Genomic DNA, 56,327 nt, shown 5'->3' with positions numbered 1-56,327 from the left:
TGATCGCGGTGCGGCCGATCTCCATCGAGATATTGACCGGCACGTCCATGATGACGTCGAAGTTGACCGGGTTCTCGTCATCGTCGGGATGGCCACCCTCGCTGAACTGCTCCATGCCGACCGCCTGGGCCTGGTCAGCACCACCCGGATCGCTTTCCGTGTCGCCCTGTTCGGCCATGGCCGCCGCCCAGTCATCCTCGGTGGACTTGTCGGATTCTTCAGCCATCGTCTTTCTCTCCTGATTGGTTCGCCCCGGGGATCTGCGCCCGCAGGATCTCGTTGGGATGCGCTGCCCGCTCGAGCCGCTCGGGAACCGGCTCCTCGATGCGAATCGCCTTGTTGCCCTTGAAGACTCCCATCTTGCCGCGATACAGGGGCAAGCCATCTGACGCGAGCGTCGAATACTCCGGCATCTCGAAGGGGATGACCTGCCCGACCTCCATGTTGGCGACGTCCTTGAGCGACATGCGTACGTCGGCCAGATGCGCGGTCATCTCGATCTCGGCAAAACCCAGCTCACGCTTGAGTGCCTTGGTCCAGCGCTCGTCGACCTCCAGCCGGTCACCCTGCATGCCGCCGTCAAGCAGGTCGCGGATCGGCTCGATCATCGAGTACGGCACCACGAAGTCGAACTTGCCCGAACCGCCCTCGACCTCGATGCGGAAGCTCGAGACCACTACCACCTCGGTTGCCGAGACGATGTTCGCCAGTTGCGGGTTCATCTCGTGGCTGACGGTCTCGAACAGGATCGGGTAGATGCCTGCCCAGGCGTTCTGCATCTCCTCGGTCGCCTGCTCGAGCACCCGCTTGATGACCCGCAGCTCGGTGGGCGTGAAGTCCCGCCCCTCGATCTTGGCGTGCATGCCGAACCCGCCGAAGAAGTTGTCGACCAGCGAGAAGACCAGCCGCGACTCCATCATGAACATCCCCAGCCCCTTGAGCGGACGCACGTGCATCAGCGTCATCGAGGTAGGGACGAACAGCGTGTGGATGTACTCGGAGAACTTGCTCATCTCCACGCCCTCGATCGAGATCTCGACCGAGCGACGCAGCATGGAGACCAATCGGATACGCAGGCTGCGCGCGAAACGCTCGTTGAGCATCTCGAGCGTCGGCAGTCGACCCCGGACGATGCGCTCCTGGGTTGTAAGGTCGTAGGCCTTGGCCTGGGTCGGGTCACCGACCCCCTGCTCGGTCTCGACGTCGCCCTCGTCGACGCCGTTCAAGAGCGCGTCGATCTCGTCCTGGGAGAGGATGTCGGCTTCAGACATAAGCGCCTCGCGCCTGTTGGCCCTGTGGCTCCGACCCCTGGTGCATCACTGCATCAGGAGCTTGGTGAAATAGACGTTTTCGACCGGTTGCTCGAGCTCGCTGTCGTCCTCGAGGATCCGGTTGATCTCTTCGGTCAGCGACTCCTGCAGCGACTCCTTGCCTGCCCGCGTGCGCAGTTCGGCCGAGTCGACGTCGCTCAGCACCAGCATCACGTCGTTGACGATCCGCGAGCGCTGGGTCTTGATCATTTCCTCGATCTTGGGGTCGCGGGTGACCAGATCGAGCTGCACCTGCAGCACGTTGGCATCGTTGGGCTTGCTCAGGTTGACCGTGATCGGATCGCCCAGCGAGACGGTGATCGGCGGCCCCTTGGGTTCCTCTGCCTCCTCGCTCTGCTCGGTGGTTTCCTCGCCCTCGGTCGCCGGCTTGTCGTCGCCGGTGAGCAAGAGCGTCGTCACCACGGCACCGATCGCCAGGATCACGACGATCAACACCGCGAGCAGGATCACGATCAGCTTGTTGCTACCTTTCTTTTCCGCGGTTGCCTCGTCGCCTTCGGCCATGTCCCTTACCTCGTTCGTTTTCCGGAGTTTGCCCCGTTGTCGGGGCCTGTATTCACAATCGTTTCAACAAACGCCCGCGATTCTCACGTGTTTGGCGGTGTTTTGCCACCTTGCTGCCCGAGCCCGCCTGAGGGCCGCGCCTATCAGGCACGCATCTATGCCAGGCGATCCAACCGGCGGTTGGTCCCGCTGGGCTCGGCATTGCCGTACAGCGCCTGGTCGGTGCGACGGAACCAGTCGTCCGCGTCTTCACCCTCACGGAACTGGGCCATCCCCATCCGCGCCTTTAGCGGCACTCGTTCACCGCCGGGCTCCCGCAACGGATGCTCACGAAACCAGTCGAGCACACGCGCACCCAGGCGTCGCGCGCCCTCAGACGGGGTTTCGGGCAGGATCACCACAAACTCGTCCCCACCGAGGCGATAGGCACTGTCGGTTTCGCGCAGGCAACGGTCCAACCCCTCGGCCACGCGGGCCAGCGCCCGGTCGCCGACGTCATGGCCGTAGGTATCGTTGATCGCCTTGAAGCGCGTCATGTCCAGCATTAGCAGACTCGCCTGGCCGCCATATCGCGCCACTCGGGCATGGACCGCCTTGAGCTCCAGGTCGAAGGCCCGGCGGTTCTTTAGACCGGTCAGCGCATCGTGTTCAGCGGCGATCAGGGCATGTTCGAGCATCCGCAGGTTGCGCAGCGGATAGGCGACCACAGACAGCATCTCGCGCAGCTGTGCCAGTTCGTCCTCGGCAACCGGACGGCGGCTGTACAGCCGCAGCCGGCCGAAGGGGCGGTCATCTAGCGACAAGGCAACGGGAATGGTGTGCTCGGATGGCTCACAGACCGTGCCGCAATATCGCTCGTCGTCCACCTGCCAGGAAATTGACGTCACCGCCAGCAGCCCCTCGACATGCATGCGGATCGTGTCGAGCGCCGTACCAACATTGACGCAGCGCAACAACGACTCGAGAAGCGCCTGGCCCCGTTCGCCGGCAGCCTGACGCGCAAATGGCGTCCGGTCGGCCGCGGCAGACATCCGGCGAGACGGCGATCGACCGCAAACTGAATCGTCGCTGGTGAGGTAGTAGGCCATGCGGTTAAACCCCTGAGGATGGCCGCCCATATGGACCATCGATTTGGACCGTCGCGACGGCGATAACCGCTCGCCGCGTCGATGATCACGGGGTAATGCAGCATGTGTGCCAATTCAAGGATTTCTCGCCCTGGCCGGGTCGGGCATACCGCCTGCCAAATGGTGTTCAGGACTCCTTGCGCCGCGCCAGCACCTCGGCGTAGATCGCGTTCCGCGCCAACGAGGTCGTCTTCGAGACGACCCGGGCGATGGTCTTGGGCGCGACACCTTCCTCGATCAGCGCTGAGATCAAGGCCTCGGCCTCGGCGGCCGGGGCGTCTGCCTGCTCGGCGGCCGGGGCCACCAGGAACACGAATTCACCCCGGGCGGGGATCTCGCCACCGGACAGTCGGTCGGCAAGATCGTTGAGCGAGCCGTGGGCAAACTGCTCGAAGCGCTTGGTCACCTCACGGGCCAACACGGCCGAGCGCGCCCCACCCAGGCGGTCGGCCGCCGCGGCCACGCTCTTGACGATTCGATGAGGCGCCTCGTAGAACACCAGGGTGGCCTCGACACCGGCCAGGCGTTCGAGCCGATCCCGACGCGCCTTGTCCTGGGACGGCAGAAAACCCTCGAACCAGAAGGGACGGGCCGGCAGACCGGCGGCCGACAGCGCCGCGATCACCGCCGACGCCCCGGGCACCGGCACCACCGGCACCCCCGCCTCGACCAACACACGGACCAGCACCTCGCCCGGATCGCTGATTGCCGGGGTGCCCGCATCGCTGATCAGGGCCGCGGATTGCCCTTCGCCCAGCCGGCGGCTGATGGCCTCGCTCGCGCTGCGTTCGTTGTACTCGTGCAAGGCAACCAACTCCTTGCGCACGCCGAGGTGATCCAGCAGGACGCGCGCGTGCCGGGTGTCCTCGCAGGCAATGAAATCCACCCCCTTGAGCACCGATACCGCCCGTTCGCTGATATCGGCGAGATTGCCGATCGGCGTGGCGACCACGTAGAGATGACCGGGTTCGACCCAACGACCACCTGTTTCACTCGCTGGCCGCGACCCCGCATTCGGACTGGACATTTGGTTATACTCACTCACGATTTTTCGTTTTCCTCGACCCGGCTCGACCGAACGAACCGCCGCCCCGGTGGTCCACCTCGACCGGAAGTCAGAACCGAACACCCCGGACTTGATCCGGGTCACGTTACCGGAGACGGACCGCATGCCGACACGCCCAAGCCCGCTCGCCCATTCCGCCACGCGGCTGGCCCTGTTGGCCACCCTGCTAACCGTTGGCGGCTGCGCCCAGATGACCACCTCACCGCAGGACGACCAACGACAGACCGCCCAGGTCGAGGTCGACCAGGCCATCAGCGCCGAGGATCCGGCGGCGCTCGCCCGGGCACGGATGGCACTGTCGCAGACCCTCTCCGGGGCCGCCCGCGCCGAGCAGCAGCTCAACGCGCTGGAGACGGCAATCGATGCCCATGAACTGGAACTGGCCCGCGAACTCTATCAGCAGGCCGACACCCAGGCGCGCTGGGATGCCATCAATTCCCGCCGGGCGAGCATCGCACGCGGACTGGGCGAATGGAGCAGCGGTAATCCCGAACAGGCCCGACGCACCATCCACCGCATCCCGCTCCCACTGGACCCCGACAGTGAACGCCGTCGACTGATTCTCCTGGGTGCGCTCGAGGCCGAGCTTGGCAATCCGCTAACCGCCGCCCGCTACTACGACGCCGTCGACGACCAACTCGATGACAAGGCGCGTGAAACGAACCACGCCCGCCTGTGGAACCTCCTGACCGAGGTACCGGCTGACCAACTGCGCCGCGAGGCCGAACAGACCGGCAGTCGCCAGTTTGCCGGCTGGCTGGAACTGGCATTGACCTACCGCCAGCAACCCGGACAGATTGATCGCTGGGCCGCCAACTACCCGGGGCACCCGGCCATCGAGAGCGGGCTTATGGAAATGCTCGGCGCCACCGAACCCATGGGTCAACTGACGGCACCCGCCAAGACCGGCCCGGTCGCGGTCATTCTGCCGGAGGGCGAACGCTATGCCGGCATCACCCGCGAGATCCGCGCCGGTATCGAGTTCGCCCGCGAGAATGGCGCGCTCGGTGGCCGGGAGGTGCTCTTCTTTGACTCGGGCAGCGATCGAATCGGCGCCAGTGCCGCGATCGAGGAGGCCCAGCGGGCAGGCGTGGCACTGATCATCGGCCCGTTGCTCAAGGAACAACTGGGTGCCCTGGCCAATCTGCCGGCCGGTGGGCCGCTGGCAATCGCCCTCAATTCACCACCGTCCGGCGAATCCCTGCCCGGCGGCGTGGTCAGTTTCTCGCTGTCACCAGAACAGGATGCCGCCGCCGTCGCCCAGCGCATGTGGACCGACGGTCATCGGCGCGCGGCCATCTTCTCGGCCGACCACCACCTGGGCGAGCGCACCCGCCAGGCATTCGCCAACGAGTTCGAACTGCTCGGCGGTGAGGTGGTCGATCGCGCCCGCTTCGCCTCCGGCCAGACGGATTTCTCCAGCGAACTGCGCAGCTTGCTGCGGGTTCGCACGAAATCCAATGACGGGCCGTTCCAGCCGATTATCCGCGGCGACCTTGACGCCATCTTCCTCGCCGCCAGCGGCGACGAGCTGGCCCTGGTGGTCCCCCAACTCGACTACTTCGGCGCCGACGACCTGCCGCGTTACGGCCTGGGCCTGGCCTACAACGGCAACCGGGACCGGCGCGGGGATGCCGACAAGAACGGCGTGATCATCCCGATCGCTCCGCTGTTGCTCGCCGGCACGGCCGGGCCCGAGAACCCGCTGCGCATCACCTATGAGCGGGCTCAACTGGCCGGCCCACTGCCCCGCCTGTTTGCCTTCGGCGCCGACGCGGCGGCCCTGGCCGGACGCATGGAGATGCTCCTGCAAGGCGGCACGCTGGACGGGCTGACCGGCGAGCTGTCGGTCACGGCCACCGGATTGGTCGAGCGCCAGCCGCGCTGGGGCCAGTTCCGCCAGGGCCTGATCCGGCCGCTCGACCCGACATCGGACGCGGCCCTGCCCGGTTCGCTGACCAGCCCGGCTCGACTGCCGGGGACCACGCCACCGGCCGGTCAGAACACCGACGGCTCCGGCCAGCCGACGTCGATGCCCTGAGCTCATGAAAGGCTGCGGCATGGATGCCCTACGGCGCTGGTGGCGTAACGACGATGACCCGGAGAGACGGCACGTCGGCAAGGTCGACGGTCAGGCCCACCGGCAACGGCTCGGTCAGCAGGCCGAGACATTGGCCCTGCGCCACCTGGAACGGGCCGGCCTCAAACTGCTGCGCCGCAACGCACGGGCCGGGCGCGGCGAGATCGACCTGATCCTGCGCGATGGCGACACCCTGGTCTTCGTCGAGGTCCGCGCCCGCGAAGACGGAGCGCTGGTCGCCGCCGCCGAAAGCCTGTCGGCACGCAAGTGCGCCAAGGTCCGCGAGACGGCCGAACTCCTGATCGCCAGTCAACCGGCGTGGCAGGGTCTCTACTGCCGCTTCGACGTGGTGGCGATCACGGCGCGAGGCGCGCACAATCACATCGACTGGCTGCCCGATGCCTTCTGATGTCTTGCAGGGAAACCCTGAAAAGGCATCCCCACAACAGTAATGCACGATTAAAGCCCCCACTCCACGGACCCGACGCCCATGAGCGACATCCTCGACGGCCTGAAACGACGCATCGACAATGATCTGGCCGAGATCGGCCAGCTGCTGGAGGCCGGTGCCCCTCAGGCACTGGAGGCCGCTGGCGTCATCCTCACCGCCGTGCTCAACGGTCAGCGCGTCTATGCCTGCGGCTCGCGCGAGCGCAGTGACATGGCGCATTACTTCGCCCGGCTGATGACCGGCCAACTGGAGCACCCGCGACCGGGCCTGCCCGTCATGGCCCTGTCCGAATACCCCGGCGGCAAGGAGCCGTTCGTCCGCTCCATTCGGGCACTGGGGGCCCAGAACGACGTACTGTTCGCGATCAGCTGCAACGCGGTCGACGGCATCCTGCCGGCCCTGCGGGCAGCCCACGAGCGCGACATGCAGGTGGTGCTGCTATCGGCCGGCTCCGAGGAGGTGATCGCCCCCCACCTGCATAGCCAGGATCGACTGATCTGTATCCCCACCGAGCGCCCGGGCATTGCCTACGAAACGCAGATCAAGTGCATCCACGCGCTGGTCGACCTGGTCGACCGCCAGCTGCTCGGCCTGACCGATTGAGCCCCATGACCGGACTCGACGCCTTCCTCGACCAGCTTGCCCACGTCCTGCCGGCCGAACGCATCCTCCGGGATGCCGGCTCGACCTGGGCCTACGGCATGGACAACAGCCGGGTCCATCACGCCCCGGCGGTGGTGGTATTCCCCGAAACCCATGACGAGGTGGCCGAGGTAATGCGCCTGGCCTATGCCCATCGCGTACCGGTGACGACGCGCGGACGCGGCACGGGCACGGCCGGCGGCTCGGTACCGGTACTCGGTGGGGTGGTCCTGGTCACCGACCGCATGACCGGGGTACTGGACTTTCGCCCCGAGGATCGCCTGATCGTGGCCCAGACCGGGCTGATCAACGCCGACCTGCAGCGGATCGTCGGCGAGAAGGGCTTCTTCTGGCCACCCGACCCGACCAGCAATGCCCTGTGCACCATCGGCGGCAACCTGGGCTGCAATGCCGCCGGCCCGCACGCGGTCAAGTACGGCACGACGCGCGAGAACGTGTTGGGCCTCAAGGCCGTCGACGGTCGAGGGCGGACGATCAAGGCCGGCTCGCAGACCACCAAGGGGGTGGTCGGGCATGATCTGACCCGGCTGCTGATCGGCTGCGAGGGCACGCTGGGCGTGATCACCGAGGCGACGCTCAAGCTCACGCCGCTGCCGGAAACCCGACGCCTGCTGCGCGCCTTCTACCCGGACATGCATGCCGCCTCGGCGGCAGTCTCCCGCGTGATGGCCCAGCCGGCCACCCCTGCGGCGATCGAATTCATCGACGGCAATGCCCTCGACCTGCTGCGCAAGAACTCGGCCGTCGAGATCCCGGCGACCGCCGGGGCCATGCTGATGATCGAGGTCGACGGCGACGAGAGCGGCATCGACGCGACGGTCGAGCGGGTGGTTTCAGCGGCAAACTCCGCCGATGCCGATATCGCCGTCGCGCAGACCGCCGAGGAACAGGCGCGACTGTGGGCCGCTCGCAAGGCACTTTCGCCCACCCTGCGCCAGGTCGCGCCGAAGAAGATCAACGAGGACGTGGTCGTGCCGGTCTCGCGCATCCCGCGGCTGATCGAGACCCTGGATGACATCGCCACCCGCCACGCCATCACCATCGTCAGTTTCGGCCACGCCGGTAACGGCAACATCCACGTCAACCTGCTGGTCGACCCGGACGACCCGGCGCAGATGGCCGGCGCCGAGCAGGCCCTGGACGAGGTATTCGACGCGGTACTGCGCCTGGACGGCACGCTCTCGGGCGAACACGGCATCGGGCTGGTCAAGCGCGAGTTCGTCGCCCGCGAGATCCCGCCGGATTCGCTCGACCTGATGCGGGGCATCAAGGCCGTCTTCGACCCGGCCGGGATTCTTAACCCGCACAAGAAACTGCCCGACCGACCCGACGAGGCGTTGCCGCACTGACTCTGTGGCAGACTGTGTCGTCGATCGACACCAACCCCCGACCCGTCTGATCCGGGGCCCGTTTCCAGGAGGAGCGTCCCACGTGGACCACAGCGTGACCTTTCTCGCCATCGCGACCATCACCGGCTTTGTCCTTGCCACCGTCCTCCTGCTGGTGGACCAGTGGCAACGGCTCGAGCGGGTCTCCTTTCGTCTGCCCGGCCTGCTGATCGCGGTGGCGGCCCTGGTGGGTCAAGGTGCCCTGCTCTATCAATTGGGATTCCAGACGGCACCGACCGCACTCAACCTGAGCGTGCTCAATGCCCTGGCCACCGTGTTCGGCCTGGCGAGCGCGATTACGGTGATCAGCGCCTTTCGCGAACGGCTCGAAGGCATCGCGGTGGTGCTGCTGCCGGTCACGGCCCTGACGGTCTTTCTCACCGTGTTCGTGCCGGAATCGAACGTGCCCATCCGCACCGGTGAGATCGCCCTGGATGCGCACATCCTGATTTCGCTGTCAGCCTACGCCCTGCTGACGCTCGCCGCCCTGCAAGGCGTGATGCTGCTGATCCAGCACCAGGCACTGCACGGCCATCACCCGGCCGGCTGGGTCCGCCGACTGCCGCCGATGGAGTCGGTCGAGCAGTTGATGTTCCGCTTTATCGTGATCGGCTTTCTGCTGCTCACCCTGGCGCTGGTCACCGGCTTTCTGTTCCTCGAGAACATCCTGGCCCAACACCTGGTGCACAAGACCGTGCTCTCGGTGATCGCCTGGGTGGTCTTTGCCGTACTCCTGGCAGGCCGGCACATCGCCGGCTGGCGCGGCCGCACGGCGGTGCAGTGGACCCTGGCCGGCTTTATCCTGATGGGCCTGGCCTATTTCGGCACCAAGATCGTGCTCGAGTGGATCCTCAATCTCGAGTGAGCCGATCACTGACTCGATAACCCGCTCGACACGGTCCCCTCGTCACGCGATTGGCCAGCCCTCGGATCGAACACGCTTACGGTTGGTGACCCGACCATGTCGAACCGGCTCGAAATGCCGGGAGCTTCGCCGTACACTTCCGGCTGGTTCAATCACAAGCGTCACCACTCTTGAACGAAATACCCTTAGGTTTTCTGTTCACGGCCCTCGCCGTGCTCATCGTCCTGTCCGCCTTTTTCTCCAGCTCGGAGACTGCGCTGATGGCGCTCAACCGCTACCGGTTGCGCCATCTGGCCAAGCAGGGTCAACGCGGGGCGATACTCGCCTCGCGGCTGCTCGCCGAACCCGATCGACTGATCGGACTAATCCTGCTGGGCAACAACTTCGTCAACATCCTTGCCTCGTCCATCGCCACCGTGATCGGCCTGCGGCTGTTCGGTGACTCGGGGATTGCCATCGCCACCGGGGCGATGACCTTCCTTCTCCTGATCTTCGGCGAGGTCGCGCCCAAAACCGCCGCCGCGGTCTTCCCGGAGCGATTCGCCTTCCCGGCGTCGTTCGTCTATTCGTTCCTGATCCGCCCGCTGCGCCCGGTGATCTGGCTGATCAACTGGCTTGCCAACGGCCTGCTGTCGATCTTCGGCCTTCACCCGAGCGGCGCCGGGTCGAACGCCCTGACCCGCGCCGAGCTGCACACCATCGTGCGCGAGTCGGGGCAGCGCCTGCCGGATCTGGACCAGAACATGCTCCTGTCGGTGCTCGAGCTCGGCCAGGCCAGCGTCGAGGACATCATGATCCCGCGCGCCGAGATCGTCGGCATCGACATCACGCAGGACTGGGACGACATCCTCGACCAGCTGATCCACGCCCAGTACTCGCGGCTGCCGGTGTTCGAGGGCTCGGTCGAACACACCATCGGCATCATCAACGTCCGCCGCCTGATCGGCCCGCTGATCGACCAGAGCCTGACGCTCTCGCGTCTCAAGCGCCGGCTGGCCGAGCCCTACTACGTCCCCGAGGGCACGCCGCTGACCACCCAGCTGCTGAACTTCCAGCGACAGGAACGCCGCTCGGCGCTGGTGGTCGACGAATACGGCGACATCCAGGGCCTGGTGACGCTCGAGGACATCCTCGAGGAGATCGTGGGCGAGTTCACCACCTCGCCCGAATCGGATCACGAGGGGATCACCCTGCAGGACGACGGCCGCTATATCGTGCGCGGCAACCTGCCCATCCGCGAGATCAACCGCGAGCTCGAGGTTGAGCTGCCAACCGACGAGGCCAGCACGCTCAACGGCCTAGTGATCGAGCAGCTCGAATCCCTGCCCACCGTGGGTGCCGCCGTCGAGCTGCCCGATGCCCATATCGAGGTGCGCACGGTCAGAAAGCGCGCGGTCGATACCGCCCTGATCACCACCTTCAAGCGCGACGACAGCGGGATCTAAGGCACCATGGCGAAGAAGAGCCAGACCGCCTTCGTCTGCCGCGAGTGTGGCGCCGACCATCCCAAGTGGGCCGGTCGCTGCACGGAATGCGGTGCCTGGAACAGCCTCGCCGAGATGCGCCTGCCGGGCGGCAAGTCGCCCACTCGCGAGGTGGCCGGCTATGCCGGCGAGGCCGCGCGCATCACGGCCATCGGCGAGGTCGAGGTCTCCGAGACCCCGCGCGAGTCCAGCGGGCTGGGCGAGCTCGACCGCGTGCTGGGCGGTGGGCTGGTGCCCGGCTCGGTGGTGCTGCTCGGCGGCGACCCGGGCATCGGCAAGTCCACCCTGTTGCTGCAGACGGTACTCGGCCTGCAGGACCGCATCGAGTGCCTGTACGTCACCGGCGAGGAATCCCTGCAGCAGGTGGCCCTGCGTGGCCGTCGATTGGGCAACGATCTTGCCGGGCGGGCCGGCGAACTGACCCTGCTCTCCGAGACCCGCATCGAATCGATCCTCGCGGCCTGCTCGAAATCGCTGCCCGGACTGATGGTGGTCGACTCGATCCAGACGCTCTACACCGAGGAGCTCTCCGCCGCACCGGGCTCGGTCTCGCAACTGCGCGAGGCCACCGCCCAGCTGGTGCGCTTCGCCAAGCGTCACGACGTGATCGTGCTGATCGTCGGTCACGTCACCAAGGAAGGGGCGCTGGCCGGCCCGCGGGTGCTCGAGCACATGGTCGACACCGTGCTCTACTTCGAGGGTGATCCCGGCGCGCGTTTTCGCGTGATCCGCGCGGTCAAGAACCGCTTCGGCGCGGCCAACGAGGTCGGCGTGTTCGGCATGACCGATCACGGCCTCAAGCCCGTTTCCAATCCCTCGGCAATCTTTCTCTCTCGCCACGAGAAGCCGGTGCCGGGTAGCGTGGTGATGGTCACCCGCGAGGGCACCCGGCCGATGCTGGTCGAAGTCCAGGCACTCGTGGCCGATCACCCGGGAGGCGGCTCGCGCCGGCTGACGGTGGGGCTGGACCAGAACCGGCTGGCGATGCTGCTCGCCGTACTGCATCGTCACGGCCAGGTAGCGCTGTTCGACCAGGACGTGTTCCTCAATGTGGTCGGCGGCGTGCGCGTCAACGAGACCGCCGCCGATTTGGCCAGCCTGATCGCCATGCTCTCGAGCTTCCGTGACCGCCCCCTGCCGCAGGGGCTGGTGATCTTCGGCGAGGTCGGACTGGCCGGCGAGATACGCCCGGTCCCCGGCGGCCCGGAACGACTGACCGAGGCGGCCAAGCACGGCTTTACCCGCGCGATCGTGCCGCGTGGCAACAAGCCGCCCAAGCCGATCGACGGCCTGGAAGTCATCGCCGTGGCGCATCTCGACCAGGCCATCGAGGCGGTCGACACCTTCTGAATCCGTGCCGATCCGATCGACGGCTTTGGTCGCACCCCCCTCGTTCCCGCAGAGACACTATCGATTCGTGCAGAGGTTCTCTAGGACGATATAATCCTCGCCGGCTATCCGAGAGGCTTCCCATGGATTCTTCCCCCGCATCCAAGACCATCCGTTCGCAAACCGTCGAGAGCGGCGATCCGTCCGCGATCACGCGCTACGAGCAGGCCCTGACCGAGCTCGAGCAGATCGTGGCACGCCTGGAGAGCGGCGAGCAGAGCCTCGAGCAGTCGCTCAAGGACTACGAACGCGGCGTCGAACTCGAACGCCAGTGCCAGCGGGCCCTCGACGAGGCAGAGCGGCGGGTGGCGGCGATCAATGACCCGGCCCGCGACGAGTCCGGACGCGACGAGCGCTCGTCCTGACGCCCGTGACCCACGCCACGCCCCACGCCCCGCACAGCACCCTGGCCGCACCCGATGGTTTCGACACCTGGCTGACCGCGTTCCGCGACCAGGTCGAGGTGCGCCTGACGGCCGCGCTCGACCGCCAACTTGCCGACACCCCGCCTCGACTGGCCCACGCCCTGCGTCATGCCAGCCTCGACGGCGGCAAGCGCTTCCGCCCGGCCCTGGTCTTTCTCGGCAGCCTCATCGGCCGCCCGTGGCCCGAGACGGACGAGGCGGAATTCGACGGCCTGTGGCCGGCGGCCATCGCCGTCGAACTCGTACACGTCTACTCGCTGGTCCACGATGACCTGCCGAGCATGGATGACGACGACCTGCGCCGCGGGCGCCCCACCCTGCACTGCGCCTTCGACGAGGCCACCGCGATCCTCGCCGGGGACGCCCTGCAGAGCCTGGCCTTCACGACAGTGGCCGAGGCGCAGGCCGACCCTGCAATCCGACTCGACTGGACGCGCCGCCTCGCCGCGGCGATCGGCCCGGCGGGCATGGTCGGTGGCCAGGCGATCGATCTGGCCCTTGCCGGTCAGGCGGGTGACGACGACGCCCCGGATCTCGCTCGACTGGCCGACCTGCACGATCGCAAGACCGGCGCACTGATCCGCGCCTCATTGATCATGGGCGCCCGCTGGGCGGGCCTGCCGGACCGCCAACTCCGGCTGGTCGACGGGTTCGGTCGCCTGCTGGGCCGGGCCTTCCAGATCCAGGACGATATCCTCGATGTCACCGGTTCGGCCGAGGACCTGGGCAAGACCCCGGGCAAGGATGCCGCGGCGGACAAGTGCTCCTACGTCACCGTCGCGGGACTCGACGGGGCACGCCGCGAGCTCGACGATACCGTGCGCCATGCTCACGCCCTGCTCTGGGAACTGGCCACCCTCGGCGCCGACGGCCAAGCGTTGAGCGCCTGCCTCGATTTCGTCACCCGGCGGCGCTACTGATGCCGCTCTCCCCCCGACAGACGCACCTGCTGGACCTGATCGAGCGGCCAGCCGACCTCCGGGCGCTTTCGCGCGGCTCGCTCGCCGCACTCGCCGAGGAGATGCGCCATGCGCTGCTCGAACAGGTCGAGGCGACCGGCGGGCACCTGGCCGCCAATCTTGGCGTGGTGGAACTCACGCTGGCACTCCACCGGGTCTTCGACACCCCCTACGACCGGCTGGTCTGGGATGTCGGCCACCAGACCTACCTGCACAAGATGCTCACCGGTCGCCGCGCCTGGATGAGCCAATTGCGCCAGCACGGCGGCCCCGCCGGCTTCACCCGGCGGGCGGAAAGTGAATACGACCCCTTCGGCGCCGGTCACTCGAGCACCTCGATCAGCGCGGCGCTCGGCATGGCCCTGGCCGCCGAGCGCAAGGGCGAAGACCGCCAGGCAGTGGCGATCATCGGCGATGGCGCCATGACTGCCGGGCAGGCCTTCGAGGCGCTCAATCACGCCGGCGACCGCCAGGCCAATCTGCTCGTCATCCTCAACGATAACGAGATGAGCATCTCGGCGAATGTCGGCGCGCTTAACCAACACCTGACTCGTCTGCGCAGCAAACCGGTGATCGAGCGATTCCGGCATTCCGGCGAGGAGATACTCGCCCAGGCCGGGCCGCTGGGCGAATTGCTCGGCTCGACCCGCGCCGGGCTGCGTGACGGCATGCGTCACCTGCTGGGCACCTCGAGCCTGTTCGAGGAACTGGGCTTTCGCTATTTCGGCCCGATCGATGGTCACGATCTCGACACCCTGCTCGACACCCTTACCAACCTACGTGAACAGCACGGGCCGCGCCTGCTGCACGTCGTCACGCAGAAGGGGCGCGGCCTGGTCCCGGCCGAACGCGACCCGGTCGGTTTTCACGGCGTGGGACGCAACGGTGTCAGTCGGGCGATGGCCACGTCGGCTGACAAACCGGCCAAGCCCGCCGGCCCGCCGACCTGGACCGAGGTCGCCGCCGCCCGACTCGAACACCACGCCGAACACGACGAGCGCGTGATCGCGATCACCCCGGCCATGATCGAGGGCTCCGGGCTCAAGGGGTTTGCCGCCCGCTTCCCGAAGCGCCTCTATGACGTCGGGATCGCCGAGCAGCACGCGGTCACGCTGGCCGGAGGCCTCGCCACCGAGGGCATGCGCCCGGTGGTCGCCATCTACTCGACCTTCCTGCAACGCGCCTGGGACCAGGTGATCCACGACATCGCCCTGCAGGACCTGCCCGTCACCTTCCTGGTCGATCGCGCCGGTTTGGTGGGACCGGACGGCCCCACCCACGCCGGCAGCTTTGACCTGGCCCTGGGGATGAGCGTGCCGAATCTCGCCATCGCCGTCCCGGCCGATGCCCAGGATCTGACCGCGGCGATCGACTGGGCCCTGGCACACGACGGCCCCTGTCTCGTCCGCTACCCCCGCGATAAATGCCCGGACCACTTGGGCGGCCGACCGTTGGCCGAGGGCACCACCGCCCCGACGCTGCTGCGCCACAGCGCGGCGAACGCGCCTCGGCGCGTCTTGATGATCGGTATCGGCGCGATGGTCGAACGACTGATCCCGATCAGCGAGGACCTGGATGCCACGCTGGTCAACCTGCGTTGGGCCCGGCCGCTCGCCATCGAGCCGCTGGCCGAACTCGCCGCGGAACACGACGCGGTGGTGACCGTCGAGGAAGGCGCGCGCATCGGCGGGGTCGGTAGCGAGCTGTTGCTGGCGCTGGCCGAGCAAGGCGTGAGTCGTCCCGGCCTGCGCCTAGGAATCGAGGACCGCTTCATCGAACATGGCAGCCGCGAGGAATGCCTTGCCGACACCGGGCTTGATTCTGGATCGATCGCCGCTAGTATCGCCGCATTTATAGGGGACCCAGACAAGGTGAGCGCCACATGAGCACTGCGTATTCGCTGCCGTCAGGGGGCAGCTACACCCTGACCACCGAGGTGGAATTCGCCGCCGCCCACCGGCTGCATGGCTATGACGGCAACTGTGCCCGACTGCACGGCCACAACTGGCGCGTGGTGATCGAGGTCACCGGCCAACGGCTCGACCAGGTCGGCATGGTGGTGGACTTCAAGGTCATCCGGGCCCGCGCACGCGAGATCGCCAAGGAACTCGATCACGCCTACCTCAACGAGGTGCCGCCCTTCGACACGGTCAATCCCACCGCCGAAAATCTGGCCGCCTACTTCCACCAGGCCCTGGCCACGACCTTCGACACGGAGGCCTACCGGGTCTCAGCCGTCACGGTCTGGGAAAACGCGCGCTCGGCGGTCACCTTCCGCCCCTGAGGGAAACCCTGCACGAATGCCATACCGCTCTGCGTGCCTTGAGCCGGGCAGATGCAAGGCGTTCGTCCGCCGCGAAAGGGTTGTTCCCTTTCCAAGGACGACAACGCAGCAGATGCCCTGCTCAAGGCGCGCCCGTCGGGGCCTGGCGAGTCGCCCGTGCTCCGTGTTGCGATGTCTTGACGTGGCCACCGACACGCCGGCGACATCGCGCCTTGATCACGAACGACTCGCCAAGCCAGAGTGGCATGGCATTCGTGCAGAGTTTCCCTGAGCCGCCCGGCGAAGCGCGCAACGGCGTGCTAGAGTCGGGCCCCGAAACGGCACTGCCCCACCCACTCACACAGCGTTTGAACTGCCCATGAACAGCCACGACATGCCCGATGTCCAGTCCAGCCACGATGCACGCGATATCGCGATCGACCAGGTGGGCATCAAGGCGATTCGTCATCCCATGACGTTCCTCGACCACGGCCAGGAACACCCGACGGTCGCCGAGTGCCAGCTGACCGTCGGGCTGCCGGCCGACAAGAAGGGCACCCACATGTCGCGCTTCGTGGCGCTGCTCAACGAGGGGCCACTGCGGCTCTCTGTCGAGAGCCTGGCCGAATGGACCGAGGCCATGATCGAACGACTGGAGGCACACTCGGGCGAGGCGCACTTCGCGTTCCCCTACTTCATCGCCAAGGACGCCCCCGTCAGTGGCCAGGGGGCGATGATGGATTACGACGTCACCCTGATAGGACGCGTCGAACACGGCCGGGCACACGTCGGCCTGAAGCTCGTGATCCCCGTCACCAGCCTCTGCCCCTGCTCGAAGGAAATCTCGGCCTACGGCGCGCACAACCAGCGCTCGCACATCACGGTGGAGACCGAGATCAGCGATCCGGCCCTTTCGTTGCGCGACCTGATCACCGCGGTGGAAGACCAAGGCTCCTGCCCGCTGTGGGGGCTGCTCAAGCGCCCGGACGAAAAGTGGATCACCGAGTACGCCTTCGACAACCCGAAGTTCGTCGAGGACATGGTGCGCGACGTCGCCAATGCGCTGGAAGGCTACCCGGGGATCAACGGCTTTTCGATCAGCGTCGAGAACTTCGAGTCGATCCACAACCACTCGGCCTGGGCCGTGATCCATCGGCCGGGTCGATAACCGGACCGATCACCCAGCAATAACGCGGGTGACGAACCGGCACTGAGCCCGACGGCACACTCCTCGCACCGTCTCGGCAACCGAAAAAGCCCCGTCTCGGCGAGACGGGGCTTTTTTGTGAATCGCGGTCGGGCCCTCGGCGGGCCCGCCGAGATTACTCGAGTTCCGCGTTGATCTTGGAGAGGATCACCGCCCGATCCTGCGGCAGGGTGCCGCCGGCGATATTGATCCGCTCGATGCGCACGTCGGTACCGCCATCACGCCGCGGCTCGACCTCGAGGGTCAGGTGCAGGGTCATGTCGGCGTCCTTGTCGATGGTTACGCCGCGCATCACGATGCCTTCGTAAAGGCCCTGCGGGTAGCTGTGCTTGACCTCGATCTCGCCCTCGTCCTGATTGCGCGAGACCGGATCGAAGCCGAGGCGATCCAGCGCCAGGCCGACACGATTCCAGGCTCGCGGGAAGGATTGGCTGACCTCGATGTAGCGATCCTCGGGCTCGTCGCCGGTGATCACCTTGGAGCGGGAGGAGAATTTCTGACCCACCAGGGCACGAGCCTCCTCGGCATCGTTGCCCGAGAGATACGCCGCCAGGCGCGACATGGTCTCGGCGGTCATGGCCGAGGAATCGACGGCGTTGCTGTACTCGAAGGTAGTGCTTTCGTCACCCGGAACCAGCGGCTCGTCGCCGGTTAGCTCACGCTTCTGCCCGGTGACGAATACCAGGGTCTCGCTGTCGCCCTCGCCCCGTTCGATACGCAGACGCACCTTCTCGATAGAGTCCGGCTTGAACAGCGTATCCCGGGCGATCTTGAGGAAGCTCATGATGTTGAAACCGCCCCCATCGTTGCTGGCCACGCCAGTCCAGTCCGTCTCGATCAGACCGACGCCCGGCTCCAGCCGACGAATGGAATAACCCTCGTCGCGCAGAAAGCCCTGCAGCTTCGGCCAGACGGAGTCGGGATTGGTGCCCACGACCAGATAGCGGCTACCCGGCTCGCCGGCCACCCGGATGTCGGTGCCCGTTGCCAGGACGCCACCATCCTGGTTGCGCGACATCTGCTCGGCCCGGGCCGAGGCGATCTCCGGCAGGGCAACCGATCCACCGGCGGCCGGGGCGGAAAACGCCGGCGGCACTTCCAGTTGCGCGGCACGGTCGGCCTCGCGGTCATCGTCGCCGCCGATGAACGGAATGCTGGAGCAACCGCTAATCAGGCCCGTGGCCGCCAGTGCGGCGAAGGTCAACATCCGGGAGGGGGTGGGGTATCGCATGCCTGTTCGGTTCCAGTGTCTTGTTTGAGTGTCGGGTGTCTGAAATATGAGAGCGGGTCTGGTCAATCGGACTCGAGGCAGCCCGCCTCGTTCAGCGCCTGCTCGAGACCCGCATGGCAGTAGCCATCCAGCGGGGTAAGCGGCAGGCGCAACGTCGGTCCGATCAGGCCCATGCGGTGCAGGGCCCATTTGACCGGAATCGGATTGGTCTGGCAGAAAAGCTCGCGATGCAATGGTGCCAAACGGGCGTCCAGCGACTCGGTCGCCCCCTCGTCACCCGCGAGTGCGGACTCGGCCATCTGCGCCATCAAGGCCGGCGCGACGTTGGCGGTCACCGAGATGCTGCCCTGGCCGCCTCCGAGCATACAGGCCGCCCCCAGATTGTCCTCGCCACTGTAAACGGCGAAGTCGTCCGGACCACGCTGGATGATGTCGCGCATGCGCTCGATCGAGCCGGTAGCCTCCTTGATGCCGACGATATTCCGGTGCTCGGCCAGCGACAAGGTCGTGTCCGGCGCCATGTCCACTGCCGTGCGGCCGGGGACGTTATAGAGAATCATCGGCAGATCGACCGCGTCGGCGATCGCCCGGAAGTGCTGCTTGAGGCCTTCCTGGGTGGGCTTGTTGTAGTACGGGGTGACCGACAGATGCGCGTCGGCACCCGCGGATCGGGCACCACGCGCCAGGGCGAGCGCCTCGCGAGTGGAGTTCGCGCCGGTGCCGGCAATCACCGGCACGCGGCCGGCGGTGAGGTCCACCGTGGCACGGATCACGGCGATGTGCTCCTCGTAGTCGAGGGTCGCCGACTCGCCCGTGGTGCCGACCGCGACGATCGCGTGGGTCCCGGCGGCAACGTGCCACTCGATCAGGCGTTTGAGACCGACATAATCCACTGCGCCGTCTTCGTGCAATGGGGTGACCAGGGCCACCATGCTGCCGGTAATCGTTTTCGCCGCCATGTCGCCTCGCGTGTTTGTAGTCGCCTACGGATCAGTGGATCGCGGCCGTCCTGCCCCGTTGAGAGCCTTGCGGGAGGTCCTCTAAAGGGCGGGGCCAAACTCGCATAGTACCGGCAGTTATCCGCCAGTGACAAGCCGGGGCAATGGTGGCTCCACGCCGCATCGTCATAGCCCGCACGGGCCGTCGGACGACTGCTATATTGATCACAGGAACCAACCGCCGGATAGCCGGTTTCATCCCATCGTCATAACCGAGGAGTTCCATCGAGCCCAATGAGTAGCCAGAGCAGCGCCACGCCCTCCCCCGAACCGCGCCCGGACCAACCCGCCCCGGACTTCACCGGCCAGACCACCGACGGCGAAACGCTGGGATTGGCGGACTTTCGCGGTACCCCGCTGGTGCTCTATTTCTACCCGCGCGACAACACGCCCGGTTGCACCACCGAGGCACGGGACTTCCAGGCGGCCCTGCCCGCCTTCACGGCGGCCGGCGCCCGGGTCGTCGGCGTGTCGAACGACGACGCGACCAGCCATCGCAAGTTCTGCGACAAGCAGGGCATCGACTTCCCGTTGATCGCCGACACGGACCGCTCGGTCAGCCAGGCCTTCAACGTCCTGCGCATGAAGAACATGTTCGGCAAGCGCTTCGAGGGTATCGAGCGCAGCACCTTTCTCATCGACGCCGACGGCGTGATCCGACAGGCTTGGCGCAAGGTCAAGGTGCCGGGCCACGTCGAGGCGGTACTCGACGCGGTCAAGGCCCTTTAAGAAGGCCGACAGCCCGCCTTTAACCACCAGCAGGGAGCAAGACCCACGCGATGATCAACACCACCCGCAAGAACCGCTGCCTGTTCATCCTCGACACCAACGTGCTGATGCACGACCCCACCGCCCTTTACCGCTTCATGGAGCACGACATCTACCTGCCGATGATCGTGCTCGAGGAGCTCGATGCCGGCAAGAAGGGCCAGTCCGAGACGGCCCGCAACGTCCGGCAGGTCAGTCGGTTCCTCGACGACATGCTCACCGACGTCGACATCGCCACGATCAACGATGGCCTGCCCATCCACACCGCCCTGCACGCGCAGTCGGAAAGCACATTGAAACCGACCGGGCGGCTTTTCCTGCAGACGCGCGAGGAGAGCAACGACCTGCCGGTGAGCCTGCCGGGCAGCCGTGCTGACAATCAAATCCTCGGCATCACGCTGGCCCTGCAGGAGCGAGTCACCGACCGCGAGGTGATTCTGGTCTCCAAGGACATCAACCTCCGTATCAAGGCGACTGCCGTCGGGTTGAAGGCCGAGGACTACCACAACGACCAGGTCCTCGATGACGTTTCGCTATTGCATACCGGCCACGAGAGCCTCGGGCCGGACTTCTGGGAGGCGCATGGCGAGGCGCTCGAATCCTGGCAGGACGAGGGCCGCGTCTTCTATCGCATCCACGGCGCCGACACCGCGGAGTGGTACCCGAACCTCTACCTGCGACTGGAGGCACCCTCACCGTTTACCGCCGTGGTGCGCGAGGTCGAGGCCGACGGCACCGCCGTGCTGGAGAGCGTCACCAATTACCAGCAGGAGCGACACTCGATCTGGGGCATCACCGCCCGCAATCCGGAACAGAGCTTCGCCCTCAACGCCCTGATGGACCCCGAAGTCGATTTCGTCAGCCTGCTCGGCCAGGCCGGCACCGGCAAGACCCTGCTGACGCTGGCCGCCGCCCTGACCCAGGTACTGGAACAGAAGCTGTTCACCGAGATCGTGATGACCCGCGTGACCATCCCGGTCGGCGAGGACATCGGCTTTCTGCCCGGCACCGAGGAGGAGAAGATGACGCCGTGGATGGGCGCGTTGATGGACAACCTCGAGGTGCTCGCCAAGACCGATGGTGGTGGGGGCTCCTGGGAGCGCGCCGCCACCAACGATCTGCTGCAGTCGCGCATCAAGATCCGTTCGCTTAACTTCATGCGCGGCCGGACATTCCAGAACAAGTTCGTCATCATCGACGAGGCACAGAACCTCACCGCCAAGCAGATGCGCACCCTGATCACCCGTGCCGGACCGGGCACCAAGATGGTCTGCCTGGGCAACATCGCCCAGATCGACACCCCCTATCTCACCGAGACCAGCTCGGGGTTGACCTTCGTGGTCGACCGCTTCCGCGGATGGCCTCATGGGGCGCATGTGACGCTGACCCGTGGCGAACGCTCGCGTCTGGCCGAGTTTGCCGCCGAGGTGCTCTAAGAAAGCCTCGAAAAGGCCACAAATCGGCCGAAAAAGACCCGTCGCCCGTGCCATTGCGGGCGCTTTTCGCTCCATCAAACCGCGACATGACAGGGCTGGATAGCCAAATTAAGCCCCTTTATCAGGAGTAAATTAATCAAGTTTGTAAGCATGTACTAATGCGCAGATAATCGATTCCGTCGAAGTCAGCTTGGCTTCAAGACGAAAAAGCACACAGGGAGAGTCTCACATGCACAATTTTCTCAAGGTATCGATCCTCGGCGCCGCCATCCTGACACTGTCCGGCTGCGGCTTCATGTCCGTCAAGGACAACCTCGATCCGAAGGCGATGGACATCTACAGCGAGATGTACGACAAGTTCGTCGAAAGCGAGGGTGACCTGGGCGCGGCCACCGTCTGGCATATGGAGGTCGATGAGGGCCTGGGTCCGGACGACATCAAGACCAGCATCGAGTCGGCCGCTGTCGGCAGTGGCTTGGCGAATGTTGGGGAGATGCCGCTGTCCAAGCAGATCGAGCTCGAGACGGGCGAAGAACAGCGCTACCTGATGATCTACCAGTACTGCAGCCCGCAGATCGCCCGCAAGGCCGTCAACTTCAGCCCGTACTTCTCGGCCTACCTGCCGTGCCGCATCAGCGTGGTCGAAGACGAAGAGGGCCGCTTCCATCTCTACAGCCTGAACATGGACATGTTTGTTCACGGCGGCAAGGAAATGGATCCGGAATTCAAGAAAGACGCCATGCACGTTCGCGACACCATCTGGAAGATGATGGAGGCAGGCGCCAGCGGCGGCTTCTAAGCCCCGTCCGGTTGATCGCCCTTCGGGGCGATGCCATCCAGCCCGGCCGGGTCCGCCCGCGCCGGGTTTTTTCGTGTGTGCAAAATACAGATGACACCGCCGGCAATGGACCGGTCTCCTTGGCCCAGCAAGGCCAGAGCGAACGGCTTAAGCCCGCATTGCTCGATCACGCCCTCTGTTCATGCCTCACCTAACAGCGCGCTCATCCCCGATTCTCGGGCAGCGCTCCCTCGGACACCGCCCCTCCCCGGGGACTCACACAACAAAAAACGCCCGGAGGCGACCCTCCGGGCGTTTTCTCGCTTCGGCTGACTCGAACAGAACCAGCCGGGTCAGGCCTCTTCGCCGTTGGCCGTGTGCTGGATCACTTCCAGGTCATGCATCGGCGTGCTCTCACGGCAATAGTGACGCGAGAACTCCAGCAACTGCTCCATCGCCGGCAGGCGGAACTTGTGACGCTGGCGCACGAAGGAGAAGTCACGGTACAGCCGCGGCTTGAGCGGCACGGCCGTCAGCAGGCCAAGCTTGAGTTCCTTGCTGATGCCCGCCGATGACATGATCGACAACCCCATGCCGGCCTCGACGGCCCCCTTGATCGCCTCCGGGCTGCCCAACTCCATGCAGACATCCCAGCCCTCGGACTGACCCTGCTCGTCCATGTAAGAGAGGACCACCTCGCGTGTGCCCGAGCCTTCCTCGCGGCAGATGAACGGGTATTTGGCCAGTTTCTCGACCGGCACGCCCTCATCACCATACCCGGCGAGCTCGTGCTCCGGCGGCATGATTACCACTAGCTCGTCGCGGCGACAGGTCTCGACCAGCAGATTCTTGTTGGTGACGCTGCCCTCGACCAAGGCCAGGTCGACCACGTTGTGCTCGACCATCGAGACCACCGATTCGGTGTTGCCCACCTTCAGGCGCACGGACAGATCGGGATGCTCCTGGCGGAAATTGCCCAGCAACGCGGGCAGCATGTTCTCGGCCACCGTCATGCTCGCACCGATATTGAGCGCCCCGCCGATCTCCCCGGTCATCTCCTTGACCCGTCGGTCCATCTCGTCATAGAGCTCGAATATCCGTTCGGAGATCTCGTAGACCGTGTGCCCGACGTCGGTGAGCGTCACGCGGTTGTGCGTTCGGTCGAACAGGCGGGTGTCGAAATGCTCTTCGAGCTGGCGAACCTGAAACGTCACCGCCGGCTGCGTCATGTGCAGCGCCTCGGCTGCCTTGGTAAAGCTCAGCAGGCGGGCAACGGTATTGAAAACCTTGAGGCGACGATCGGCCATTGGTTCAGTCTCTGTTCCGGTAAACGATAAAGGGGCGCGATAAACTGAGCAGAGAGTGTATCAAGCCACCTTGTGCTTTGCGACCAACACCCGCGCGCAGCAAGCACCACACAAACGCCTCGTCGAGGGCTTTTCAGGGCCGATCAGGCGGTTTATGCTCCAACGGGCAATGCGCCTGTTCGCGCAGGGGTAGACTCGTCACTGGATCGTTCATCACATCGGGACCCGACATCATGCAAGGAATCGCAGCACATCCCACTCCCCCGGCCCACCAGGGCAAAAGGGTCGGTCGCGCCATCGCCACGTTGACGGTTGCGCTGGCCGTCGCCGTCATGCTGGCCGTTACGTCTAGTCCCAGCGAGGCGTCCACGATCTACAAGTCCGTCGACGAGCGTGGCAACGTCCAGTTCTCGCAGACTCCGCCCAAGGATCGCCCCTCCCAGGCCCTCGAGGCCGGCGGCGCGGACCCTGCCCCCAGCGCGTCGGCGAACGAAACCAAGGACGAAGAGACACCGCCAGTGGACGGCGACAAGGCCAGCGACCCGGCCACCGAGGTCAAGGTGGTCGATCGGGAAAAGGCGCGGGAGACCTGCCGTCAGGCGCGGGAACAGCGCGAGGCGGTGGCCAACAGCGGCAACCGACTGATGGTCCAGGACGAAGACGGCAAGTATCAGCCGATGAGCGAAGCGCAACGTACCGAGCGACTCGAGCGACTCGACGCGATCATCGAAGAGGCCTGCAGCGCCGCCGAGGAATAATCCCCTGCCGATCGTCACAGGTAACGGCCGCCGCGAGCGGCCGTTCTCGTTTCCAGATCCCTTGTGCTTGATTCTCTCGACGCCCCGGCGCCCGGCTCGGTACAATCCCGGCCTGCCGTGAACCGGTGACACTGACACAACACACCGGCCTCCCCGCTTTCCAACACGAACGAGACCCCCATGCGCGCCAGCCACTTCGCCATCAACACCATGAAGGAAACCCCGGCCGAAGCGGAGATCGTCAGCCACCAGCTGATGCTGCGTGCCGGCATGCTCAAAAAGCTGGCCTCGGGGCTCTACACCTGGTCGCCGCTGGGTCTGAAGGTGCTGCGCCGCGTCGAGACGATCGTGCGCGAGGAAATGGACGCCGCCGGGGCGCTGGAGTTGCTGATGCCGGCGGTGCAACCGGCCGAGCTGTGGGAGGAATCGGGTCGCTGGCAACAGTACGGTCCCGAGCTGCTGCGCCTGACCGACCGGCATGGGCGGGATTTCTGCTTCGGACCGACCCATGAAGAGGTGATCACCGACTACGCCCGCCGCGAGCTCAAGAGCTACCGCCAGCTGCCGGTGAACTTCTACCAGATCCAGACGAAATTCCGCGACGAGATCCGGCCGCGTTTCGGCGTCATGCGTGCCCGCGAGTTCGTCATGAAGGATGCCTACTCCTTCCACGCCGATGCCGAGTCGCTCGAGCAGACCTACCAGCTGATGTACACCGCCTACAGCCGCATCCTCGACCGGCTGGGACTCGCCTGGCGCGCGGTGGTCGCGGATACCGGCTCGATCGGCGGCAATGCCTCGCACGAGTTCCACGTGCTGGCCGACTCCGGCGAGGATGCCATCGCCTACGCGGTGGATGGCGACTACGCCGCGAACGTCGAGATGGCTCCGACCTTCCCGGCCACGCAGCCGCGCCCGGAGCCAGCCGAGACCATGACCGAGGTGGCCACGCCAAACGCGCGCACCATCGAGGAAGTGGCCGCCACACTCGACCTGCCGGCCTCGCGCACGGTCAAGACCCTGCTGGTCACCGGCACCGAGTCAACGGCAGTCGCGCTGGTCCTGCGCGGCGACCACTCCCTCAACGAGATCAAAGCGACCAAGCACCCGGCCATCGCCGAGCCGCTGACCTTCGTCGACGAGGCGGAGGCACCCAAGCTGATCGGCGCCTCGGTCGGCTCGATCGGCCCGCTCGGTCTCGACATCCCGGTGATCGCCGACCACGCCGCGGCCGCCCTGAGCGATTTCGCCTGCGGGGCGAACAAGAACGGCTATCACATCACCGGCGTGAACTGGGCGCGCGACCTGCCCGAGCCGGAGACCGCCGACCTGCGTGACGCGGTTGCCGGCGACCCGGCTCCGGACAACCAAGGCAAGCTCGATATCTGCCGCGGCATCGAGGTGGGTCACGTCTTCCAGCTCGGCGACAAGTACAGCCGGGCGATGAACTGCGAGGTGCTGGGGGAGGACGGCAAACCGATCACCCCGCTGATGGGCTGCTACGGCATCGGGGTCTCGCGCATCGTCGCCGCCGCGATCGAGCAGAACTTCGATGAGCGCGGCATCCGCTGGCCCCAGCCGATCGCGCCCTTCACGGTCGTCATCGTGCCGATCGGTGCCAACAAGGATGCCAGCGTGATGGAACGAGCGGAGTCCATCTACGCGGATCTGCGCGCACGCGGCATCGAGACCATCCTCGACGACCGCGGCATGCGTCCCGGCGCGGCCTTTGCCGACTGGGAACTGATCGGCATCCCGTTGCGCGTGGTGGTCAGCCCACGGGGGCTCGCCGCCGGTCAGCTCGAAGTGCGCCGCCGCGATGCCGAGGCCAACGAGGACATCGCCGCCGACGGCCTGTTCGACTGGCTGGATGCGCATCTGGCCTGATTGGCCAACGCCGGCAGAAATCAAAACGGGGCGGGATGATTCATCCCGCCCCGTCTCTTTAATCGTCCAACCACCATTGGGGTTCAGTCGTCGGGCAGCTCCAGCGTGACCGACTGGCCGGCCCGCCAGCCGTCACCCCGTTCCACACGTACCCCCAACTCGTACTGCACCGGCCCGTCGCCATCGCTACGCACGCGAATGGCGTCGACCGATCCGGTCCGACGTTCATCGCCCCGGACTACCGTGACCTCATCGCCCAGCGCCAGCGAACCCAGCTGGTCGGCGCTTACGCGTGCCGTGGCCAGCAACTGGTCGGCCCGCGCGATCTCGATCAGGGTTGGCGGCGTCAATTGCGGCGAGACCACCTCGCCTACCGCGGCGTCCACTGACAGGATCTGCGCGTCGAACGGCGCCTCTAGGCGGGCCTGGTCACGCTCCCAGGCCCGGAGTGCGGCCTGCGCGCGCACCCGGTCGCGCTCGCCCTCGGCCTGCTCACGGGCAATCACCGCCAGGGCGCGCTCGGAATCCGATCCGACCGTCCGATCATAAAGCGCCTGCACACGCTCGGCGTCCAAGGCCGCCTCGTCGGCGGCCAGGCTCAACCCCTCGATCTGTGCGGCGGCCATGCGGTGGCGCTGATCGAACGGCGTGGCATCCAACGCCAACAGCAATGCGCCTGCCTCGACCCGTTCGCCGGCACGAACCGGCACCGATTCCACCACCCCGGCAACCGGCGTCGACAGCGCCACCCGGTCGGCGAAATTCAGCTGCCCCTCGACCTCGACGGCCCAGACCGGCCCTCCCAGACCGATGGCCAACAGGGCCACGGGCACGGTGAGACGACGCGCCCACCCCGAATCGATATGTTTCATGATGCTTCCTCCGTGGTGATCTCGCCGTCGGCTTCCTCGAGGTTGTCCCCGGATTCGCCCATCAATACCGCGTCCAGCGATTGATTGGTCAACAAGGCAAGCTCGGCCCAGCGCATGGCCAGAGCGTAGGTGGTCTGCATGCGTTCGAACTTGGCCATCGACATCTCCGCCATGGCATCCCCCAGATCGGCGGCCTTTTCCATCTGGTAGAGGGTCTGGTTGCGCATGAAGTTGAGCTCGGCGTAGGTGTCCAGTGCATCGATGCGCTGCTGTCCAATCGACTGGTGCACGCGGATCATCTCCACCAGTTCGGTGGCGTAACGGCGAATGTCGGCCTCGCGCTCGGCCATGCGGGCGACCACGTCCATGCGCTCGGCCTGCGCGGCGGCGATCTCGGCGTTGCGGGCACCACCACGGAACAGCGGGAATTCCAGGTAGACGCCGGCGCGGAACGGGTCGCGGGTGGCCCCTTCGCGGGTGTAGTGGTCGTCGTTGATCTCGCCGTGAACGCTGGGCAGGTTGCCCGCGCGCGCCGCGGCCAGGTCCGATTTGCTGCCGTCATGCTGGCGGCGCAACGCATTGAGCGCCAGGTCTTCGTCGAGGGCGGTCTCGATCAGGTCGCCCACCGCCGGCACGTCACGTTCGAACAGCGTCCCCAGCGACGGCGCTTCAAGCTCGCGTGGCAACTGCCCCGGGCGGCCGGCAATCTCGGCCAGGTGGCGGCGGGTCAGCCGCCGATCGGCATCCGCCCGGGCGCGCTGGAGCATCACCTCCTGGTAATCGCGCTCGAACACCGCGATGTCGTAGTCGGATGTCTGGCCCAGCTCGCGCCGGTCGCGGGCCCGGTCGTAGCGAATGAACAGGATCGCCATGCGCTCGTTGAGTGCCTGGTAGCGCTGGTCGGCGAGCAGGACATCGAAGTAGGCCCGTAGCAGTGCCAGGCGCTGGCGTTTCCGCTCATCCATCAGGGAAAGCCGTTCGCCGACCAGGCGGGCCTCGGCGGCGGCTTCGCGGTCCTGCTGCCGACCGAAGTCGAACAACTTCTGCCGCAGGGAGAGCCCCGCCCGGTGGTCGTCGTGCTGGTCGTTCTCGACCGCGAGATCCCCCGGTTCGACGTAGCGCAGTCGTCCATCGACCATCACCTGCGGTCGATTGGACGAGCGGATCATCTGCTGTTCGGCGCGCCGACGTTCATAACGTGCCCGCGCCGCCACCACGCCGTACTGGTTGTCCAACGGCAGGGCCAGCATCTGCTCGAACGTCAGGGCTTCCGGCAGCGCCTCGGCGTTGATCAGCCCCTCCTCACCAACCGACGGTGGCAGCGGCAGGTTATCCGCCGCCCCCGCCGTCGCAAGAGACGCGCCGACGAACAGGCATGCCACCATTGGCCCCAGGGCGGTCAACCGCGCCCAACCAGCCGACCGGCTCGCGCCGAAAAGTCGCCGTTCCACCATGCTCGTTGCCTCCCTGCCGGATCGCCACGCCGCCCTGGGCGGCGCAGACGGTCACTGCTTCTTGTACTTGAAGAAGTTCATGCCCGGCTCCTTGTAGGCACCGGAGGCGAAGAACGCCATCAATTGCCGGAATTCCTCGGGCGATTGGGTCGGGCCGGTATAGCGCAGCGCCGGCTCGCCTTCGGTGTCGAAGAAGATCATCACAGGCGTGGCGCGCACACGGTATTTCTTGAAGGCAAAATCCTTCTCCTTCATCTGCTCGCCGTCGGGGGCGGTCATCATCACGTCACCCTCGATGTCGATGCTGACCGTGACGAAGTGCTCCTTGATGTACTCCTGCACCTCGGGGTCGGTAAACACCTGGGTCTTCATCCGATGGCAGAAGGGGCACTCGTCCATCTCGAAGAAGGCGAACACCCCGGCCTTGCCCTCGTCGCGGGCCTGCTCGACGTCGGCCTGCAAGTCCTTGAACGGATCGTCCCAGAAGCCCTCGAGCTCCTGCGCATGACCGGTGGGCGCAAACGCCAACCCGACGGCCACTACCAGTGCTCCGCCCAGCGCGATCAGTCGACCGGTGACCGAACGCACGGCGTTCATCGGTTGATGCTCCATGTGTCCCATTCGAAGGCTTGTCACTTGGCTTGCAGTCATCGCCGTATCCTCTCGATGTCACCGTGTCCTGCGCACACATGCAGCAAGACAGATAGTGGGCTAACAATCAAACCGGATCGCGGATTTGTCAATACATCTCGGCTCGATGGCACCGGCACTGACTTCATGACCAATCGGCTCGGCGCGCCGAGAACCGACCGCGGCTCCCTCCCCGTGGAGGTTATTGCTAGACTGGCGCGAGGCGCAATCGCGTTACCACCCCTGCCGGAAATTCCCGTGGACATCCTGATTCTCTACTACAGCCGTACCGGCAACACCGAATCGCTCGCCCGCCAGGCCGCTCGCGGTGTCGAACAGGTCGAGGGCGCCCAGGCCCGACTGCGACGCATCCCCTGCCCCGATGGCCACCAACCGACCGACGGCGACCCCGAGGTGAGCCTCGAGGATCTGCGCGAATGCCGCGGGCTGCTCCTGGGCAGTCCGACCTATTTCGGCGGCATGGCCTCGGCGGTCAAGCGCTTTCTCGAGGACACCAGCGGGCTGTGGTTCCGCGGCGAGCTGGCCGGTCGGCCGGCCGGCGTGTTCACCTCCACGGGGTCGATGCACGGTGGCCAGGAAACCACCCTGCTGTCGATGATCGTGCCGCTGATCCACCACGGCATGCTGATCACCGGCATTCCCTACCAGCAGCCGGAACTGGCGCACACCCAGACCGGCGGCACCCCCTACGGTGCCAGCCATACCGCCAACGACCATCCCCGGCTCAGTCGCGACGAGCGCGAACTCACTCGGGCGCTGGGCGCCCGGGTCGCCACGATTGCCATGCAACTGATCTGATGTTTGCCGGTCACACCAGCGAAGGATTGCCGATCTGGCCAGTGCGGGTAATGGTGCTCGGGCTGCTCGCCGTGATCGCGGGGTATCTCGGTCTGTGGTTCGCGGGTCGCGCCGAGATCCGCCCGACGGGCCTGACCACCATTCTGATGCTGCTGCCGGCGATCGTCGTTTTACCCGGCCTGTGGCTCGGGCATTACAAGACCATGATCTGGGCGGCGTTGGTCGCCCTGTTTTACCTGCTGATCTCGGCCACCGATGCCTGGGCCGTGGCGGCCGATCGCGGCTGGCACCTGTTGATCGCGGCCGCTTCGACGCTCGCCTTCCTGGCCGCCTGGTGGCACAGCATCAAGCGGCGGCGATACCTGAAGGCCCGAAACACGGTGGCCCGTAGCCGCCCCGAACAAACAAACTTCAAATCAGAGGACTGACGATGATCGACAAGTGCCTGTTTCCTGCCGCCGGGTATGGCACCCGGTTCCTGCCCGCCACCAAGGTTATGCCCAAGGAAATGCTGCCGATCCTCGACCGCCCGCTGATCCAGTACGGTGTCGAGGAGGCCTTTGAGGCCGGCATGACCCAGATGGCCATGGTGACCGGGCGCGGCAAGCGGGCGCTGGAGGATCATTTCGACGTCAACTACGAACTCGAGCATCAGATCCGCGGCACCAAGAAGGAGTCTCTGCTCGCCTCGATCGACCGCCTGATCGACAACTGCACCTTCTCCTACACCCGCCAGCTGGAAATGCTCGGCCTGGGGCACGCGATCCTGACCGGCGAGCGTCTGATCGGCCACGAACCGTTCGGGGTGGTCCTGGCCGACGACCTGTGTGTCGGCTCGCCGGTCGGAATCATGGCGCAGATGGCCACCATCTACGAGCGCCACCAGTGCTCGGTGATCGCCGTCGAAGAGGTCCCCGAACAGGACATCCACAAGTACGGCATCATCGGCGGCACCCCGATCGACGACGACGTCATCCAAGTCACCGACATGGTGGAAAAGCCCAGTGCGGAGGATGCGCCGGGCAATCTCGCCATCATCGGCCGCTACATCCTGACCCCGGACATCTTCGACATCCTGCGGGACACCCCGCCGGGCACCGGCGGCGAGATACAGATCACCGACGCCTTGCGCGAGCAGGCTGAACAAGGCAAGGTGATCGCGTATCGGTTCAAGGGACGGCGTTTCGACTGCGGCAGCCCATCGGGCTTCGTCGCCGCCACTAACCACTTCTATCACCTCAGCACGCGCTAGGGCGCCAGCCCGCGCGTCCGGGGAATCTCTCATCGATCCTGACGTCGCAGAAGGATTCGGAAGCGTCCCCGACATTCACAGCCGTCCACGCGAGGCAAATCAATGCAAGTTCAAAACGACCACGTCGTTTCCATCGACTACACCCTGAAAAACGATGCCGGAGAAGTCATGGACAGCTCCGAGCAGACCGGCCCGCTGGCCTACCTGCACGGCCACCAGAACATCATCCCGGGCCTGGAGAAGGCGCTGGACGACAAGGCGGTCGGTGACACCCTGTCCGTCTCGATCGAGCCTGCCGATGCCTACGGCGAGCGCAACGAGGAAATGATCCAGACCGTGCCGCGCTCCATGTTCCAGGGCGTCGACGAGATCGAGCCGGGCATGCGCTTCCAGGCCCAGACCGAAGGCGGCGTCACCGTGGTGACCATCAAGGACGTCAACGGCGACGAGATCACCCTCGACGGCAACCACGAACTCGCCGGCGAGACCCTGCACTTCGACGTCGAGATCAAGGACGTGCGTCCGGCCTCCGAGGAAGAGATCGAGCACGGTCACGTCCATGGCCCGGGCGGTCACGAGCACTGATCGAGCGCGGCGATCCGGACGCGGTCCGGAACGACCAAGAAGAAAAGGCAGCGTGCTGGCACGCTGCCTTTTTGTTTGCCTGAAGATCACCTGGATGGGCCCGGCGCGGCCCGCGCAACCTCAGCCCACCTCGACGTGCGGCTCCTCGGCCGGAAAGATGGAGACGTAGGCGGCATACAGCGCCGCCCATGCCCAGGGCACCAGCAGGATCGCGCTCAACCCCGCGGTCAGGGGTATGGTCATGAACAGGGCAAGCCAGATCAGGCCGAAAATCAGCATCGGCAACCAGTTGATCCAGACGGCGCGAAAGCTGGTCACCAGCGCCGCGGTCAGACTCGCCTGGGCGAGCACCACCCGCGGGATGGCGAACAGCATCGCCGAGAGATAGAGCACGTAGATCACGATGACCGCCAGCCAGATACCCATGGCCGACCCCGAGGTCAGGATGGGCAGCAATTGCGACAGGCGTTCGCTGTCGGTGGTCTCAGGGTCGTTCAGGGCGGCCATACCGCCCTCCGGCATTGCCGCGGTGAGAAAGGCCGCCAACAGAAGCAGGATGGCGAGGTTCACCAGGATCGTCACGCCACCCAGCCCCAGCAAGGGGCGCCACGGCGCCTGCCCGGAGAACTGCGAGAACAGCAGATCGAAACCGATCGGCTGCTCGCGGGCCAGCGGCTCATCTTCGGCCCGCTCGAGGATCTCGGCGATGCGGGCAAAGATCACGATCACGCCACCGCCGAGGATCGGTGCGATCAAATAGCCGGCCCCCATGCCGATCAACGGCACGAAACTGGTCAGGAACACCAACAGGTACATCAGCAGCACGCTGCCGATCACGAGACCCGGGCGGGTCTTCAAAAGCTGCCAGCCACCCGCAATCCAGCGGGCACCGGAACTGGCCGGTCGTTTGCGCATTGAGTAGACTCTCGTTCGTTTCGATTCTCGACCCGTCTGTCGACGGACGGGCCCAATGGTAACCACAAACGCACGGACCCCGCATGCTGCACGCAATCCTTTTCGACGTCGACGGCACCTTGGCCGACACCGAACGCGACGGCCACCGCGTCGCCTTCAACCTCGCCTTCCGCGAGGCCGGGCTGGACTGGCACTGGGACATTCCCACCTACGGCGAGCTCTTGACCGTCACCGGCGGCAAGGAGCGCATCCGGCACTTCATCGACACCCATGCCCCCACGCTGCCCGCCGTCGATGACCTGACCACCTGGATCGCCGGGTTGCACAAGGCCAAGACGGCGCATTACCTCGAGCTCTTGCAGCGCGGCGAGATCCCGCTGCGCCCCGGGGTAAAGCGACTGATCGACGAGGCCCGTGATGCCGGCATGCGCCTGGCCATCACCACGACCACCACCCCGGAGAACGTGACCGGCCTGCTGCGCGCCACGCTGGGCGATGACAGCCCCGACTGGTTCGAGGTGATCGCCGCCGGCGACATCGTCCCGAAGAAAAAGCCCGCCCCGGACATCTACACCTGGACGCTCGAGAAGATGGACTTGGCCCCGGGTGAAACCATTGCGCTCGAGGACTCGGCCAACGGGGTGCGCTCGGCCTGCGCCGCCGACATCCCGGTCCTGGTCACGATCAACGACTACACCGCCGGGGACGATTTCGACGGGGCAATTGCCGTGCTCTCACAGCTGGGCGAACCGGGCGCCCCCGCCGAAACGCTTGCCGGCCCCGCCCCCGACAACGGCGTGGTCGATCTGCATTATCTGGCCGGGCTGATGGACGGCTAGTCCGCATTCGATACCGCCCTGGCGACATCAAGTCGTCATGGCCGAATGTTCGAATCAGCCTGTCAGGGCGAAATGAAATCGCTTAGGGAAGGTCTGCACGAATAGCCAATGCCTCTGGCTTACCGGCTTCTTCGCCATCAAGGCGCCGATTCGAAGGCGGGCCCAATATGATAACGAGGGCCCGGCGAGAATCGGCAATACCGAGGGCGGGCAAGCCGGTAAGCCCCTTCGGGCGGGCCGCCAGGCGCCCATCTGCGGTGTTGCAGCGCTTGCCAATGGCGACGGCCATTGGGCGGCGCACTGCGCCTTGCATCTGGACGCCTGGCGACCCGCAGAGGCATTGGCTATTCCTGCAGACCTTCCCTAGACTGACCCCACGCCCCACACCGCAAGTGAAATCACTCATGAGTGCATCGTCCCCGAACCTGCCGGAACCGTTCGACTACCAGGCCTTCATCGACGGCTTCGAGGAAGTCACCTACTGGCATTTCGACTGGTACTCACGAATCATGGCGGTGCTGTTGTATGGCACGCCGCGGCCGGCACTGAGCGAGCATGAATGCCGTTTCGGCCGCTTTCTGGAAAGCCACGGCGCCCCGCCGGGACGTCAGGGCGAATTCAACAAGGTCCACCAACTGCACGTGCAGATGCACAAGTCCGCCGACACGCTGCTCACCAGCGCCGAAGGTGGCCAACAGGCCGAGCGGGAATCCTTTGACGAGTTCGTGGAACTGCAGAGCTTGTTCCTGGCCACCTGCTTCAACCTGATGCGCGATGCCTACAGCGACAGCTGTGCACTGGCGCAACGCCAAGGCACGACGCCGGCCATCTGACCCCCTACCGGAACGGTACTAGAGCCAGAGTTCGAGCGGCGCGTAGTTGATCAAGGTACGCAGGATGTCGCTACGCGTCACCACGCCGATGACCCGGGGCGGGTCTTCGGCCTGGTCGACGATCGGCATGCCACGAATGTCCTGTTCAAGCAGCACCCGGGCCAGTTCGCGGACGTTGGTCTGGGGGCCGGCCGTCAACACCTCGAAGCGGGCGATCGCCCCCACCGGCATCTTGGCCAGATCCGAGTAACGAATCCGCTGGCGCGTGATATCCCCCCGGGTGATGACCGCCTCGATGCGCCCGTCCTCCCCCATCACCGGCAACAGGCCGATGCGACGCTCGGCCATGAGGTCACGCGCGCGCCCCACCGTGTCGTTGATGCCAATGGTCAGCGCCGGGCGCGACATGATCTGCTCGGCCACCGACACCGGCGCCGGCTCCCGGTTGACCTGCCCGGCGGCCTCTCGATAGGCACGCAGCGAGTCACCCCGGGGGCTGCGAGCCTCACGATCCAGCGCGAACGGCGTACCGGCCTGGTCCTCGCGGACCGCCGGCGGCGGCTCGACCATCATCGGCGGGCGCAGCAGGCCGGGTGACGTCGCCTCGTCGATCGTCACCCCGTCGCTGACCCCGCGACCAAAGACCGTAAAGCTCATGCTGGATTCCTCGTGTTCCCTGTCCGGTTATCGGCCTGCCGCCCGTTCACTTGAGTGCAAGTGACTGAATTGCCGTCCCTTGGCTGCCGTCCGGGAAGTTCGGAATCACCTGCCGGCGCCGTTGGCCACCGCCCGCTCGCGTTCCTCGAGCCATCGCCGATATGGATCGAGCAGCGCGCGCTGTTCAGGCGACCAGTGATCATCGGTGGCCAGACGCTCGACCTCTGCGAACAGCGAGGGGAAGTCACGCGCCTTGCCGATGTCCGCCCCTTCGACTTGCTCGGTCCGCTGCCCGGGTCGCAATTGATCGACCAGCCGGCTCCTCCATCGTTCCGCGGTGGCCGCATCCAGCGCCTCGGGCAGATTGCGGGCGACAAAGCCCTCCACCAGGTCCGGCAGGCGCGGGTCCTCGAACGACCAGGCAAGCAGGTCTCGTGCATGAGCGATCGCGTCGTGCCGCGACCGCAGGCTCCGTGCGCGCCCCCACCAGTCCTCGAGGTGGCGCCGGTCGGCATTGGGCACGAAGCCCGCGTAAAGCGACTGTTCGGCCGGCCGGGGTGGGAACTCGCCCTCGGTCTGCGCCAACGCCCCCAACAGGCGTTCGCGCAGGGCATCGAAGTGACTCCGGAAAGACTCGGCATGCTCGTCGATCCGCCTGCGATCGATCACCATGCGCTGGGCCACCCCGTCGCGCTCGAGCGCCTCGGCCGACAGGACGACCGGCACCCGGTTGAGGTGAATCGACTTGATCGGCAGGCGCAGATCATCCCAGTCGCGTTCGGCATCGATTGGCGGGTTCTTCAGGAAGCGACGCTCGGCCCACTGCTCGGCATCCAGATCCAGCCAGGGCAGCGGGTCGAAGCGCAGGTCCCAGCATTCGCGCCGATTGCGGTTGTTGTCGACCTGACCGAAGGAGGAGAACATCGATGCCGAGGCCACCCTCGCCGGCAGACGTGGCGAGACGTGCAGGAAGGCTCCGTGATCGGGCTGATCGACCACCCGCGCCACCTCGCGCTTGTCCCTTGCCGCGAGCAGACGCTCCCACAGCGCCGGGTCGGCATCGCGCAGGGCCCGTGCCAGGTCAATGGTCGCCTCGACGTCGCTGAGCGCGTCGTGGGCGTTCTCGTGCGTCAGCCCGTTGGCCGCCGACAGCTCGGACAGCCGCAGCGTCGGCCGACCGTCACTACCGACCGGCCAATTGAGTGCATCCGGCGCCAGCACCCGGTAGGCGCGTGCGGCGTCCAGGACATCGAAGCGGCTGTTGCCGTCGGCCCATTCGTGGCGATAGGGGTCGAGCAGATTGCGCCAGAACAGAAAACGCAACATCGGGGCATCGAAGCGCAGGTTGTTGAATCCCACCACGCAGGTGTTCGGTTGGCTCACCAGCCGATGGATACGGTTGGCCAGATTCGCCTCGCTATCGGCCTCGGCCAGCACCGGGGCATCCGGCAGCAGGCCGGTGGTCATTACCGCCGCCGGGTGCGCCAGGCAGTCCTCTGGGGGACGCGCGTACCAGACCACCGGCTCGCCGATCGGCTCGAGCGACATGTCGGTACGGATGGCCGCGAACTGCAGGGGGCGGTCAAAGACCGGGTCGGCCCCGGTGGTTTCCAGGTCGAAAAACAGGAAGCTCGGTGGCGTGGTGGCAACAGACAAGGGCCCGACTCCATGGCATCAATGAATTAAGTGAATCAGTCCGAGTGATTCCGGGTCATTTCTGATCATCGCCGGGCCTAACCACCGACAGCAACTCGCCCAGGCGTCGCGGCTCGCCGGTCAGCCGCCAGCGGTAGGTCACCATGCCCGCGAGCACCGCCTGCGCATAGGCGCGGGTCTCGTCGAACAGGATCGTGTCGACCCAGACATCACCGGGCAACGGGACCTCTGGCAACCACCCCTTGATGCGACCCGGCCCGGCATTGTAGGCGGCGGTGGCCAGCGGGTAGCGGCCTTCGAACCGTTCGGCCATGTGCCCGATGTAGGCCGTGCCCAGCGCGATATTGGTGCCGGGATCCGCCAACTGACTCGGCGAGACCCCCAACCCCGCCTGCCGATTGGTCCAGCGTGCGGTGGCCGGCATCAGTTGCATCAGGCCCTGCGCGCCGGCACCGGAGCCGATGTCGCGCATGAACAGGCTTTCGCGGCGCATGATCGAGTAGACCCATTCGGCCGGCACGCCTTGTCGCTCGGCCTGTGCCTCCACGAGTGCCCGGTGCGGCATGGCAAAGCGGGTGGCGTACCACGCCGGATCGTGCAGCTTGTCCATGCGGGCAATCACCACCGAGGCCCGGTCGTGCCAGTCGGCCTGGTCGGCGAGGTAGGCAAGCGCCGGCAGGACGTCGTCGCCCAGCCCGTCGATCTCGTGATTGAACAGGCGACGGGCGTCTTCGGGACGATCGAGGCGATGGAGGGCAAAGGCGAGCGACAGCCAGGGATTGTCGACCAGCGTCGCGACGGCCTCGTCTGACGGTGTCGGCGGCTCGCCTTGGGCCCCGGGCAAGGGGTAGCCGATGCCAAGCCGGTCCGCAGCCAAAAAGCCGTGATAATCGGGGGTGCCGGCCAGCTCGCGCCAGACCGTGCGCGCGGCCGTCGACTGCCCCAGGTGATCGTCGGCGACGGCCCGCCAGTAACGCCACTCGCGCCGCTCGCGCAATTCCTCGGGCATGGCATCGATCGACGCCTTGACCCGTGACCAGTCCAGATGCCGCAAGGCCGAGCGCACGGTCCAGGTCCAGACCTCCTCGTCACGAGCCGCCAGTGGCACCTCGGTCAGCCATTCATGCGCCTGCGGCTCGTATAGATAAGCGGCCTTGAGCGCGGCCAGTCTTGCCACGCTGCCGGCCTGCTCGGCATCGATCAGTTCCTGGGAACGAGCCCGGGAAAGCGACTCACGGGCACGCGCCGGTTCGCGCTTGGCCAGCCAGAGCAGTCCTTGAGTAATCTCCTCGGCATCCCCCTCGGCCTCGATCAGCGCCGGCACGGCCGTGGCGGGACGATCACGCAGGTCCATCCAGCGGTCGCGGTAGGCCGCAAGCCCGGTCGGCCCCTGGCGGACGAGGTAGCGCGCCAGACCATCATGACCCGCTTCGACGGCGGCACGCACGCGCGCCCGGTAGGCCGATTCGTCGAGATAGCCATTGGCATCAAGCCAGTCGAATGCCGGATCACAGGCCTCCGGCTGGCTGCGCCCGCGCTCCCACACCGCCAAGGCAGCGTCGGCCTGCTCGTCGCTCAAGACGTCGTCGAGCGTCAGCTCGGCCTGCCAGTAGGCGCACTGGCGCCGGGTGCCGGGATCGATTTCTGGGGCGCGATCGAAGACAAGCCGGTACTCGCCCCAGGCCTCGGTTTCGGCCAGGTGATCCAGGTATCGGCGCTTGAGTCGCGGCATCAACGGGATCTCGGGATGCTCTCGCAACCGGGCGGCCACGGCCGACGGTTCCTGCTCAACCCGCTCGTGCAGCCACTGCACTGCCAGGTACGTTGTCACCTGTTCGCCGTGACGGGCACCTTCAAGACCCGTCAGCGCCTGATCCAGGCCGTTGCGATCGCCACGCTCGATCGCCTCGAGGGCGGTTTCCAGCTTGTCATCCAGCGCAGAGCCCATGGCATCGCTGGGTTCGTTGGCGCCGCCCAGCGCGGGAACAAGGGGCAGCGCGAGCGTCAACAGCAGGGCGGACCCCTTGGTGAAGCCATGGGCGAAAACGCGAGCGGAAGCGGGAACACGGAATCGGAACATATCGATACTCTACGACATCGGGGGCGACGGACAGACAACCAGGCTTCGGGACGGGCACGGCCCGACTCAGATCACGTCAGGACGTGGACTGCCCCCATAGGATGCGCCAATCGGCCTTGAGTTCGCCGCCATCGAGCATTACATCGGAATGCAGCACCCAATGCAGGCACAAACATGACCACCAGCACGACCTACCATGGCCGTTTCGCGCCAACGCCCTCGGGGCCGCTGCATGCTGGCTCGCTGGTCGCGGCGTTGGGGAGCTTTCTGGATGCCCGAGCCCACAGCGGGCGCTGGTCGCTGCGCATCGACGATACCGACCAGGCGCGCAGCCGTCGTGACGCGATCGAGGCGATCCTCGAACAATTGCAGGCCCACGGGCTGGCCGTCGATGGCGAAGTGATCTTCCAGAGCGAACGCACTGCGCGCTACGAAGCCGCCCTGGCGCGGTTGGAATCGGCCGGACGGGTCTATCGCTGCAACTGCACACGCGCTCGGCTGCGCGACTGGGCCGAACAAAACGGGCAAACGATCGGGGCGATCGGTCCGCTCTACCCCGGCTTTTGCCGCGAACAGCCTGCCGCGGCTCACGAGCGTCATGCGTGGCGATTCCGAGTGGGCGAGCACCGGCGCACGGTGGCCGACCGACGTCTGGGCGAAATCACCCAGCGCCTGGCCACCGAGGTGGGCGACCCGGTCCTGCGACGAGCCGACGGGCCGATTGCCTACCACCTGGCCAACGTGGTCGATGACGACGAGATGGGCATCACGCAGGTGGTGCGCGGCGAAGACCTGGCCAACCTCACGCCGCTGCACGTGGAACTCGCCGAGGCGCTCGAGCTACGCGTGCCGGGTTACCTGCACCTGCCATTGGTCAATGGCCCGGACGGGCGCAAGCTGAGCAAGACCAACCACGCCGCCCCGCTGGATAACCAGCGGGCCGTGGAGAACCTTCGCCAAGCGGCGGGCGTATTGGGGTTGGACACCGCCATGACCGACCGGGAGACGGTGGCCGGCTTGCTGGAACGCTGGATTAGCGAATGGCGCGATCGCGCCCCCGCGGATCGCCAACCAGCAACGACGCAATCCGCGGGATGAGCGGGTCGACCTGACCGGGTCACGCAGCCGGCGATTGGCGCCGTTATTGCAACCCCATGCCTTCGTAGATCTTGCTGGCGCCGCCTTCGAGGAACCAGTACTGCGCGACGCCCTGCTCCTCGAGGTAATACTGCAGCCAGCGCACCTGCTTGCCGGTGGCATCGACAAAGAACATTGGCCGCTGATCCGTCATTGCCGCCTGCACCAGCCAGCCGAGCTCCTGGTTATCGTTGGTCAGGGGAACGTGACGGTCCCGCATCTGGAACAGCGACACTCCCTGGCGCTGATCCTTGCTGCGGATATCGATGATCACGGGATCGATACTCGACTGGATGCGCGCATAGAAGGCGTCCTCGTCGAGCACGCGGCCCTTGAAGGCCTCGTCGGCGATCAGCTGGTCGGCACTTTGCAGCGGCTCGCCCAGCAGGACCGTGTGCTCCGGGTGGGCCTGCGCCCAGGCGAATACACCAGCGTCATAGACGCGCGCGTCCGCCACCCCGGCCTCCTTGGCCTTCAGCGCCGCCTTGTAGGAGACCGCGCAGGTCACGCCATTGCAGTAGAACACCAGGGGCTGCCCCGATTCCTCGGCCAGGGCCCGTACGGAATCGTTGAAATCACGCGAGGCAAGCGGGATCGAGACGGCATCCCGGATATGCAGGGTTTCGTACTCGTAGGGCGAGCGCGCATCGACCACGGTCACGGCATCCAGCGAGCCCGCCAACTCCTCGGTTTCCACCGGCGGCACGCCGACCGAGGCGTACTTGTCGCGCAGCGGGAAATCTTCCGCGACGGCCGGGCCGGCAAGCAGCAACGCCACGCCTAGCACCAAGGCAGCCGGCAGCCCCTTTAACGATTCCACTCGCCCAACGATTCCCTTCGAACTCCCTGCGATCGGCATGCGCGTCCCTCCTCATGTGACAAACCGAATGCAGGCAACATACCCCCTTGTACTCGATCGACGCAATACAGAGACGATCTCCTTCATGAGCAGCGACTTGCCCGTCGCGCGCCGGGCTGATTAAATCCGGGCTCGTGTCGCGACTGTCGGTCACCTATCCGATCGAACGCCCCCATCCCTCGAGTCTTCTGGAATGCCCATGCGCCGCCTTGTTACCGCCCCCCGATCCGTCGCCCTCGGCGCAACCCTCCTGGCCGGCCTGCTGGCCGGCTGCGAGCCCACCCCGCCCGAGCACCCGTTCCTGCCATGGGACGTCGAGGTCAACGATCGCGGGCAGGTAGCGGTGTTCGGCGTGACGCTGGGTGAGTCGACCCTGCTGGATTTCAAGCGACGCTATGACCAGAAGGCGGATCTGGCGATCTTCGCCCAGCCCGGCGAGCCGCTGTCGATGGAGGCATTCTTCGGGCGCATGAACGTCGGCCCGCTGACGGCCAGGGTGGTCCTGGTGGCCGAGGTCGATCCGGAAACGCTGGAGCGTTGGGCGGGGGAGTCGCGCATCGCCGACCCGACGCCGAGCGGGGCACGCAAGCTCTCCATGTCGGACGAGGCCCTGGTGGAAGCGCAGGACAAGCCGATCCGCTCGATCAGCTACGCACCCAGCGCGGACTACGAGGAAGAACTGATCAGCCGGCGTTTCGGCGAACCGGACGACAAGCGCCCGATCCCCCGCGGCGAGCGCGACGAGGACGAGCCACCGGCGATGCTGTGGCTCTACCCGAAAAAGGGACTGGCCATCACGGTCGAACCGGACGAAAAGGAATTGTTCCAGTACATCAACCCGGAACACTTCGACGAATTGGTCGAGCACACGCTCGGCGGCAATCCCGAGGGGGATCCGCAGGACCATTGATCCGCCGCGGGTCCGTGGCGACCTCCGCGGCCAGAAGCCGGCTGGCTTACTCGGTGCGGTAGTCGCCGTGCTCGCGGGTAGCGAGGAAGCGCACCTCGGGCCAACGCTCCTGGGTCATTTGCAGGTTGACGCGTGTCGGCGCGATATAGACCAGCTCCCCGGCGTGATCGATGGCCAGGTTCGCCTGATTCTTGTTCTTGAATTCCTCGAAGCGCTTGGGATCGTCGCATTCCACCCAGCGGGCGGTATTGACGTTGACCGCCTCGAAGCGGCAGTCGACGTTGTACTCGTCCTTGAGGCGCTGGGCCACCACGTCGAACTGCAGCACGCCCACCGCCCCCAGGATCAGGTCGTTGTTGGTCATCGGCCGATAGAGCTGGGTCGCCCCCTCCTCACACAACTGCGACAGGCCCTTGAGCAGCTGCTTGGACTTGAGCGGGTCCTTGAGCTGCGCGCGGCGGAACAGTTCCGGGGCGAAGTTGGGGATGCCGGTGAAGGCGAGCTTCTCGCCCTCGGTGAAGGTATCCCCGATGCGGACCGTGCCGTGGTTGTGGATGCCGATGATGTCGCCGGCCTGGGCGGTTTCCAGCCGCACGCGGTCGGAGGACATGAAGGTCAGCGCGTCCGGAATCTTCACGTCACGCCCCAGACGCACGTGGTGGGACTTCATGCCGCGGCGGAACTCGCCCGAGCAGATGCGCAGGAAGGCGATCCGGTCGCGGTGCTGCGGGTCCATGTTCGCCTGGATCTTGAAGACGAACCCGGTGAACTTGTTCTCCGAGGGTTCGACCGTGCGGCCGGTCGCCTCGCGCGGCTGCGGTGGCGGGGCGTACTCGACGAAGTCGTCGAGCAAGGATTGCACACCAAAATTGTTCATCGCCGAGCCGAAGTACACCGGCGTCTGTTCGCCCCTGAGGTAGGCGTCGAGATCGAACTCGTCGGCCGCACCCTCCACCAACTCCATCTCCTCGCGCAATTCGTCGGCCTGGGTGCCGAGACGCTCGTCGAGCAGGGGGTTGTCGAGCCCCTTGATCGCCTCGACGGCCTGGTCGCGGGTGCCATCGGCCGAGCCGAAGAGATAGGTGGTGTTCTGGGCAATGTGATAGATGCCGCGAAAACGCTTGCCGCTGCCGATCGGCCAGGTCACCGGCGCACATCGGATGTTCAGAACGGTCTCGACCTCGTCGAGCAGCTCGAGCGGGTCACGGCCTTCGCGGTCGAGCTTGTTGACGAAGGTCATGATCGGCGTGGTCCGCAGGCGGCAGACCTCCATCAGCTTGATGGTGCGCGCCTCGACGCCCTTGGCCGCGTCGATCACCATCAGGGCCGAGTCGACCGCGGTCAGGACGCGGTAGGTATCCTCGGAGAAGTCCTCGTGGCCCGGGGTGTCTAGCAGGTTGACGATGCGTTCGCGGTAGGGGAACTGCATCACCGAGGAGGTCACCGAGATGCCCCGCTCCTTCTCCATCGCCATCCAGTCGGAGGTGGCGTGGCGGCCGGATTTCTTGCCCTTGACCGTGCCGGCCAGCTGGATCGCACCGCCGAACAGCAGCAGCTTTTCGGTCATGGTGGTCTTGCCCGCGTCCGGGTGCGAGATGATCGCGAAGGTCCGGCGGCTGGAGTAATCGTTTTCGGGGGTAATGCTCATGGACTCTCGGGTCTGCAATGACAGGGCCCGTCATCACGCCGGGCCGATGGAACAATGATTGGGGCTACAGCAGGCAGCGCATCACGCGTGCGTCCTCCCGGCCGTCGGGGGCCGGATAATACGCCTTTCGGTGACCGATATCCGTAAACCCGGCGGACTCGTAGAGGGCGATGGCCGCGGCGTTGCCGGCACGCACCTCGAGGATCACGCAGCCGGCATCGCCGGCGCCCGCCGACTCGAGCAACCGCTCGAGCAAAAACCGCCCCGCCCCGCGCCGCTGGACGGCCGGATCGACGCACAGGTTAAGCAGGTGCCACTCGTCGAGCACGGTCATGACCACCGAGTAGCCAATCAGTTGCCCGCGCGAAAAGGCCCCGTCGAGCCGATAACCGGCCCGCAGGCAGTCCTCGAAGATCGCCTCGCTCCAGGGGTATGGATGGGCCGCCTCCTCGATCGTCACGATCTCCGGCAGGTCTTCGCCGGCCAGCGCGGCCCAGTCCCAAGCCGGCATGACCGCGGACTCGGCCCTCATCCGCGCGCCCGCCGGCCACGGGCCACCAGGGCCCGCCACAGCCGACGCTTGGCTGACCCGTCGCCGGCCAGGGACGCCAACTCCCAGGTTTCTCCCCTAACGGTCACGGTATCGCCACCCTCGCCGCTTTCGCAGGCCAGACCCGCAATCTGGGCAATCGCCTCGGCCAGTACCCGGTGGGGGGAGTCGGCCGCGAGACACAACCGGTCGGTCAGCACCTCGTCGGCCGGCTCGGCCGGGGCCGGGGTCGGGGCCGCCTCGGCAGCGGCAACGGGCTCTTGCCGAGGCCGCTCGTCATCTGCCCCGTCGGGTACCGGGGTCGGGACATCCGCCGAGGCATCCATCGGGGTTTCGTTCGGGTCAGTCTGTGGCGCAGCCCGGGCCTCGACGGGCGCATCGCTGATCGGCTCTTCGCCATCGGCGGGCGATTGCAAACGGGCCGGGCGCACGCGCCCACTGGGGCGAAAGCCCTCGATACCCAGCCACCCCAGGGCGGTCTCCCGATCGACCCGCAAGGCCATGCTCAGACCTGGCTCCGCATCACACGTCACCCATCTGTGGATGGGCGCGCTTCGGGGGATGCTCGAGGCGCTCGATGGCATTGAGATAGGCCTTCGCCGAGGCAATCACAATGTCCGTATCCGCGCCCTGCCCCGTGACGATGCGTCCGGCACGCTCGAGGCGGACGTTGACCTCGCCCTGGGCGTCGGTGCCACTGGTGATGTTGTTCACCGAGTAGAGCTGCAGGTTCGCGCCCGAGGCGACGATCTTCTCGATCGCGGCCAGCGCGGCATCGACCGGGCCGGCACCGGTGGCCGTCGCGGTCATCTCCTCGCCGCGGATCGAGGCGGTGATGGTCGCCTCCGGCGTCTCGCCGGTCTCCGAGCAGACGTGCAGTGCGACCAGGCGGAAGGCCTCTTCCTGCTCGTCATAGACCTCCGAGACCAGTGCCTGGATGTCCTCGTCGAAGATCTCGCGCTTCTTGTCGGCCAGTTCCTTAAAACGACGGAAGGCATCGTTGAGCGCCTCCTCGCTCTCGAGCTCGACGCCCAGATCCTTCAGGCGACTCTTGAAGGCATTGCGCCCGGAAAGCTTGCCGAGCGACAGGCGGTTGGTCGACCAGCCGACGTCCTCGGCACGCATGATCTCGTAAGTCTCGCGGTGCTTGAGCACGCCGTCCTGGTGGATGCCCGACTCGTGGGCGAAGGCGTTGGCGCCGACGATCGCCTTGTTCGGCTGTACCGGGTAGCCGGTGATGGTCGAGACCAGCTTCGAGGTGGGCACGATCTGGGTGGCGTCGATGCGGGTCGACACGCCGTAGATGTCCGGCCGGGTGCGGGTGGCCATGACGACCTCCTCGAGCGCGGCGTTACCGGCCCGCTCGCCGAGACCATTGATGGTGCACTCGACCTGCCGGAACCCCGAGCGCACCGCGGCCAGCGAATTGGCCACGGCCAGGCCGAGGTCGTTGTGGCAGTGCGTCGACCAGACCACCTTCTCCGAGCCCTTGACCCGCTCGATCAGGGTCGCCATCTGCTCGCCCCATTGGCCCGGCGTGGCGTAGCCGACCGTGTCGGGGACGTTGAGCGTGGTCGCGCCGGCCTCGATGACCGCCTCGAACACCCGCACCAGGAAATCCATCTCCGAACGCACCGCGTCCTCGGCGGAAAACTCGACGTCGTCGGTGTACTCGCGCGCGATCTTGACCGCGTTCACCGCGTGGCCGACCACCTCGTCCGGCGTCATGCGGAGCTTTTTCTCCATGTGGATCGGGCTGGTAGCGATGAAGGTGTGGATACGCCGCCGCGGCGCCGGGGACACCGCCTCGCCTGCGCGACGCACGTCCTTTTCGCCGGCGCGTGCCAGCGAGCAGATCGTCGAGTGTTCGACGTGTTCGGCGATGGTGCGAATGGCGTTGAAATCGCCTTCGCTGGCCGCGGCAAAACCGGCCTCGATCACGTCCACGCCCAGTCGCTCGAGCTGACGGGCGATGCGCAGCTTCTCGTCACGCGTCATGGACGCGCCCGGGCTCTGCTCGCCGTCGCGAAGCGTGGTGTCGAAGATGATCAAGGAGTCACTGCTGCTCATGGCATAAACCTCAAAAGTCACCGCCGGGCAATCCCGTCGGCATGTCGTTATCTAGTCGGTAGTCGCGTGGGTCGCCTCGCCAGGCCTTCGTCAATAGCCCCAGCGGGGCAGTCGCAGCAGCAGCGACGAGCCGACGGCGCACAGCCCCACCACCGGAACGGTGGCCGGGAGGGAGAAACAGGCTGTGCGCAAATGACGGCTCATGACTGCAAGGTAACGACGCGGGCGGCGCGATTCAAGAGACCAGGCGTTTGATGCGCCGACGCAATCCCCGCGAGAGCGTCCACAGCGGCGCCGAGAGCGCGTAGGCACTCGCCAGCACCCACAGTGTCAGGGCGAAATCCTTCAAGAGCAGCACGAACACGATGATCGCGATTGGCAAGCTGAGGAAAGAAACGCGCAGACGTGGTGAGAGCCGCTTGCCGCTGAAGTACGGGAAGCTCGAGACCATCAACAGCCCGGTGGTGATGGTGATCACCCAAACCCAGCCCTGCTGGGCCTCGAAGGGAATGCCGTGCGCCTCGAAGAACCACACCATGCCCATCAGTACCGCCGCGGCCGCCGGCGAGGCCAACCCCACGAAGTAGCCCTTGTCGACCGTCTCCACCTGCACGTTGAAGCGCGCCAGGCGAATGGCGGCCGCCGCGGCAAACACGAACGCGCCGAGCATGCCCCAGCGATCGCCCATGCCCTGCAGGCTCCACAGGTAGACAATGAGCGCCGGGGCGATGCCGAACGAGATCACGTCGGAGAGCGAGTCGTACTGGATGCCGAACTCCGATTCGGTGCCGGTCATCCGCGCCACGCGGCCATCCATGCCGTCGAGCAGCATGGCAACGAAAACGGCGATGGCCGCCGGGACAAAGTTGTCCTGAACGGCCATCACAATCGCGAAAAAACCGGCGAACAGGGCGCCGGTCGTGATCAGGTTGGGCAGAAGGTAGATCGCCTTGCGCCGCCGATGGTCATCCTGCCGGTCGGCCGGTTGCTGCTCGGTCTGCGTCTCGTGATCCATGTTCTGCCCCTCCCGGGATTGCCTCGTGCGACGGTCCCGCGATCAGTTGCGGGACTTGTCGACGATCTTGTTAGCGCTGATCCACGGCATCATGCCACGCAGGCGCTCGCCGACCTGCTCGATCGGGTGCTCGGCGTCCTGGCGACGACGTGCCGTCATTGAAGGGTAGTTCAGTGCCCCCTCGTTGATAAAGCGCTTGGCGTACTCGCCGTTCTGGATGTTGGCCAGCGCCTCGCGCATCGCCTGGCGGGACTCCTCGTTGATCACCTTCGGGCCGGTGACGTACTCACCGTACTCGGCGTTGTTGGAGATCGAGTAGTTCATGTTGGCGATGCCGCCCTCGTACATGAGGTCGACGATCAGCTTGAGCTCGTGCAGGCACTCGAAGTACGCCATCTCGGCCGGGTAGCCCGCCTCGGTCAGGGTCTCGAAGCCGGCGCGGACCAGCTCGACGGTACCGCCGCACAGCACGGCCTGCTCACCGAACAGATCGGTCTCGGTCTCGTCCTTGAAGGTGGTCTCGATGATGCCGGTACGACCACCACCGACGCCGGAGGCGTAGGACAGCGCAATGTCCTTGGCCTTGCCGGAGGCGTCCTGGTGGATCGCGATCAGGTCCGGAATGCCGCCGCCACGGGCGAACTCGGAGCGCACGGTATGGCCCGGGGCCTTCGGCGCGATCATGATCACGTCGAGGTCCTTGCGCGGGGTGACCTGGTTGTACAGGACCGAGAAGCCGTGGGCGAAGGCCAGCGTCGCGCCTTCACGCAGGTTCGGCTCGATCTGGTTGGCGTAGATCTCGGCGTGATTCTCGTCCGGGGCCAGCATCATGACCACGTCGGCCCAGGCGGAAGCCTCCTCGATGGTCTTGACCGTCAGGCCCTCGCCCTCGGCCTTCTTCTGCGAGCCGGAACCGGCGCGCAGGCCGATCACGACCTCGACACCCGATTCCTTGAGGTTCAGCGCGTGGGCGTGGCCCTGCGAACCGTAACCGATGATGGCGACCTTCTTGCCCTGGATCAGGGAGATGTCGCAATCCTTGTCGTAATAAACCTGCATGAGATGTGTCTCCAGTCGAGTGGTATTGGAATAAGCAAAAAGAAATCGGCGAGGCTCAGACCTCGGGAACCAGCATGCCGCGTGGCCCGCGCGAGATGCCCAGCGCGCCCGAGCGCACGATCTCGACCACCGGGATCGAGCCCAGCGCGTCGATGAAGGCATCGAGCTTGCTGCCCGGGCCGACCAGCTGAACGGTGTAGCTGGACTCGGTCACGTCGATGACCTGGCCGCGGAAGATGTCCGCCAGCCGGTAGACCTCCTCGCGCACGGCGTCGAAGGCCTGCAGCTTGACCAGCATCAATTCGCGCTCGATGTGCGCGGTGTCGGCCATGTCCTGGACCTTGACCACGTCGATCAGCTTGTTGAGCTGCTTGACGATCTGTTCGATCACCTGCTCGTCACCGCTGGTCACCAGCGTCAGGCGCGAGAGCGACTCGTCGTGGGTCGGCGCCACGCACAGTGATTCGATGTTGTAGCCACGTGCCGAGAACAGACCGGCCACCCGCGAGAGCGCGCCGGCCTCGTTTTCCATCAGGATCGAGATGATGTGTCGCATGTCAGGCCGCCCTCACAGCAGGATCATTTCGTTGAGGCCCGCACCGGCGGGAACCATCGGGTAGACGTTCTCTTCCGGATCGGTCTGGAAGTCCATGAAGACCAGGCGGTCCTTCATGGCGAACGCCTCCCGGAGCGCGCCCTCGACGTCGGAAGGCTTCTCGATGCGCATGCCGACGTGACCGTAGGACTCGGCCAGCTTGACGAAATCCGGCAGGGATTCCATGTAGCTCATCGCGTAGCGACCGGAGTAGAAGAACTCCTGCCACTGACGGACCATGCCCAGATAGCCGTTGTTGAGGCTGACGATCTTGATCGGCAGCTGGTACTGCAACGCCGTGGACAGCTCCTGGCTGCACATCTGGATGCTGCCCTCGCCGGTCACGCAGGCAACCTCTTCGTCGGGAAACGCCCACTTGGCACCCAGCGCGGCCGGCAGGCCGAAACCCATCGTGCCCAGACCACCGGAGTTGATCCAGCGATGCGGCTTGTTGAAGCCGTAGTACTGCGCGGCCCACATCTGGTGCTGGCCGACATCGGAGGTGACGAAGGCATCCCCGCCGGTAACCTCCCACAGCTTCTGCACCACGTACTGCGGCTTGATGATCTCGTCGGACCACTTGTACTCGAGGCACTTCATGCCGCGCCACTGCTCGATCTGGTCCCACCAGGACTCGAGCTCCTTGGTCTTCTTCGCGCCGCCGGCCTGGTTGACCAGTTCGATCATCTCGGTGAGCACCGACTTGACCGCGCCGACGATCGGCACGTCGACGATCACGTTCTTGGAGATCGACGACGGGTCGATGTCGACATGAACGATCTTCGCGTGCGGGCAGAACTTGGACAGATCCCCCGTGACGCGGTCATCGAAGCGCGCGCCGATGGCGATCAGGACATCGCAATGATGCATGCCCATGTTCGCCTCGTAGGTGCCGTGCATGCCGAGCATGCCCAGGAACTGCTTGTCGTTCGCCGGGTAGGCGCCCAGGCCCATCAGCGTCTGCGTGATCGGGTAGCCGAGCTTGCGCGTGAAGTGCGTCAACTCGTCGGCGGCGCGACCCAGGATGACGCCGCCACCGGTGTAGATCATCGGGCGCTCGGCGTTTACGATCAGGTCGACCGCCTTGCGGATCTGCCCGGAATGCCCCTTTTCGGTGGGCTGGTAGGAGCGCATCGCGACCTTTTCCGGGTACTCGAACGGCACCTTGACCTTCGGGTCGGTAACATCCTTGGGGATGTCGACCACGACCGGGCCCGGGCGACCGGTGGTCGCCACGTAGAAGGCCTTCTTGATGGTCTCGGCCATGTCACGCACGTCCTTGACCATGAAGTTGTGCTTCACGCAGGGACGGGTGATACCGACGTTGTCGACTTCCTGGAAGGCGTCGTTGCCGATCAGTGCGCTATGCACCTGGCCGGTGAAGACCACCAGCGGGATCGAATCCATGTGCGCGGTGGCAATGCCGGTGACGGCGTTGGTCGCCCCCGGACCGGAGGTAACCAGCACCACGCCCGGCTTGCCGGTGGCACGGGCATAGCCGTCGGCCATGTGGACCGCGCCCTGCTCGTGGCGCACGAGCACGTGATTCACATGCTCCTGCTGGTACAGGGCATCGTATATATGAAGGACCGCCCCACCGGGGTAGCCGAAGACCGTATCGACCCCTTCCGACTTGAGGCACTCGACCAGGATTTGACCGCCGGATAATTCCACGAGAGTACTCACCTCGAAACTTGCGCGTTTCACTAAATAAATGACTTGACGATCGACTCGACGGTGGACGAACCACCGGAGCGAGCGTCCGATTTCGGGGTAACCGTCCCCGCATCCGGGGCACGCCCCGGATGGTCATCCACTTCTCATTGAGTTTGCTCGAAAGCAAAGAGTGCAACGCGATCAACGCAGCCCATGACGACGGCAGCCCGCCCGGGCGGCGAGATCATCGCCGGCCGAGCAGGCTGCCATCAACCGCGGATGCGCCCGTTAGGGCCCGGCGGTCTCAATCGTAGACCTGCCAATATAACGTGTTATTGGACAGATTTCACCACTTTGGGCGCAACGCAGACGCGCGCGACGAGCGGCATCGGCCGATCGCCGCCCGAGTTCAGAAGGTACCGAAGCCTCCACCCGAACTCTGCTCTTCCTGCTCGATCTCGCCACCGACCACTTCAAGCATCAACTTGTTGATGGCATCGGGCGCCTTGCGCAGTTTAAAGAACGAGGCATCGCCGCCCATCATGGGCAGGTCCGGGAAGAACAGCGCCATGCGAAAACGCAGGCTCAGGGTCTCGGCCTCGCTGCCATCCAGCAGCACCGGGTGCGGCAGGAAAGCGTAGCCGCGCGGCGCGCCAACATCGACCGCTTCCACCAGCGCCGCGCCGTTCGCGTTCGGATCGTCGGTGTGCATGCCGACACCGTAGACCACCTGGTCCCGACCCGGAATGCGCACGCGGTAGACGAGTTCCGTGCCCAGTTCGCCGTTATCGGCCCGACTGGCGATCTGCCGATCGGCGGCATTGAAAGAATCAAATCCGCCGAGATCAACCGGGTCCTCGAAGGTCTCGAGACCAAAGGCGTATTGATAGGTGCGCAGATTGGTGCTGGATATCGGTTCGGCACCGAAATAGCCGGTCGCGCCGAGTGCACGCGCCATGGCCTGGAACACGGGCTCGTTGTCCGACTCCAGACGGTAGCCGTGCGCAACGTACTGCGGATGCTGGTAGGAGACGCGCGTATCGTTCTCGGTTTGTTCGAGCGCCACGCTCAGAACCGAGCCGTAGCCACCTCGCGAACTGCGCGCCGCCGTGTCGAGCAAGGTGTCATTGGTCACTACCAGGACACGCACGCCCTCGGTGGGCACGTAGTCACCGACCACCTCGAAGCCCTCGGCGACCAGCTTCTCCCTTGCGGTCTCGGCAGACGCTGTGACATCGCCCGGCAACGCCGCGCCTTCGATAAACGGTTGAAATTCGGCCCGGACCAGTCCGGAAAACAGCAGGCCAAACATGAAGATGCCTGCCAGCAGCAGGCGATTCGGGTGGGCATTCCCCATGGCTCATCACTCCCTTGTGTCAAATTCGTTCTGTCGTTGTTGTTGTCATTGACGATTCCGACAATACGCCAGAACCCCCGCGAACGCCTACCCCACCCGGCATCATCCGCCCGGCTGTCTCACTGGAGCAACGGCACTCACTCACAACACAACGACATGAACCCCATCCCTGGGGCCATCGATAGCCGCCGAATCATTACGGCGGCACTACTCGCCGCGAATCAACTCGACCCGCAACTCGTCTCCCTGCCACTCGAGCGCCACCAGCTCGTGGCCGGCGCGCTCGCAGTAGGCGCGAAAATCACTCTCCGCCCCGCGGTCCGTGGCCAGCACCACGATCCGCTGCCCCGTCGCGGCCGTTGCCAGCGCCTTGCGCACCTTGAGTAACGGCATGGGGCAGGACAGCCCCCGGGCATCCACCTCGATCGGCGCTTCTTCAGTCATCGACATTCGCTCCGGCAATGACAAAACGGGACCGGGCAACCCTCAAGCCCGGGCGGTCAAGGGCAACGCTTATTGCGTCGGCGCCACCAACGGCAACCCCGAGCCGGCCCAATACATGACCCCGCCCTCGAGGTTGAAGAGTCGATCGATGCCCTGACCTGCCAGGAACTGGCAGGCCTGCGCCGAACGCGCCCCGCTGTGGCAATAGATGACCACGTCACGATCGCCGCGAAAACGATCCACGTTCATGGGCACCAGATGCAACGGCACCAGGGTGGCCCCCTCGATCACGCCGCGATCCGTCTCGGCGGGGCCGCGCACGTCGAACAGGGCGACCTCGCCGAGGCGCGCGTTCAATTCATCGGCACTGATGCTTTCGTAGGCTGCCATAATCGTCTCCAGACTGGTTCACTAGGGAAACTCTGTACGAATGCCGTACCGCTCTGCGTGCCTTGATCACGAACGGCTCGCCAGGCCAGAGTGGCATGGCATCCGTGCAGAGTTTCCCTATCAATCGCGGCAGTTTAGCGGCGAGCGCCGCATCGCGTCCATCCAGACCCCCTTGCCCAGATCGGAATCGAACGCCAATCCGGGTGTGCCTCGCCAAGGCCAGTTGAACCGGGCCTCGACGACACTATCTTTCGACGAGGCGCCGCCATTCGCCAAATGGCACGCAAAGGTAGTGCATCGCCCCGGCTCGGGCCGAGCCGGAATGACACGCGAGGCAACGATCCCTTTTATACACTCCGGAAACCCGCACCCGGCCAGGCGGTCCAAGCGCAAGCGAAAAAGCATGAACCACGGGAAGCACCACACGAAACCCATGATGCGACACCTCTTTACCCTGCTGCTGGCCGTCTTGCTGCTCACCAGCCTGCCCGGCCGCGCCCAGGCCCAGCTGCCGGAGCTGGGCAACCCGGTCGACACCGTGCTCTCGCCTGACGAAGAGCGCCAGATCGGCGCGGAGGTGTTTTCCCAACTGCGTGCCCGCGGCGGCGTGATCGAGGACCCCCTGCTCGACTCCTACCTCAATGATTTGGGCATCCGCCTGATGTCATCGGCCTCCGGCACGCGCTTCGCCCCACAGCTGGTCATCGTCGACAACCCCATGATCAACGCCTTCACCGTGCCCGGGGGATACATCGCCGTATTTTCGGGCTTGATGCTCACCGCGGAGAACGAAAGCGAACTGGCCGGCGTGGTCGCCCACGAAATCGCGCATGCCACCCAGCGGCACATCGCCCAGATGGTCGCTGCCCAGACCGGCAACAGCATGACCGCCGTGGCCGGTTTCATCGCCGGCATCCTGCTGGGCGCCGTCGACCCCCAGCTCGGTGCCGCGGTTGCAACGGCCGGCATTGCCGGGGCGGCACAGAACGCGATCAACTACACCCGCATGCACGAGCGCGAAGCCGATCGGATCGCGATCGATACCCTGCGTCGAGCCGATATGGACCCACGCGGCATGGCCAGTTTCTTCGAGACACTACAGAGACGGGCCGGCGCCAGCCCCGGGCGGCAGTTCGAGTTCCTGCGCACCCACCCCATGAACAGCGAGCGCATCAGCGCCATCCGCGACCGTCTCGCCGGCCTGAACAATGACCGTTTCGGCGCCAACGACAGCGAATCGTTCCGGCTGGCCCGGGCCCGTTTGGCGGCGCTCACCGGGCGCAGCGGACTCTCTCTGGACGAACCTGAAGAGACCTATCGCCAGGCCGTCGCCGCCCAGCGCCAAGGCAACCACGACCAGGCCGTCGAAAAACTGCGTCCGCTCTACCGCGACAACCCGGGCAACCGCTGGTACGCCCTGCCACTGGCGCGGGCACTGAACGACACCGGCCAAACGCAGGAGGCCGACCGCGTCCTCGCCGATCTGATCTCGCTCTACCCCGGCGACAGCACCTTGTTGCGGGTCGAGGTCGACTGGATGCTCGACCGAGGCGATGCCAAGACGGCCTACCAGACCGCGCGCCAGGCCGTCGAAGATCGCCCCAAGGATGCCGAAGCGGCCCTGACACTCTCGCGAGCGGCCAGCGCCGCCGATCGCCCGCTCGAACACCACGAACAACTGGGCCGTTACTTCCTGCTCAAGGACAACCTGGTCGCTGCCCACCAGGAACTGGAGACCGCCTACACCCACACCGCGGACAACCCGCGCGCCCAGGCCCGGATCGAATCAACCCTGCAGGAAATCGAGCGACTCGCCGGCCAGACGGAAGAGTGAACCTGCGGTTTTTGCAGGAAAATCGATGGATCAAGCCTGCCAGCATGGGCCGGGCAGCATGCCCAGTGAACCCAAACCCTTCCCGACGCGCCAACTCGGCAAAAGCCACGGCGATGTGGTATTAATGAACGCGCAAACCGCCTCATGGCGGGGGTGGCGAGACGATGGAATTTCAACAAATGCTAATAATCATTCCATCATGTCGCCATAAATTATTTTTTATTGTCTCGAGTGTTCAGGCCACTAAAGTGGTACACGTCGATTCGATGAATGAGACAACTCACCAAGGAATCTCGGCGCTGACACAGCGACCGCAGAGGAGGATAACAATGAAGAAGTTCACATCCGTGATCACCACGGCAGGCGCTGCCGCACTGCTTGCGGCCGGCTTGAGTTTCTCTGGCGCCGCTACCGCACAGAATGATGAAGGCCTGTCCGATTCCGCCCAGAAGGGCAAGGAAATCGCCTTCGGCCGTGGTGCGGGCAACTGCCTGGCATGCCACCAGATGAAGGGCGGCAACCTGGCCGGCAACATCGGCCCGGCACTGATTGCCATGAAGGCCCGCTATCCGGAGCGTGAGGACCTTGAAGCAGTCCTCCATGACCCGCGCGACAAGTTCGGCGATCAGACCATCATGCCGCCGTTCGGGGCCAACAAGATCCTGAGCGAAGAGGAAATCAGCAACATCGTTGACTACCTCTACACCCTGTAAGCACAGGTCTCAGGGATCAATAAAAGCTAAGACCCGAATCACAAGGAGATATCCATAATGAAACGCCTGTTTTCCAGCATGATCGCCGCCAGCGTTCTGGCTACCGGCGGCGCGATGGCCGAGCCGGCCAACCCGTCCGATCCGGAAGAGTTCCGCCAGATGATGGTTGAGTTCTACCAGGAGCGTTACCCGGACGTCCCGTTCGAGGAATACAACAACGGTGTCTACGCCATCGATGAAGATGCCCGCTCTCAGTGGGAAGGCATGATGGTGTTCCCGGAGACCGACCAGTACATCGCTGCCGGTGAAGAGCTCTGGAACGAGTACCGCCTGCCGAACGGCAAGCCGCTGTCTTCCTGCCTGGGCGAGGCCAAGGGCCTGCGCGCCAAGTACCCGTACTTCAACGAGAAAGACGGCGAAGTGCACAGCCTGGGTCTGGACATCATCAACTGCCAGAAGAATGCCGGCGAAGACGCCGACAAGGTCTGGGATCCGAAGAACAACTACAAGAAGTTGGCCAACGTGCTCGCCTACCTCGCTAGCGAGTCGAACGGCATGACCAACAACGTGCAGATCGACAGCGAAGGCGCCAAGGCTGCCTACAACCGCGGCAAGGAAGCATGGTTCCGCCGCACCGGTCGCCTGGACAACTCCTGCGCCGACTGCCACCAGTACCACGGCGGCAAGTACGTCCGCGCCGAGCACCTGCACATGAACCTGGGTAACACCACCCACTTCCCGCTGTTCCGTTACAGCAACGGTAGCATGTTCACCCTGCACAAGCGTATCTACGGCTGCTTCCGCGACACCGGCACGGTGCCGTTCGCGCAGTACTCCCCGTACTACCGCGATCTCGAGTTCTTCATGTCCTACAACGACAACGAACTGGAGCTCAACGGTCCGGGCATCCGCAAGTAATCCATCGGATTACTCGGAACCAGAAAAGCAGGCTTCGGCCTGCTTTTTTTGTGCCCGACGAAAACGCGCATTAGGACCGGACTGGCCGACAAGGGCCGTCAAGCCGACGTTCTCACGGTCCGGCATAAGTATTTTTTCTATCGTCGGGCAGGTCAGTATGGGTAGCGTCCCGGGAAGTGGTGTAAATCTGGCGGGGTGAGGAGGCCACCGTGGCC

55 protein-coding genes (1 of these 55 running past the window's edge) are annotated in these 56,327 nt (G+C 65.5%); 28 read left to right on the top strand and 27 right to left on the bottom strand.

Going from position 1 to position 56,327, the window contains the following annotated elements:
• The 5 genes from fliN to rsmI form a co-directional block, all read right to left on the bottom strand.
• Positions 1 to 226, bottom strand: partial view of a flagellar motor switch protein FliN gene (gene fliN, locus D5687_RS05655; protein ID WP_125198801.1) — the 5' portion only. 191 nt of this gene lie to the left of the window's left edge; 226 of the gene's 417 nt are visible here — the first part of the coding sequence; it begins with the start codon at positions 224 to 226; the stop codon falls past the left edge of the window.
• Complete coding sequence (gene fliM / locus D5687_RS05650) at positions 219 to 1,271, bottom strand: flagellar motor switch protein FliM (protein ID WP_125198800.1); 1,053 nt, start codon at positions 1,269 to 1,271, stop codon at positions 219 to 221. The genes fliN and fliM overlap by 8 nt, the downstream gene beginning before the upstream one ends.
• Positions 1,272 to 1,316: 45 nt before the next feature.
• Positions 1,317 to 1,835, bottom strand: coding sequence for a flagellar basal body-associated protein FliL (gene fliL / locus D5687_RS05645; RefSeq protein WP_125198799.1), 519 nt, complete (start codon positions 1,833 to 1,835; stop codon positions 1,317 to 1,319).
• Between the two features lie 155 nt (positions 1,836 to 1,990).
• Positions 1,991 to 2,866, bottom strand: coding sequence for a GGDEF domain-containing protein (locus tag D5687_RS05640; RefSeq protein ID WP_158611767.1), 876 nt, complete (start codon positions 2,864 to 2,866; stop codon positions 1,991 to 1,993).
• 223 nt (positions 2,867 to 3,089) lie between these two features.
• Entirely contained in the window at positions 3,090 to 3,989 is a 900-nt protein-coding gene (rsmI, locus tag D5687_RS05635; RefSeq protein ID WP_125198797.1) for a 16S rRNA (cytidine(1402)-2'-O)-methyltransferase, read from the bottom strand.
• 142 nt (positions 3,990 to 4,131) lie between these two features.
• On the opposite strand from rsmI, the gene D5687_RS05630 reads away from it, so the two are divergent.
• The 12 genes from D5687_RS05630 (at position 4,132) to folE2 (ending at position 17,163) form a co-directional block, all read left to right on the top strand.
• Positions 4,132 to 6,069, top strand: a complete 1,938-nt coding sequence (locus tag D5687_RS05630; RefSeq protein ID WP_125198796.1) for a penicillin-binding protein activator — start codon at positions 4,132 to 4,134, stop codon at positions 6,067 to 6,069.
• Positions 6,070 to 6,088: 19 nt separating this feature from the next.
• A complete protein-coding gene (locus D5687_RS05625) occupies positions 6,089 to 6,517 on the top strand; it encodes a YraN family protein (protein WP_125198795.1) in 429 nt (142 codons plus the stop codon).
• 81 nt (positions 6,518 to 6,598) lie between these two features.
• Positions 6,599 to 7,162 carry an SIS domain-containing protein gene (locus D5687_RS05620; protein WP_125198794.1) on the top strand — a complete coding sequence of 188 codons (564 nt, stop codon included), beginning with the start codon at positions 6,599 to 6,601 and terminating at the stop codon, positions 7,160 to 7,162.
• Between the two features lie 5 nt (positions 7,163 to 7,167).
• Positions 7,168 to 8,571 (top strand): FAD-binding oxidoreductase, encoded by a 1,404-nt coding sequence (locus D5687_RS05615; protein WP_125198793.1) that lies wholly within the window; start codon positions 7,168 to 7,170, stop codon positions 8,569 to 8,571.
• Between the two features lie 82 nt (positions 8,572 to 8,653).
• On the top strand, positions 8,654 to 9,475 hold the full coding sequence (locus D5687_RS05610) for an inner membrane protein YpjD (RefSeq protein WP_158611766.1): 822 nt from the start codon (positions 8,654 to 8,656) through the stop codon (positions 9,473 to 9,475).
• A 170-nt stretch (positions 9,476 to 9,645) separates the two neighbouring features.
• Positions 9,646 to 10,920 (top strand): HlyC/CorC family transporter, encoded by a 1,275-nt coding sequence (locus tag D5687_RS05605; protein WP_125198791.1) that lies wholly within the window; start codon positions 9,646 to 9,648, stop codon positions 10,918 to 10,920.
• A 6-nt stretch (positions 10,921 to 10,926) separates the two neighbouring features.
• On the top strand, positions 10,927 to 12,309 hold the full coding sequence (gene radA / locus D5687_RS05600) for a DNA repair protein RadA (protein WP_125198790.1): 1,383 nt from the start codon (positions 10,927 to 10,929) through the stop codon (positions 12,307 to 12,309).
• Between the two features lie 122 nt (positions 12,310 to 12,431).
• Positions 12,432 to 12,713 (top strand): exodeoxyribonuclease VII small subunit, encoded by a 282-nt coding sequence (locus D5687_RS05595; protein ID WP_125198789.1) that lies wholly within the window; start codon positions 12,432 to 12,434, stop codon positions 12,711 to 12,713.
• Between the two features lie 5 nt (positions 12,714 to 12,718).
• Entirely contained in the window at positions 12,719 to 13,693 is a 975-nt protein-coding gene (locus D5687_RS05590) for a polyprenyl synthetase family protein (protein ID WP_158611765.1), read from the top strand.
• The gene (gene dxs, locus D5687_RS05585; RefSeq protein ID WP_125198787.1) at positions 13,693 to 15,618 is read left to right on the top strand and encodes a 1-deoxy-D-xylulose-5-phosphate synthase; all 1,926 of its coding nucleotides are present in this window, start codon (positions 13,693 to 13,695) and stop codon (positions 15,616 to 15,618) included. Before D5687_RS05590 ends, dxs begins: the two co-directional genes overlap by 1 nt.
• The gene (gene queD, locus D5687_RS05580; protein WP_125198786.1) at positions 15,615 to 16,016 is read left to right on the top strand and encodes a 6-carboxytetrahydropterin synthase QueD; all 402 of its coding nucleotides are present in this window, start codon (positions 15,615 to 15,617) and stop codon (positions 16,014 to 16,016) included. Before dxs ends, queD begins: the two co-directional genes overlap by 4 nt.
• Positions 16,017 to 16,374: 358 nt before the next feature.
• A complete protein-coding gene (gene folE2, locus D5687_RS05575; RefSeq protein WP_125198785.1) occupies positions 16,375 to 17,163 on the top strand; it encodes a GTP cyclohydrolase FolE2 in 789 nt (262 codons plus the stop codon).
• A gap of 154 nt (positions 17,164 to 17,317) precedes the next feature.
• On the opposite strand, the gene bamC is transcribed toward folE2, so the two are convergent.
• Both bamC and dapA read right to left on the bottom strand, forming a co-directional pair.
• On the bottom strand, positions 17,318 to 18,433 hold the full coding sequence (gene bamC / locus D5687_RS05570) for an outer membrane protein assembly factor BamC (RefSeq protein ID WP_158611764.1): 1,116 nt from the start codon (positions 18,431 to 18,433) through the stop codon (positions 17,318 to 17,320).
• A gap of 62 nt (positions 18,434 to 18,495) precedes the next feature.
• Complete coding sequence (dapA, locus tag D5687_RS05565) at positions 18,496 to 19,392, bottom strand: 4-hydroxy-tetrahydrodipicolinate synthase (protein ID WP_125198783.1); 897 nt, start codon at positions 19,390 to 19,392, stop codon at positions 18,496 to 18,498.
• 273 nt (positions 19,393 to 19,665) lie between these two features.
• On the opposite strand from dapA, the gene D5687_RS05560 reads away from it, so the two are divergent.
• The 3 genes from D5687_RS05560 to D5687_RS05550 all read left to right on the top strand — a co-directional run bounded on the left by D5687_RS05560 (position 19,666) and on the right by D5687_RS05550 (position 22,434).
• Positions 19,666 to 20,160 carry a peroxiredoxin gene (locus D5687_RS05560; RefSeq protein WP_125198782.1) on the top strand — a complete coding sequence of 165 codons (495 nt, stop codon included), beginning with the start codon at positions 19,666 to 19,668 and terminating at the stop codon, positions 20,158 to 20,160.
• A 50-nt stretch (positions 20,161 to 20,210) separates the two neighbouring features.
• A complete protein-coding gene (locus tag D5687_RS05555) occupies positions 20,211 to 21,635 on the top strand; it encodes a PhoH family protein (protein WP_125198781.1) in 1,425 nt (474 codons plus the stop codon).
• A 229-nt stretch (positions 21,636 to 21,864) separates the two neighbouring features.
• On the top strand, positions 21,865 to 22,434 hold the full coding sequence (locus D5687_RS05550) for a DUF302 domain-containing protein (RefSeq protein ID WP_125198780.1): 570 nt from the start codon (positions 21,865 to 21,867) through the stop codon (positions 22,432 to 22,434).
• A gap of 332 nt (positions 22,435 to 22,766) precedes the next feature.
• Here the strand turns inward: D5687_RS05550 and D5687_RS05545 are convergent, their stop codons facing one another.
• On the bottom strand, positions 22,767 to 23,720 hold the full coding sequence (locus D5687_RS05545; protein ID WP_125198779.1) for a LysR family transcriptional regulator: 954 nt from the start codon (positions 23,718 to 23,720) through the stop codon (positions 22,767 to 22,769).
• A gap of 233 nt (positions 23,721 to 23,953) precedes the next feature.
• Here D5687_RS05545 and D5687_RS05540 point away from each other — a divergent pair, with 233 nt between their 5' ends.
• The gene (locus D5687_RS05540; protein WP_125198778.1) at positions 23,954 to 24,478 is read left to right on the top strand and encodes a DUF4124 domain-containing protein; all 525 of its coding nucleotides are present in this window, start codon (positions 23,954 to 23,956) and stop codon (positions 24,476 to 24,478) included.
• 180 nt (positions 24,479 to 24,658) lie between these two features.
• Complete coding sequence (locus tag D5687_RS05535) at positions 24,659 to 26,365, top strand: proline--tRNA ligase (protein WP_125198777.1); 1,707 nt, start codon at positions 24,659 to 24,661, stop codon at positions 26,363 to 26,365.
• Positions 26,366 to 26,448: 83 nt separating this feature from the next.
• Here D5687_RS05535 and D5687_RS05530 read toward each other — a convergent pair whose 3' ends face one another.
• Genes D5687_RS05530 through D5687_RS05520 form a run of 3 tightly spaced genes read right to left on the bottom strand, consistent with a single transcriptional unit; the run spans position 26,449 to position 29,303 of the window.
• Positions 26,449 to 27,237: an efflux RND transporter periplasmic adaptor subunit gene (locus D5687_RS05530; RefSeq protein ID WP_125198776.1), complete on the bottom strand. Its 789-nt coding sequence runs from the start codon at positions 27,235 to 27,237 to the stop codon at positions 26,449 to 26,451.
• On the bottom strand, positions 27,234 to 28,691 hold the full coding sequence (locus D5687_RS05525; protein WP_125198775.1) for a TolC family protein: 1,458 nt from the start codon (positions 28,689 to 28,691) through the stop codon (positions 27,234 to 27,236). The genes D5687_RS05530 and D5687_RS05525 overlap by 4 nt, the downstream gene beginning before the upstream one ends.
• A gap of 51 nt (positions 28,692 to 28,742) precedes the next feature.
• Positions 28,743 to 29,303 carry a thioredoxin family protein gene (locus D5687_RS05520; RefSeq protein ID WP_240031428.1) on the bottom strand — a complete coding sequence of 187 codons (561 nt, stop codon included), beginning with the start codon at positions 29,301 to 29,303 and terminating at the stop codon, positions 28,743 to 28,745.
• A gap of 276 nt (positions 29,304 to 29,579) precedes the next feature.
• Between D5687_RS05520 and wrbA the strand changes: the two genes are divergently transcribed.
• The 4 genes from wrbA (at position 29,580) to D5687_RS05500 (ending at position 31,977) form a co-directional block, all read left to right on the top strand.
• Positions 29,580 to 30,140, top strand: a complete 561-nt coding sequence (wrbA, locus tag D5687_RS05515; protein ID WP_240031427.1) for an NAD(P)H:quinone oxidoreductase — start codon at positions 29,580 to 29,582, stop codon at positions 30,138 to 30,140.
• Positions 30,140 to 30,568 carry a DUF2069 domain-containing protein gene (locus D5687_RS05510; RefSeq protein ID WP_125198773.1) on the top strand — a complete coding sequence of 143 codons (429 nt, stop codon included), beginning with the start codon at positions 30,140 to 30,142 and terminating at the stop codon, positions 30,566 to 30,568. The genes wrbA and D5687_RS05510 overlap by 1 nt, the downstream gene beginning before the upstream one ends.
• Before the next feature lie 2 nt (positions 30,569 to 30,570).
• Positions 30,571 to 31,392, top strand: coding sequence for a UTP--glucose-1-phosphate uridylyltransferase GalU (gene galU, locus D5687_RS05505; RefSeq protein WP_125198772.1), 822 nt, complete (start codon positions 30,571 to 30,573; stop codon positions 31,390 to 31,392).
• Positions 31,393 to 31,494: 102 nt separating this feature from the next.
• Positions 31,495 to 31,977: a peptidylprolyl isomerase gene (locus D5687_RS05500; RefSeq protein ID WP_125198771.1), complete on the top strand. Its 483-nt coding sequence runs from the start codon at positions 31,495 to 31,497 to the stop codon at positions 31,975 to 31,977.
• 120 nt (positions 31,978 to 32,097) lie between these two features.
• On the opposite strand, the gene D5687_RS05495 is transcribed toward D5687_RS05500, so the two are convergent.
• Positions 32,098 to 32,892 carry a BPSS1780 family membrane protein gene (locus D5687_RS05495; protein WP_125198770.1) on the bottom strand — a complete coding sequence of 265 codons (795 nt, stop codon included), beginning with the start codon at positions 32,890 to 32,892 and terminating at the stop codon, positions 32,098 to 32,100.
• An 83-nt stretch (positions 32,893 to 32,975) separates the two neighbouring features.
• On the opposite strand from D5687_RS05495, the gene D5687_RS05490 reads away from it, so the two are divergent.
• Both D5687_RS05490 and D5687_RS11250 read left to right on the top strand, forming a co-directional pair.
• On the top strand, positions 32,976 to 33,731 hold the full coding sequence (locus tag D5687_RS05490) for an HAD family hydrolase (RefSeq protein WP_125198769.1): 756 nt from the start codon (positions 32,976 to 32,978) through the stop codon (positions 33,729 to 33,731).
• A 404-nt stretch (positions 33,732 to 34,135) separates the two neighbouring features.
• Entirely contained in the window at positions 34,136 to 34,564 is a 429-nt protein-coding gene (locus tag D5687_RS11250) for a CZB domain-containing protein (protein ID WP_158611763.1), read from the top strand.
• A gap of 18 nt (positions 34,565 to 34,582) precedes the next feature.
• Here the strand turns inward: D5687_RS11250 and D5687_RS05480 are convergent, their stop codons facing one another.
• The 3 genes from D5687_RS05480 to D5687_RS05470 all read right to left on the bottom strand — a co-directional run bounded on the left by D5687_RS05480 (position 34,583) and on the right by D5687_RS05470 (position 38,957).
• Positions 34,583 to 35,221 carry an HPP family protein gene (locus D5687_RS05480; protein ID WP_125198767.1) on the bottom strand — a complete coding sequence of 213 codons (639 nt, stop codon included), beginning with the start codon at positions 35,219 to 35,221 and terminating at the stop codon, positions 34,583 to 34,585.
• Between the two features lie 105 nt (positions 35,222 to 35,326).
• A complete protein-coding gene (gene sbcB, locus D5687_RS05475) occupies positions 35,327 to 36,877 on the bottom strand; it encodes an exodeoxyribonuclease I (protein WP_125198766.1) in 1,551 nt (516 codons plus the stop codon).
• A 55-nt stretch (positions 36,878 to 36,932) separates the two neighbouring features.
• Positions 36,933 to 38,957 (bottom strand): lytic transglycosylase domain-containing protein, encoded by a 2,025-nt coding sequence (locus D5687_RS05470; protein ID WP_125198765.1) that lies wholly within the window; start codon positions 38,955 to 38,957, stop codon positions 36,933 to 36,935.
• Positions 38,958 to 39,131: 174 nt separating this feature from the next.
• Here D5687_RS05470 and gluQRS point away from each other — a divergent pair, with 174 nt between their 5' ends.
• Positions 39,132 to 40,055, top strand: coding sequence for a tRNA glutamyl-Q(34) synthetase GluQRS (gluQRS, locus tag D5687_RS05465; protein WP_125198764.1), 924 nt, complete (start codon positions 39,132 to 39,134; stop codon positions 40,053 to 40,055).
• A gap of 43 nt (positions 40,056 to 40,098) precedes the next feature.
• Here the strand turns inward: gluQRS and D5687_RS05460 are convergent, their stop codons facing one another.
• Positions 40,099 to 40,914, bottom strand: a complete 816-nt coding sequence (locus D5687_RS05460) for a rhodanese-like domain-containing protein (RefSeq protein WP_158611762.1) — start codon at positions 40,912 to 40,914, stop codon at positions 40,099 to 40,101.
• A gap of 238 nt (positions 40,915 to 41,152) precedes the next feature.
• On the opposite strand from D5687_RS05460, the gene D5687_RS05455 reads away from it, so the two are divergent.
• Positions 41,153 to 41,863 carry a hypothetical protein gene (locus D5687_RS05455; protein ID WP_125198762.1) on the top strand — a complete coding sequence of 237 codons (711 nt, stop codon included), beginning with the start codon at positions 41,153 to 41,155 and terminating at the stop codon, positions 41,861 to 41,863.
• Positions 41,864 to 41,909: 46 nt separating this feature from the next.
• On the opposite strand, the gene D5687_RS05450 is transcribed toward D5687_RS05455, so the two are convergent.
• The 11 genes from D5687_RS05450 to D5687_RS05400 all read right to left on the bottom strand — a co-directional run bounded on the left by D5687_RS05450 (position 41,910) and on the right by D5687_RS05400 (position 52,647).
• Entirely contained in the window at positions 41,910 to 43,511 is a 1,602-nt protein-coding gene (locus D5687_RS05450; protein WP_125198761.1) for a peptide chain release factor 3, read from the bottom strand.
• A 64-nt stretch (positions 43,512 to 43,575) separates the two neighbouring features.
• A complete protein-coding gene (gene rimI, locus D5687_RS05445) occupies positions 43,576 to 44,043 on the bottom strand; it encodes a ribosomal protein S18-alanine N-acetyltransferase (RefSeq protein WP_204742145.1) in 468 nt (155 codons plus the stop codon).
• Positions 44,040 to 44,564: a hypothetical protein gene (locus tag D5687_RS05440; RefSeq protein ID WP_125198760.1), complete on the bottom strand. Its 525-nt coding sequence runs from the start codon at positions 44,562 to 44,564 to the stop codon at positions 44,040 to 44,042. The genes rimI and D5687_RS05440 overlap by 4 nt, the downstream gene beginning before the upstream one ends.
• Positions 44,565 to 44,583: 19 nt before the next feature.
• Positions 44,584 to 46,131 (bottom strand): 2-isopropylmalate synthase, encoded by a 1,548-nt coding sequence (locus D5687_RS05435; RefSeq protein WP_125198759.1) that lies wholly within the window; start codon positions 46,129 to 46,131, stop codon positions 44,584 to 44,586.
• A 235-nt stretch (positions 46,132 to 46,366) separates the two neighbouring features.
• A complete protein-coding gene (pssA, locus tag D5687_RS05430; protein ID WP_125198758.1) occupies positions 46,367 to 47,146 on the bottom strand; it encodes a CDP-diacylglycerol--serine O-phosphatidyltransferase in 780 nt (259 codons plus the stop codon).
• A gap of 42 nt (positions 47,147 to 47,188) precedes the next feature.
• Positions 47,189 to 48,205, bottom strand: coding sequence for a ketol-acid reductoisomerase (ilvC, locus tag D5687_RS05425; RefSeq protein WP_125198757.1), 1,017 nt, complete (start codon positions 48,203 to 48,205; stop codon positions 47,189 to 47,191).
• Positions 48,206 to 48,260: 55 nt separating this feature from the next.
• Positions 48,261 to 48,761 carry an acetolactate synthase small subunit gene (ilvN, locus tag D5687_RS05420; RefSeq protein ID WP_125198756.1) on the bottom strand — a complete coding sequence of 167 codons (501 nt, stop codon included), beginning with the start codon at positions 48,759 to 48,761 and terminating at the stop codon, positions 48,261 to 48,263.
• 12 nt (positions 48,762 to 48,773) lie between these two features.
• The gene (locus tag D5687_RS05415; RefSeq protein ID WP_125198755.1) at positions 48,774 to 50,474 is read right to left on the bottom strand and encodes an acetolactate synthase 3 large subunit; all 1,701 of its coding nucleotides are present in this window, start codon (positions 50,472 to 50,474) and stop codon (positions 48,774 to 48,776) included.
• Between the two features lie 391 nt (positions 50,475 to 50,865).
• A complete protein-coding gene (locus D5687_RS05410; protein ID WP_125198754.1) occupies positions 50,866 to 51,813 on the bottom strand; it encodes a hypothetical protein in 948 nt (315 codons plus the stop codon).
• A gap of 207 nt (positions 51,814 to 52,020) precedes the next feature.
• A complete protein-coding gene (locus tag D5687_RS05405) occupies positions 52,021 to 52,257 on the bottom strand; it encodes a sulfurtransferase TusA family protein (protein WP_125198753.1) in 237 nt (78 codons plus the stop codon).
• Between the two features lie 69 nt (positions 52,258 to 52,326).
• Complete coding sequence (locus D5687_RS05400) at positions 52,327 to 52,647, bottom strand: rhodanese-like domain-containing protein (RefSeq protein WP_125198752.1); 321 nt, start codon at positions 52,645 to 52,647, stop codon at positions 52,327 to 52,329.
• 436 nt (positions 52,648 to 53,083) lie between these two features.
• Here D5687_RS05400 and D5687_RS05395 point away from each other — a divergent pair, with 436 nt between their 5' ends.
• From D5687_RS05395 to soxA, 3 genes are all read left to right on the top strand, one after another.
• Positions 53,084 to 54,481, top strand: coding sequence for a M48 family metalloprotease (locus tag D5687_RS05395; protein WP_158611761.1), 1,398 nt, complete (start codon positions 53,084 to 53,086; stop codon positions 54,479 to 54,481).
• Between the two features lie 329 nt (positions 54,482 to 54,810).
• Positions 54,811 to 55,194, top strand: coding sequence for a sulfur oxidation c-type cytochrome SoxX (soxX, locus tag D5687_RS05390; RefSeq protein ID WP_125198750.1), 384 nt, complete (start codon positions 54,811 to 54,813; stop codon positions 55,192 to 55,194).
• A 57-nt stretch (positions 55,195 to 55,251) separates the two neighbouring features.
• Positions 55,252 to 56,112, top strand: a complete 861-nt coding sequence (gene soxA, locus D5687_RS05385; protein ID WP_125198749.1) for a sulfur oxidation c-type cytochrome SoxA — start codon at positions 55,252 to 55,254, stop codon at positions 56,110 to 56,112.
• The last annotated feature ends 215 nt before the right edge of the window (positions 56,113 to 56,327 follow it).

Origin of the sequence: Guyparkeria sp. SCN-R1 (assembly GCF_003932495.1) — a bacterium.
Lineage (GTDB): Bacteria > Pseudomonadota > Gammaproteobacteria > Halothiobacillales > Halothiobacillaceae > Guyparkeria.
The sequence above is the reverse complement of the archived record's forward strand: the minus strand, read 5'-3'. Positions and strand labels throughout refer to the sequence as shown.

Bases quoted from the DNA above. Each gene is read 5' to 3' on its own strand.
- fliM (WP_125198800.1), bottom strand. From the start codon at position 1,271: ATGTCTGAAGCCGACATCCTCTCCCAGGACGAGATCGACGCGCTCTTG.
- fliL (WP_125198799.1), bottom strand. From the start codon at position 1,835: ATGGCCGAAGGCGACGAGGCAACCGCGGAAAAGAAAGGTAGCAACAAG.
- D5687_RS05640 (WP_158611767.1), bottom strand. From the start codon at position 2,866: ATGTCTGCCGCGGCCGACCGGACGCCATTTGCGCGTCAGGCTGCCGGC.
- rsmI (WP_125198797.1), bottom strand. From the start codon at position 3,989: ATGTCCAGTCCGAATGCGGGGTCGCGGCCAGCGAGTGAAACAGGTGGT.
- D5687_RS05630 (WP_125198796.1), top strand. From the start codon at position 4,132: ATGCCGACACGCCCAAGCCCGCTCGCCCATTCCGCCACGCGGCTGGCC.
- D5687_RS05625 (WP_125198795.1), top strand. From the start codon at position 6,089: ATGGATGCCCTACGGCGCTGGTGGCGTAACGACGATGACCCGGAGAGA.
- D5687_RS05620 (WP_125198794.1), top strand. From the start codon at position 6,599: ATGAGCGACATCCTCGACGGCCTGAAACGACGCATCGACAATGATCTG.
- D5687_RS05615 (WP_125198793.1), top strand. From the start codon at position 7,168: ATGACCGGACTCGACGCCTTCCTCGACCAGCTTGCCCACGTCCTGCCG.
- radA (WP_125198790.1), top strand. From the start codon at position 10,927: ATGGCGAAGAAGAGCCAGACCGCCTTCGTCTGCCGCGAGTGTGGCGCC.
- D5687_RS05595 (WP_125198789.1), top strand. From the start codon at position 12,432: ATGGATTCTTCCCCCGCATCCAAGACCATCCGTTCGCAAACCGTCGAG.
- dxs (WP_125198787.1), top strand. From the start codon at position 13,693: ATGCCGCTCTCCCCCCGACAGACGCACCTGCTGGACCTGATCGAGCGG.
- queD (WP_125198786.1), top strand. From the start codon at position 15,615: ATGAGCACTGCGTATTCGCTGCCGTCAGGGGGCAGCTACACCCTGACC.
- folE2 (WP_125198785.1), top strand. From the start codon at position 16,375: ATGAACAGCCACGACATGCCCGATGTCCAGTCCAGCCACGATGCACGC.
- bamC (WP_158611764.1), bottom strand. From the start codon at position 18,433: ATGCGATACCCCACCCCCTCCCGGATGTTGACCTTCGCCGCACTGGCG.
- dapA (WP_125198783.1), bottom strand. From the start codon at position 19,392: ATGGCGGCGAAAACGATTACCGGCAGCATGGTGGCCCTGGTCACCCCA.
- D5687_RS05560 (WP_125198782.1), top strand. From the start codon at position 19,666: ATGAGTAGCCAGAGCAGCGCCACGCCCTCCCCCGAACCGCGCCCGGAC.
- D5687_RS05555 (WP_125198781.1), top strand. From the start codon at position 20,211: ATGATCAACACCACCCGCAAGAACCGCTGCCTGTTCATCCTCGACACC.
- D5687_RS05550 (WP_125198780.1), top strand. From the start codon at position 21,865: ATGCACAATTTTCTCAAGGTATCGATCCTCGGCGCCGCCATCCTGACA.
- D5687_RS05545 (WP_125198779.1), bottom strand. From the start codon at position 23,720: ATGGCCGATCGTCGCCTCAAGGTTTTCAATACCGTTGCCCGCCTGCTG.
- D5687_RS05540 (WP_125198778.1), top strand. From the start codon at position 23,954: ATGCAAGGAATCGCAGCACATCCCACTCCCCCGGCCCACCAGGGCAAA.
- D5687_RS05535 (WP_125198777.1), top strand. From the start codon at position 24,659: ATGCGCGCCAGCCACTTCGCCATCAACACCATGAAGGAAACCCCGGCC.
- D5687_RS05530 (WP_125198776.1), bottom strand. From the start codon at position 27,237: ATGAAACATATCGATTCGGGGTGGGCGCGTCGTCTCACCGTGCCCGTG.
- D5687_RS05525 (WP_125198775.1), bottom strand. From the start codon at position 28,691: ATGGTGGAACGGCGACTTTTCGGCGCGAGCCGGTCGGCTGGTTGGGCG.
- D5687_RS05520 (WP_240031428.1), bottom strand. From the start codon at position 29,303: ATGGAGCATCAACCGATGAACGCCGTGCGTTCGGTCACCGGTCGACTG.
- D5687_RS05510 (WP_125198773.1), top strand. From the start codon at position 30,140: ATGTTTGCCGGTCACACCAGCGAAGGATTGCCGATCTGGCCAGTGCGG.
- galU (WP_125198772.1), top strand. From the start codon at position 30,571: ATGATCGACAAGTGCCTGTTTCCTGCCGCCGGGTATGGCACCCGGTTC.
- D5687_RS05500 (WP_125198771.1), top strand. From the start codon at position 31,495: ATGCAAGTTCAAAACGACCACGTCGTTTCCATCGACTACACCCTGAAA.
- D5687_RS05495 (WP_125198770.1), bottom strand. From the start codon at position 32,892: ATGCGCAAACGACCGGCCAGTTCCGGTGCCCGCTGGATTGCGGGTGGC.
- D5687_RS05490 (WP_125198769.1), top strand. From the start codon at position 32,976: ATGCTGCACGCAATCCTTTTCGACGTCGACGGCACCTTGGCCGACACC.
- D5687_RS11250 (WP_158611763.1), top strand. From the start codon at position 34,136: ATGAGTGCATCGTCCCCGAACCTGCCGGAACCGTTCGACTACCAGGCC.
- D5687_RS05480 (WP_125198767.1), bottom strand. From the start codon at position 35,221: ATGAGCTTTACGGTCTTTGGTCGCGGGGTCAGCGACGGGGTGACGATC.
- D5687_RS05470 (WP_125198765.1), bottom strand. From the start codon at position 38,957: ATGTTCCGATTCCGTGTTCCCGCTTCCGCTCGCGTTTTCGCCCATGGC.
- gluQRS (WP_125198764.1), top strand. From the start codon at position 39,132: ATGACCACCAGCACGACCTACCATGGCCGTTTCGCGCCAACGCCCTCG.
- D5687_RS05455 (WP_125198762.1), top strand. From the start codon at position 41,153: ATGCGCCGCCTTGTTACCGCCCCCCGATCCGTCGCCCTCGGCGCAACC.
- D5687_RS05450 (WP_125198761.1), bottom strand. From the start codon at position 43,511: ATGAGCATTACCCCCGAAAACGATTACTCCAGCCGCCGGACCTTCGCG.
- rimI (WP_204742145.1), bottom strand. From the start codon at position 44,043: ATGAGGGCCGAGTCCGCGGTCATGCCGGCTTGGGACTGGGCCGCGCTG.
- D5687_RS05440 (WP_125198760.1), bottom strand. From the start codon at position 44,564: ATGGCCTTGCGGGTCGATCGGGAGACCGCCCTGGGGTGGCTGGGTATC.
- D5687_RS05435 (WP_125198759.1), bottom strand. From the start codon at position 46,131: ATGAGCAGCAGTGACTCCTTGATCATCTTCGACACCACGCTTCGCGAC.
- pssA (WP_125198758.1), bottom strand. From the start codon at position 47,146: ATGGATCACGAGACGCAGACCGAGCAGCAACCGGCCGACCGGCAGGAT.
- ilvC (WP_125198757.1), bottom strand. From the start codon at position 48,205: ATGCAGGTTTATTACGACAAGGATTGCGACATCTCCCTGATCCAGGGC.
- ilvN (WP_125198756.1), bottom strand. From the start codon at position 48,761: ATGCGACACATCATCTCGATCCTGATGGAAAACGAGGCCGGCGCGCTC.
- D5687_RS05410 (WP_125198754.1), bottom strand. From the start codon at position 51,813: ATGGGGAATGCCCACCCGAATCGCCTGCTGCTGGCAGGCATCTTCATG.
- D5687_RS05405 (WP_125198753.1), bottom strand. From the start codon at position 52,257: ATGACTGAAGAAGCGCCGATCGAGGTGGATGCCCGGGGGCTGTCCTGC.
- D5687_RS05400 (WP_125198752.1), bottom strand. From the start codon at position 52,647: ATGGCAGCCTACGAAAGCATCAGTGCCGATGAATTGAACGCGCGCCTC.
- D5687_RS05395 (WP_158611761.1), top strand. From the start codon at position 53,084: ATGCGACACCTCTTTACCCTGCTGCTGGCCGTCTTGCTGCTCACCAGC.
- soxX (WP_125198750.1), top strand. From the start codon at position 54,811: ATGAAGAAGTTCACATCCGTGATCACCACGGCAGGCGCTGCCGCACTG.
- soxA (WP_125198749.1), top strand. From the start codon at position 55,252: ATGAAACGCCTGTTTTCCAGCATGATCGCCGCCAGCGTTCTGGCTACC.